The sequence below is a fragment of the Vibrio sp. QJM3NY_39 genome, assembly GCF_057785895.1.
Map to the genome: position 1 here is coordinate 1,787,816 of NZ_CM173506.1, position 57,671 is coordinate 1,845,486.

At 45.1% G+C, this 57,671-nt stretch carries 27 protein-coding genes and 2 pseudogenes (2 of these 29 running past the window's edge); 19 read left to right on the forward strand and 10 right to left on the reverse strand.

Annotated elements, in window-relative coordinates; genetic code table 11:
• The 3 genes from AC3CHU_RS23800 to AC3CHU_RS23810 all read left to right on the forward strand — a co-directional run.
• Positions 1–38, forward strand: the end of a protein-coding gene (locus tag AC3CHU_RS23800) for a response regulator (protein WP_488525846.1). 1,552 nt of this gene lie to the left of the window's left edge; 38 of the gene's 1,590 nt are visible here — the last part of the coding sequence; its start codon lies beyond the left edge, outside the window; the stop codon is at positions 36–38.
• Positions 32–364, forward strand: a complete 333-nt coding sequence (locus AC3CHU_RS23805; protein ID WP_017079133.1) for an Hpt domain-containing protein — start codon at positions 32–34, stop codon at positions 362–364. The genes AC3CHU_RS23800 and AC3CHU_RS23805 overlap by 7 nt, the downstream gene beginning before the upstream one ends.
• Before the next feature lie 491 nt (positions 365–855).
• Complete coding sequence (locus AC3CHU_RS23810) at positions 856–1,752, forward strand: sigma-70 family RNA polymerase sigma factor (RefSeq protein ID WP_114635415.1); 897 nt, start codon at positions 856–858, stop codon at positions 1,750–1,752.
• A 231-nt stretch (positions 1,753–1,983) separates the two neighbouring features.
• Here AC3CHU_RS23810 and AC3CHU_RS23815 read toward each other — a convergent pair whose 3' ends face one another.
• Positions 1,984–2,337: a hypothetical protein gene (locus tag AC3CHU_RS23815; protein ID WP_017079131.1), complete on the reverse strand. Its 354-nt coding sequence runs from the start codon at positions 2,335–2,337 to the stop codon at positions 1,984–1,986.
• A gap of 206 nt (positions 2,338–2,543) precedes the next feature.
• Here AC3CHU_RS23815 and AC3CHU_RS23820 point away from each other — a divergent pair, with 206 nt between their 5' ends.
• Complete coding sequence (locus AC3CHU_RS23820) at positions 2,544–3,737, forward strand: ISL3 family transposase (RefSeq protein WP_488524348.1); 1,194 nt, start codon at positions 2,544–2,546, stop codon at positions 3,735–3,737.
• Positions 3,738–3,858: 121 nt separating this feature from the next.
• Here AC3CHU_RS23820 and AC3CHU_RS23825 read toward each other — a convergent pair whose 3' ends face one another.
• The 3 genes and pseudogenes from AC3CHU_RS23825 to AC3CHU_RS23835 all read right to left on the reverse strand — a co-directional run.
• Positions 3,859–22,416 (reverse strand): tandem-95 repeat protein, encoded by an 18,558-nt coding sequence (locus tag AC3CHU_RS23825; protein ID WP_488526335.1) that lies wholly within the window; start codon positions 22,414–22,416, stop codon positions 3,859–3,861.
• Positions 22,417–22,458: 42 nt separating this feature from the next.
• Positions 22,459–25,923: pseudogene (locus AC3CHU_RS23830) on the reverse strand (cadherin-like domain-containing protein); the annotation flags it as partial.
• Positions 25,897–27,954: pseudogene (locus AC3CHU_RS23835) on the reverse strand (tandem-95 repeat protein); the annotation flags it as partial. The pseudogenes AC3CHU_RS23830 and AC3CHU_RS23835, both read right to left, overlap by 27 nt.
• Before the next feature lie 188 nt (positions 27,955–28,142).
• On the opposite strand from AC3CHU_RS23835, the gene AC3CHU_RS23840 reads away from it, so the two are divergent.
• The 10 genes from AC3CHU_RS23840 to AC3CHU_RS23885 all read left to right on the forward strand — a co-directional run bounded on the left by AC3CHU_RS23840 (position 28,143) and on the right by AC3CHU_RS23885 (position 42,648).
• Positions 28,143–28,493 carry a hypothetical protein gene (locus tag AC3CHU_RS23840; protein WP_488525847.1) on the forward strand — a complete coding sequence of 117 codons (351 nt, stop codon included), beginning with the start codon at positions 28,143–28,145 and terminating at the stop codon, positions 28,491–28,493.
• A gap of 12 nt (positions 28,494–28,505) precedes the next feature.
• A complete protein-coding gene (locus AC3CHU_RS23845; protein ID WP_488525848.1) occupies positions 28,506–29,855 on the forward strand; it encodes an HlyD family type I secretion periplasmic adaptor subunit in 1,350 nt (449 codons plus the stop codon).
• Positions 29,856–29,858: 3 nt separating this feature from the next.
• Complete coding sequence (locus AC3CHU_RS23850; RefSeq protein ID WP_488525849.1) at positions 29,859–32,090, forward strand: ATP-binding response regulator; 2,232 nt, start codon at positions 29,859–29,861, stop codon at positions 32,088–32,090.
• The gene (locus tag AC3CHU_RS23855) at positions 32,065–33,489 is read left to right on the forward strand and encodes a TolC family protein (protein ID WP_076670191.1); all 1,425 of its coding nucleotides are present in this window, start codon (positions 32,065–32,067) and stop codon (positions 33,487–33,489) included. The genes AC3CHU_RS23850 and AC3CHU_RS23855 overlap by 26 nt, the downstream gene beginning before the upstream one ends.
• Positions 33,479–35,065: an ABC transporter transmembrane domain-containing protein gene (locus tag AC3CHU_RS23860; RefSeq protein WP_488525850.1), complete on the forward strand. Its 1,587-nt coding sequence runs from the start codon at positions 33,479–33,481 to the stop codon at positions 35,063–35,065. Before AC3CHU_RS23855 ends, AC3CHU_RS23860 begins: the two co-directional genes overlap by 11 nt.
• The gene (locus tag AC3CHU_RS23865) at positions 35,062–37,200 is read left to right on the forward strand and encodes an ATP-binding cassette domain-containing protein (RefSeq protein ID WP_488525851.1); all 2,139 of its coding nucleotides are present in this window, start codon (positions 35,062–35,064) and stop codon (positions 37,198–37,200) included. Before AC3CHU_RS23860 ends, AC3CHU_RS23865 begins: the two co-directional genes overlap by 4 nt.
• Before the next feature lie 109 nt (positions 37,201–37,309).
• Positions 37,310–37,684: a hypothetical protein gene (locus AC3CHU_RS23870; RefSeq protein ID WP_102311941.1), complete on the forward strand. Its 375-nt coding sequence runs from the start codon at positions 37,310–37,312 to the stop codon at positions 37,682–37,684.
• Positions 37,685–37,898: 214 nt separating this feature from the next.
• Positions 37,899–41,081 (forward strand): response regulator, encoded by a 3,183-nt coding sequence (locus AC3CHU_RS23875; protein WP_488525852.1) that lies wholly within the window; start codon positions 37,899–37,901, stop codon positions 41,079–41,081.
• Between the two features lie 9 nt (positions 41,082–41,090).
• The gene (locus AC3CHU_RS23880) at positions 41,091–41,567 is read left to right on the forward strand and encodes a hypothetical protein (protein WP_488525853.1); all 477 of its coding nucleotides are present in this window, start codon (positions 41,091–41,093) and stop codon (positions 41,565–41,567) included.
• A 1-nt stretch (position 41,568) separates the two neighbouring features.
• Positions 41,569–42,648, forward strand: a complete 1,080-nt coding sequence (locus AC3CHU_RS23885; protein WP_488525854.1) for a sulfate ABC transporter permease — start codon at positions 41,569–41,571, stop codon at positions 42,646–42,648.
• Between the two features lie 85 nt (positions 42,649–42,733).
• Here AC3CHU_RS23885 and AC3CHU_RS23890 read toward each other — a convergent pair whose 3' ends face one another.
• The 3 genes from AC3CHU_RS23890 to AC3CHU_RS23900 all read right to left on the reverse strand — a co-directional run bounded on the left by AC3CHU_RS23890 (position 42,734) and on the right by AC3CHU_RS23900 (position 45,888).
• Positions 42,734–43,144, reverse strand: a complete 411-nt coding sequence (locus AC3CHU_RS23890) for a phosphate ABC transporter substrate-binding protein (protein WP_488525855.1) — start codon at positions 43,142–43,144, stop codon at positions 42,734–42,736.
• A gap of 9 nt (positions 43,145–43,153) precedes the next feature.
• A complete protein-coding gene (locus AC3CHU_RS23895; RefSeq protein ID WP_488525856.1) occupies positions 43,154–44,290 on the reverse strand; it encodes a porin family protein in 1,137 nt (378 codons plus the stop codon).
• A gap of 131 nt (positions 44,291–44,421) precedes the next feature.
• Complete coding sequence (locus tag AC3CHU_RS23900; protein WP_488526336.1) at positions 44,422–45,888, reverse strand: methyl-accepting chemotaxis protein; 1,467 nt, start codon at positions 45,886–45,888, stop codon at positions 44,422–44,424.
• Between the two features lie 608 nt (positions 45,889–46,496).
• On the opposite strand from AC3CHU_RS23900, the gene ggt reads away from it, so the two are divergent.
• The gene (gene ggt / locus AC3CHU_RS23905) at positions 46,497–48,227 is read left to right on the forward strand and encodes a gamma-glutamyltransferase (RefSeq protein ID WP_488525857.1); all 1,731 of its coding nucleotides are present in this window, start codon (positions 46,497–46,499) and stop codon (positions 48,225–48,227) included.
• Between the two features lie 161 nt (positions 48,228–48,388).
• Here ggt and AC3CHU_RS23910 read toward each other — a convergent pair whose 3' ends face one another.
• Positions 48,389–49,447, reverse strand: coding sequence for a hypothetical protein (locus AC3CHU_RS23910; RefSeq protein WP_488525858.1), 1,059 nt, complete (start codon positions 49,445–49,447; stop codon positions 48,389–48,391).
• An 87-nt stretch (positions 49,448–49,534) separates the two neighbouring features.
• On the reverse strand, positions 49,535–50,866 hold the full coding sequence (locus AC3CHU_RS23915) for an anaerobic sulfatase maturase (protein WP_488525859.1): 1,332 nt from the start codon (positions 50,864–50,866) through the stop codon (positions 49,535–49,537).
• Between the two features lie 136 nt (positions 50,867–51,002).
• Here AC3CHU_RS23915 and AC3CHU_RS23920 point away from each other — a divergent pair, with 136 nt between their 5' ends.
• Both AC3CHU_RS23920 and AC3CHU_RS23925 read left to right on the forward strand, forming a co-directional pair.
• Complete coding sequence (locus tag AC3CHU_RS23920) at positions 51,003–51,791, forward strand: formylglycine-generating enzyme family protein (protein ID WP_488525860.1); 789 nt, start codon at positions 51,003–51,005, stop codon at positions 51,789–51,791.
• 106 nt (positions 51,792–51,897) lie between these two features.
• Positions 51,898–53,580, forward strand: coding sequence for an alkaline phosphatase family protein (locus AC3CHU_RS23925; protein WP_488525861.1), 1,683 nt, complete (start codon positions 51,898–51,900; stop codon positions 53,578–53,580).
• Between the two features lie 140 nt (positions 53,581–53,720).
• Here AC3CHU_RS23925 and AC3CHU_RS23930 read toward each other — a convergent pair whose 3' ends face one another.
• Positions 53,721–54,815 carry a substrate-binding domain-containing protein gene (locus AC3CHU_RS23930; RefSeq protein WP_488525862.1) on the reverse strand — a complete coding sequence of 365 codons (1,095 nt, stop codon included), beginning with the start codon at positions 54,813–54,815 and terminating at the stop codon, positions 53,721–53,723.
• Positions 54,816–54,896: 81 nt separating this feature from the next.
• Here AC3CHU_RS23930 and AC3CHU_RS23935 point away from each other — a divergent pair, with 81 nt between their 5' ends.
• Positions 54,897–56,015: a substrate-binding domain-containing protein gene (locus tag AC3CHU_RS23935; protein ID WP_488525863.1), complete on the forward strand. Its 1,119-nt coding sequence runs from the start codon at positions 54,897–54,899 to the stop codon at positions 56,013–56,015.
• Positions 56,012–57,671 carry the 5' portion of an EAL domain-containing protein gene (locus AC3CHU_RS23940; protein ID WP_488525864.1) on the forward strand. The gene runs 815 nt beyond the window's last position, so 1,660 of the gene's 2,475 nt are visible here — the first part of the coding sequence; its start codon is at positions 56,012–56,014; the stop codon falls past the right edge of the window. The genes AC3CHU_RS23935 and AC3CHU_RS23940 overlap by 4 nt, the downstream gene beginning before the upstream one ends.

A 57,671-nucleotide genomic window follows, 5' to 3' on the forward strand; every position in this document is an offset into this window, starting at 1 on the left:
CATTTTCAACATACAGCCGACAGGAGTCTATATGCTAGATTTTGATGCCCTAAATGCCTACTTAGATAATGACAAAGAAGTGATTTTCGCCGTGTTGTCTGTGTATCAAGAAGACCATGGCAATTCATTAGAAGAGATACAAGAACTGGTACAGCAACAGGATTGGGGCAAGCTTCATTTTACCGTGCACACATTAAAAGGCATATTAGCCAGCTTCGGCGAAGAAACCGCCACCGTGGCCTTAGAAAGAGTCGAGCAAAACACACTTAATAAGCTTGCACCTCAAGATGATGATCTTTCTGTTATCTACAGCGAAATGAAGATCATCAACAAACAAATCGATGAGGTGCTCAGCACTTATTAGTCAATTCAATGAGCTTTTAGTAATAACTTTTAGTATTCCGTAACAGCTTTTAGTCTCCACTAATAGTTTTATAGTTTTATAGTTTTACGCAGCAAACAATGTCAGCTGAACAGGTTAAAGAGCTGAGGTACTTTGGCAACATGGAACCTCGACTCTTGCCACGTTCTCCTCATTTTCCCTATCAATTATATAGCCGCCCGCTCCTATAAATTCACTCGATTTATCTACATGCGCCAATGCATAATACATACTTTATAAGCTATGCATGTTCATGTTTCCCATGAAAAACCGACACGTTCGATGAGATGTAAAATGGTTAAATACTTGTAGATCTTTTTGTGACGTAAGTATACGAAATTGCATTTTATTTATTGGTAAAGAAGAAACTGTTATCTACACTCTAATGAAACCAAGCGTTAATCACTTGGTGGCATAATAATAAAATAAAATAAAAAAATAAAACGTTCAGTCGGCTAAAAAAGGACAAGGAAATGAACAATGACAGTTTTGCTGCGTTTCAGGGGCTCACGGATGACACACCCACTAAAGAATCATTTTCTACCACTGCAGAACCTTATGCTCACTATCTAAAGGATATTGTGGGGATTGATTTGCTGTCGCGTGAAGATGAGGTGTATTACGCAAAATTGAATCGCGCGGGTGACAAGCAAGCACGTGACATCATGATCGAATCAAACCTGCGACTTGTTGTAAAAATCGCAAAGAGTTACCTAAAACGTAAAGGTAACAACTTCACGCTGCTCGACCTGATCGAGGAAGGTAACATCGGCTTAATCAAAGCAATAGATAAATACGACCCCGAACCCGGTTATCGCTTTTCGACTTACGCCGTATGGTGGATTCGAGAGAATATTGAAGCAGCATTGATGAACAAAGGTCGTACTGTCCGATTGCCCGCCCACGTATGCAAAGAAATAAATAGCCTCGCGTCCAAGAAGCTCGATGTAAGTAAAAAAATGAGTAAAGAGATTTCTATTTCAGAGTTGTCAGACAGCTCTGGTGTTAAGGCCGAACGCGTCGATCAACTGGTGGCGTTAAGTGGGTTTATTGACGTGACAACAACGGTTGGTATCAGCCACGCACCGATAGTACTTGAACAGTGTGAAAGTGAGTATATCCCTGACCCGCAAAAAGATTGTGAAGATCAGTCTTTTACCCAAGCTCTAGAGCAAATCATAAACACACTGCCACCCAAATTACAGAAGGTTCTCATTCACCGTTTTGGTTTCTTTGATAACAAGGTGAAAACACTGTCTGAGGTGGGACAAATGCAAGATGTGAATGTTTCTAATGAGCGTGTTAGACAAATGCAGAAAGAAGCAGTCGAGAGAATTCAAAAACGACTCAAATTTGATGGTTGGGTGTAAGTCTCAACCCTACTGATAAGTTATAACGACAGGAAAGAACAATAACGTTAGACAAAAGCATCGTTAATTGAGAAACAACGTTAATTAAAGAAAGAACCTTAAGGGTGAGCCTCAAAGCTTGCCCTTTTTGTTTGCCTGTTTTGTTTACCTAATTCGGTAGAAAAACAAAAAGATCGTAAGCACACGAACCCTAAATGGCTAATCGCTATTGGCAAATGCCACAGCATTAACTTACCTTAAAGAAGTGACTCGCTCACTGCGTAAAATGAGATAATTGATGTAAGTGGTTTCAAGGCAATCTTGTTCCCACACAGATAGAATCCGTTTGGCCGCAAAATAATAATCTTTGTTTCTCAACAGCATCCCAACGGTGCCGCTGAGCTTTTCAAATCGAACGTGATCGCTCGCAGAGATGTAGTCATCTTCACTTTCAATAATGGGTGCTAAACCATCAGCAAACCAATTATTCAATATTTCTCGCATCTCTAATTCGGACTCAGGCACATCCACACTCGACAACTCACGATGTTGAGGTGGTGGCACGATGTACTTCGACGCTTGCGGTGAACTGACATAACGATACATGTCGTCCCTCCTTTCTAACTAACTCGTCTAATAATTAAGGACATTTTTATCTATTCTCAAGTTTATTTAGCGAAACAAACAATATTATTTAGAACAACAAGCAATAAAAAAGGTTCATCGCGGATTAGCGGGAACTAAAAACAAAAACGGTAGTAAGTGATATGGTTTAGTCGCCAAACAAAAATCATACACAAACTACCGTTTCTATGCCGAATCATACTTTCCTATCTTCATTCTGGGAAGGCTTTCAAATAGTAAAGTCTCTCCAGACTGCATCACTTATTACCCTGACTCTTAAACCTAGCTCTGAGGCTAAATGCCTTTGTGGTCTTGAGGCCGAGGCTATCCATGAGTATCAATGGCGTCACGTAAAGGATGCCATGTTGCTCGGTGTGCCTGTTGAACTTTCCGTTCAAACTCGAAGGATTAAGTGTCGTGACTGCGGCATAAAAACAGAATCTCTCTCTTGGTTAGAGCCTTATGCTCGTATAACAAAGCGCCTAAAAAGCTATATAGAACAACTGCTACCCCTGCTTCCCATTAAGCATATATCCCAAATTACGGGCGTTCATTGGCACACCATTAAAGAAATAGATAAACGCCGACTTCGACAAGTGGTGCCGCCAGTGAAATGGGGTGAGCTAAAGCAGCTCGTGATGGATGAGTTCGCCATCTTTAAAGGGCATCGATATGCCACCGTCATCGCTGATGCGAAGACTCATCAAGTCATTTGGGTTGGATTAGGCCGCAGCCGCAAGGACATACGGCCGTTCTTCGAGCAGCTAGGCGAGAATGGGGTAAATATCGAAGCAGTAGCGATGGACATGAATACGGCTTTTGACCTTGAAGTTCAAGCGCACTGCCCGAACGCAAAAATCGTTTACGACTTATTCCATGTTGTTGCTAAGTTCGGTCGCGAGGTGATGGATAGAGTCAGAGTCGACCAAGCCAACAAACTCAAGCAAGATAAAAAAGCGAGGCAATGGGTGAAGCGCTCACGGTGGGTACTGCTGAAAAATAGAGGCAACTTAAATACACGTCAAGATAGCTATCTTACTGAAATATTGAATATCAATAAGGACTTAATGACCACTTATATACTCGGAGCCCAACTCAAAGAGCTTTGGTATTGTGAATCCGAAGGGCACGCGAAGGGGCTCTGGGACACGTGGTGGGAACAAGTGCAAGAGAGTGGAATTAAGCCATTGAAAGAGTTCGCACGAAAACTGAGTCCTTATCTTCACGGCATTATCGCATCGGCAAGTTATCCGTTGAACACCTGCACACTTGAAGGGATAAACAACAAGATAAAGTTAATCAAGCGAATGGGGTATGGGTATCGAGATACAGACTACTTCTTCTTGAAGATAAAAGCGGCTTTCCCCGGAAAGCCGCGATGAACCATAAAAAAGCCATGCATCAATGACTCTACATGGCTTTAATGAGGGCAACTTTACGCTGCCCTATCTACTTGTTGGTTTAGACTAAATGTCGGTTCAGACTAAAACCAAGCCCTCTCGATTAAATCGAGCTTTGGTCGAAGTCGTTGCCTTGATCGGTTCCAGTTTGAGAATCTGAATCGAAGCTTCCAGAGTCATCCGTGAAGTCAACACCTTGATCTTGACCACCTGAACTTGTCCAGTCGCTGCCTCCAGATTCCATACCTGCCATGTCCGGTTGCTGCTCTTGAGTAGAACCTTGCATGGTGTATTGATCATCGACCTCAACTTCAACAGAACCGCTTGCTCCGTCTATTGAGCTACCCAACTCGTCGTAACCTTGGAATTGGATTTCGCTAGTACCTTCATAACCTTCTGGAAGTTCAACGGATACAGGCTGCTCTAGGTTGCCACTGATTGTGAAGCTACCATCACCGTTATCCAGTGCGTTGCTCACAGTAGCGCCCTCAGGTAAGCCAGACATATCAGCGTAATCAACCGATTCGTTACCACTCACCTCATCTGGAATTGAGATAGAGATGGTATCGCCCGGTGCCGCGGTTACATCTGCTGTGCTGCCTTCAGCTTCAGCATCTTGAGCTTGGTCATCAGCTTGTTGAGCCACTTCCACTTGTTGCTCTTCTGTTGCTTGAGCAGCTTGGACTTGTGGTTCATCACTTTGCACTGATTCATCGGCCACTTGGATACTTACACTGTGGCTTGATACTTCACCGCCATCGTTAACGTCAACATTCATTGCTAAGTTGCCATCGAAGTCTTCGTTTGGCCAGTAGGTCCACTCACCTTCGCCAGATTCAGCAAAGAAGCCTGCATCATTCGCGTCTGCAACATCGACAACTTGTGCAGAATCACTCACGCCTAACTCATCCACCAGCTGTGACTCGGTGATAGTTAGTGAACCATCATCAGCTAAGGCATAACCTTCACTCGCCGCTGCTTCATCACCACCTTGGATATCCACATTGAAGAAGCTTTCGATACGATTTTCGTCATCGGTCGCGATAAACCCAACTTGAACATCGCCGGTGTAGTCTTCAGCAGGTGTGAATTGATAGTTACCTTGGTTATCGCTCTCAATTACGCCCTGACCTTCCATCAAGCTTACTGACTCAATGCTCAAGCTATCGCCTTCTGCATCGCTCAGGTTCGCTAACATGTCTTCATCAGTGAACGACAAGGTTGCATCCGCTGCGATTTCCGTCGTCGTGATGCTGTTAACTTCTGGTGCTGCATTCTCTGGTGAGTCGCCTTCTTTCACGACTACGCCAGTTTGCTCATCATGAAGCACGCCATCTTTATCAACTACGTACGCAATGTCTGCTTCGCCCGTAAAGCCTGGTGCTGGTGTGAACGTCCAAGTGCCATCGCCATTATCGATAATCTCACCCTGGCTTCGGTCTGCTAGATGAACCAGTTTCACTTCATCATCGCTGTCGGCATCCACATTCTCAGCCAATCCGATTAGGTCGTCCGCCGTTAGGATGATGGAATCACCCGCTACGGTTTCGAAATCACCAGAATCGATGCCATCTTCAAACGCTTCCGGCTCATCTCCGTAATCAACCGTTGTTGCGCTTACGGTTACGAAGAACTCACCATGGAAGTCTTCAGGAGGCGTCATTTGAATGTTTGAGATATCCCAGTCGAACAGGTCGATGTACTGACCCGGCTCAGTGATCATCACGGTATTCACACCATCTGTTACCTCGAATCCAACAGGGAAACCTGTCATCACCAAGTTACTTAGTGTTTCGGAATCATCGACTAGGCCAACGTTCAGTCCCAAGTGACCCGTTTCATCTTCGCCGAAGACTAATGGACCATCATGGTCGGTTGAGATAACCGCGCCATCTGCGACAGGACGGACGTACACAGGAACATCGAGAACCGTTTCGAACTCACCGTCACTCACGACAACTTGTAGGTCAGAAACACCCGCAAAGTCGCCTGTTGGGGTGAATGTCCAAGTACCATCACCGTTGTCAGTTACTTCACCACCATCTTCACCGTCTGCGGTAATAATGCGTGAAACAACAAGGTCAGCGGTATCAATGTCACCGAACAAGTTCATCAAGTCGCCAGCATCGAAGGTGAACGCGCCATCTTCGTTTGTGGTCATCATCGCGTTACCGACGTTAAATGGAGCATCGTTAACTGGAATCACATCCACATTCAGCGAGCCATCAACCACTTCTTCGCCGTCAGTCGCTTGATAACCCAGTTCTACCAAGCCATTGAAGTCTTGCGTAGTCACTAAGTGATACATGCCGTCTGGTTGCTGAGTTAAGGTCGCATTCGCTGGAGCTCGGACTGTGATGCTTTCAATGCTGATATCGTCGCCATCAAGGTCTGTTACTTGATCCGCGATGTAAGCTGGGTCAATCACCATGACCACATCTTCTTCGCCTTGCATCTCAATCATTGGTGCTTCAGGTGCATCATTCACTGGCGTGACATCGATGTTGCCGTCGACTGAAATTGTCTCTTGGCCATCGCTAACGTTAAACGTCATTGGCACATCGCCATTGAAGTTTTCGTTTGGCGTAAATGACCAAGTACCATCTTCGTTGTCTAGCAACTCACCCAAGCTAGGGTCGATTTGTAGACCAGAAGCAGACAATTCATCTGCGGTGTTATCGATGTCGGTAGCTTGAGCTAACAACATGTCTTGTGTGATAAGAATGGTGCTGTCTTCGGCTGTAGTTAATTCCACTTCCTCAGATTCAGGTCCATCGTTAACAGCCAGAACTTCGATACCTGCCGTTGTTGTTGAAGTTGCACCGTCATCATCGGTTACGACCACATCCAGGTTAATATCACCGTTAAAGTTCTCACTCGGCGTGAAGGTCACAGACCCATTATCGTTTTGAATCAAGGTGCCGTCAGAGCCTGAGTAAGTCACGCTTTCAAGCGACACTTCGCCATCAACGTCAGAGCTATTAGCAATTAACTGCTCAGGACTGATTGTGATGGTGCCATCTTCGTTCATTTGGTAAGACGTAGAACCCGCTACTGGCGCATCGTTAACATCCGTTACCGTCACACCAATATTCGCATCGACTGTCTCAGTGCCATCAGAGACTGAGAAGTCCAGACTTACTTCGCCATTGAAGTTTTCGTTTGGAGCGAAGGTGTAAGTACCATCACCATTGTCAGTGAACACACCTTCTGCGCCGGTGTAAGACACATCAGCAACTGAAAGCTCATCTCCATCTATATCAGAAGCACCCGCTAGCAGTTGCTCATCCGTGAAGGTTAATGAACCGTCTTCTTCAATGGTGTAAGCCACATCTTCAACAACCGCGACATCATTCACTGGATTCACAGTAAGGTTGGCCGTTGCAACAACCGTTTCAGTACCGTCAGAAAGGTCGAAGCTTAGGTCAATGTCACCGTTGAAATCAGCATCCGGCATGATAGTAAATGAACCATCTTCGTTTGCTGTTACGGTTGCATTGTCACCCGCAGATAGGTTGCTTGCGGTCAGTGCATCACCATCAACATCGGAAGCGTTCGCCAACAACTGTTCTTGAGATAGCGTAATTGAACCATCTTCATCAACTGAGTAAGCCACGTTTCCGGCTACTGGTGCGTCGTTGACGGCAATCACTTCAATACCAGCGGTAGTCTGAGCCGTTGCACCGTCGTCATCAATAACCGTCACATCAAGGTTGATGTCGCCGTTAAAGTTTTCATTTGGAGCGAACGTGACTGAACCATCTTCGTTTTGAACCAAGATACCGTCGGCACCTGAATAGCTCACACTATCAAGTGATACTTCACCGTCTACATCCGAGCTATTAGCAATTAACTGCTCAGGGCTGATTGTGATGGTGCCATCTTCGTTCATTTGGTAAGACGTAGAACCCGCTACTGGCGCATCGTTAACATCCGTTACCGTCACACTAATATTGGCATCGACTGTCTCAGTGCCATCAGTCACTGTGAAGCCAAGATTTACATCGCCATTGAAGTTCTCGTTTGGTGCAAAGGTGTAAGTGCCATCGCCATTGTCGGTAAACACACCCTCTGCGCCAGTGTAAGAAACATCGGCAACTGAAAGCTCATCACCATCAATATCAGAAGCACCCGCTAGCAGTTGCTCGTCTGTAAAGGTAAGTGAACCATCTTCTTCAATAGTGTAAGCGACATCTTCTACAACCGCGATGTCATTCACTGGATTCACAGTAAGGTCGGCCGTTGCCACAACCGTTTCAGTACCATCAGAAAGGTCGAAGCTTAGGTCAATATCGCCATTGAAGTCGGCATCCGGAGTAATGGTAAATGAACCATCATCGTTTGCCGTAACGGTAGCGTTATCACCCGCAGTTAGGTTGGCAGCGGTAAGATCATCGCCGTCCACATCCGATGCTTGAGCAAGCAGTTGCTCTTGGCTTAGCGTGATTGAACCATCTTCATCCACTGAGTAAGCCAAGTCACCTGACACTGGCGCGTCGTTAACCGCGATAACTTCAATACCCGCAGTCGTTAGAGCGGTTGCACCGTCTTCATCTGCAACGGTTACATCTAGGCTGACATTGCCGTTGAAGTTTTCATTTGGTGCGAAGCTGTAAGTACCATCACCATTGTCAGTAAAGATACCGTCTGCGCCTGAGTAGGAAACGTCGCTAACGGATACATCACCTTCAATGTCTGAGCTGTTCGCAAGAAGCTGTGCTTCAGAGATGGTAATCACGTTATCTTCGTCAACGCTGTAGGTCGTTGAACCTGCAACCGGCAAGTCATTAACAGCAATGACGTCGATACCTGCGGTTGTTTCAGCGGTTGCGCCATCTTCATCCATAACAGAGACATCAAGACTGATGTCACCGTTAAAGTTTTCGTTTGGAGCAAAGGTGTAAGTACCATCACCATTATCAGTGAATACACCATCAGTGCCGCTGTAGCTTACATCGCTGACAAACACTTCCCCTTCAACATCCGAGCTATTCGCCAGAAGTTGTGCATCGCTTAGCGTGATACTGCCGTCTTCTTCAACGCTGTAAGTTGTAGAACCTGCTACCGGTACGTCGTTGATTGGAACCACTTGAACATCAATATTCGCCGATACAACATCTGTACCATCACTCACATCGTAAGTTAGGTCGACATTACCATTGAAGTTCTCGTTTGGAGCAAAGGTATAAGTACCGTCGCCGTTATCCGTGAACACACCGTCTGTGCCTTCGTAGTTAACCGACTCGACAGAAAGATCATCGCCGTCAATATCCGTTGCACCAGTCAGTAGCTGTTCATCGGTAAAGGTCAGCGAACCATCTTCATTAATGGTGTAGTCGTGGTCGTAAATTACAGAAAGGTCGTTAACTGCTGTTACGGTCACGTCTAGTTCCGCTGGAGTAACCCCACCGTTGCCATCGTCTACGTTGTAGCTAATCGAGAATTCACCATTGAAGTTCTCTTCCGGTGTAATGGTGTAAGTACCATCACCATTGTCAGTGATAAGAGCGTTCTCAATGGAAACATCTCCAACACTTGGTTCGTTTGCACCCGTATCACCAGAGTCATCACCTTCATCGCCAGTTAGCAATTCAGAGATATCAATGCCGCTTTCATTCGCGAGCGCTTCTTCTGCCGTTGGTAAATCAAACGCATTCTCGCTGCCTACATCTTGGCTTGGAACAATAACGCCATTCACGATATCAAATACATGCCAATGGTCACCTGATGGGTTATCAGATAAATCTGGGCTGAAGGTTTCAACCAATGTATCGCCTACAAACACCTGAACTTGTACATCTTCAACACCATCTACATCCCAACTTCTGCTGGTGTAGTTGTGTACTGAATAGTGCATGTCCGCATCTTGGTAGTTTGGAATGGTAATGGTTTCAGGGCCGCCACCATTTGTGTCATCTACATCTTGTTGAACAACGTTACCTTCACCAAGATCATGGCTCATGTCGCGATAGTAAATATGGTCTAGCTCATTGCCATTTTCTGTATCGTAGAGCCATAGATGGTTGTCCATATCACGTGGGCTTTCACCCCATGTGACCACGATACGCATATCAGTTTCTTCAAGCACTTCCGATATTGCGGTTACGCCACCATTGGTATCTTCACCAGCTGGAACCAGGAAGCTGCTAGTAATAGAGCCTTCTTGTTCAATAGTGACGGTACCTTGGTCAACAACAGGACCGCTCACAGAGTAGTTACCGGATTGATCGGTCACCGCTGTGTAAGAATGACCTGCGTTGTCGGTTAGCGTAACATCCGCACCTGCGATTGGATTACCAGTTTCAGCATCCAACACAGTACCGGTAACGGTCGTTTCATCGCCTTGCTCTCCGATAATTGCGGTCATGTCATCGTCTTCGATGTCAGTCGCGAATTGTAGGAGCTCTTCTTGAGTAATGGTGTATGAACCGTCTTCTTCAATGGTTATCGCCACATCAGCAGAAACAATTGGCGCGTCGTTAACTGGGTCAACGGTTAAGCCTAAGTTAGCGGCAATTGGTGTGTCGCCATCGCTGATGCTGTAGGCAACATCGATGTAGCCATTGAAGTTTTCGCTTGGAGTGATTGAGAACGTACCATCGCCATTGTCGACAATCGTTGCATCGTCGCCCACTAAGGTTAAGTCGGAAGCGACAAGGTCATCGCCCTCAATATCAGCGGCATTCGCAAGTAGTTGCTCCTGCGTGATCGTGATGATGTTGTCTTCATCAACGTTCGCATAAACATCGTCGCTGGTTGGTAGGTCATTGATTGGGTTAACCGTTAGATCGGCGTTCGCCACAATCGATTCTGTACCATCAGAGATGTCAAAGCTTAGGTCGATGTTACCGTTGAAGTCAGCATCTGGTGTCACCGTAAATGTACCATCGCCATTATCAACAACGGTTGCATTATCACCCGCATTTAGGTTACTTGCCGTTAGGTCATCGCCATCCACGTCAGATGCTTGAGATAGCAACTGCTCTTGAGTCAGAGTAATAGAACCATCTTCATCAATGCTGTATGCCAAGTCACCCGATACTGGTGGATCATTGATTGGAAGAACATCAATACTTGCGCTGGTCGCTACGGTTACGCCATCTTCATCAGTGACAACCACATCAAGGCTTACATCACCGTCGAAGTTAGCGTTTGGTGCGAAGCTGAATGTGCCATCGCCATTGTCACTAAAGATGCCGTCAGCGCCTGTGTAGTTAACGCTATCAATCGCCACTTCACCTTCGATATCAGAAGCGTTCGCCAACAGTTGCTCTGAACTGATGGTGATAACTTCGTCTTCGTTGACTGAGTAGCTCGTTGAACCCGCGATTGGTGGATCGTTCACCTCAAGAACCGTTATTCCGGCGGTGGTCGCTTCTGTAGCACCGTCTTCATCGCTCACAACAACATCAAGGCTAACTTCGCCATTGAAGTTCTCGTTTGGCGAGAAGGTATAAGTGCCGTTACCGTTGTCTTCAAATACACCATCGGCACCGCTGTAAGCCACGCTATCAATCGCCACTTCACCTTCAATATCTGAAGAGTTTGCTAACAATTGTTCGTTACTGATCGTGATGGAGTTGTCTTCATGAACTGTGTAAGACGTGCTGCCTGCAACAGGTGGATCGTTCTCTGGCGTCACGCTGACATCAATGTTGGCTTGAACCGTATCTGTGCCATCTGACACATCAAAACTGAAGTTCACATCACCATTGAAGTTTTCGTTTGGCGCAAAGCTGTAGCTTCCGTCACCATTATCAGTAAGAACACCGTCGGCACCTGTGTAAGTAACGCCTTCAACCGATAGGTCATCTCCATCAATGTCAGTCGCACCTGTTAGTAAGTCTTCATCAGTGAAGTTCAAGACACCGTCTTCACCAATACTGAACGTTTGATCTTGTGGTTGTGGAAGGTCATTCACTGGATTAACAATTAGGTCAGCCGTAGCAACAAGCGTATCTGTACCGTCGCTAATGTCGAACGTTAGGTCAATGTCGCCATTGAAGTTCGCATCTGGCGTAATGGTAAAGCTGCCGTCATCGTTTGCAGTGACAGTCGCATCACCACCAACGGTCAGGTTAGCTGCTGTTAAGTCATCTCCATCAACATCGCTCGCTTGAGCAAGTAATTGCTCTTGGCTGATGGTAATCGAACCATCTTCGTCCACGCTGTAAGCCAAGTCACCCGATACTGGAGCATCGTTAACAGGCAGAACATCAATGCTTGCGTTGGTCGCTACGGTTGCGCCATCTTCATCAGTAACGACAACATCAAGGCTGACATCGCCATCGAAGTTAGCGTTTGGTGCGAAGCTGAATGTGCCGTCACCATTATCGGTAAAGATACCGTCTGAGCCGGTGTAGTTAACGCTATCAATCGCCACTTCACCTTCGATATCTGAAGCGTTCGCCAACAGTTGCTCTGAACTGATGGTGATAACTTCATCTTCGTTGACTGAGTAGCTCGTTGAACCCGCGATTGGTGGATCGTTCACCTCAAGAACCGTTATTCCGGCGGTGGTCGCTCCTGTAGCACCGTCCTCATCGGTCACAACCACATCGAGGCTAACTTCGCCATTGAAGTTCTCGTTTGGAGAGAAGGTGTATGTGCCGTTACCGTTGATTTCGAGAACACCGTCACTACCACTGTAGGTCACGCTATCAATCGCGACTTCCCCTTCAATATCTGAAGAGTTTGCGAGCAATTGTTCGTTACTGATGGTGATGGAGTTGTCTTCATGAACTGTGTAAGACGTGCTACCTGCAACCGGAGGATCGTTCTCTGGTGTTACGCTCACATCAATGTTGGCTTGAACCGTATCGGTGCCATCTGACACATCAAAGCTGAAGTTCACATCACCATTGAAGTTCTCGTTTGGCGCAAAGCTATATGTGCCATCGCCATTATCGGTTAGGACACCGTCGGCACCTGTGTAAGTAACGCCTTCAACCGATAGGTCATCCCCATCAATGTCAGTCGCACCTGTCAGTAAGTCTTCATCAGTGAAGTTCAAGACGCCGTCTTCGCCAATGCTGAACGTTTGATCTTGTGGTTGTGGAAGGTCATTAACTGGATTAACGGTTAGGTCGGCTGTCGCAACAAGCGTATCTGTACCGTCACTAATGTCGAACGTTAGGTCAATGTCGCCATTGAAGTTCGCATCTGGTGTAATGGTAAAGCTGCCGTCATCGTTAGCAACAACCGTCGCGTCTCCATCAACAATCAAGTTAGAAGCAGTAAGGTCGTCTCCTTCAACATCACTTGCTTGAGCCAGAAGCTGCTCTTGGCTGATGGTAATCGAACTATCTTCATCAACGCTGTACGCTAGGTCTCCGGATACTGGTACATCGTTGATTGGTAATACATCAACCGTAATAAAAGTATCAACTTGCGCACCGTCTTCATCTTGAATGGTCACATCCAACTGCACTTGGCCGTTGAAGTTTTCATTCGGTGCAAAGCTACATGTGCCATCACCATTGATTGAGAAGATTCCGTCAGGGCCGTCGTAGTTGATCTCAACGAGTTGTACGTCACCTTCAATATCAGAGGCATTCAGCAGAACTTGAGACTCATTAAAGGTCAGTACCGAGTCTTCATCGATAGTGTATGACGTTGGGCCAGCAACTGGCGGATCGTTCACTTCTAGGACCGTAATGCCTGCAGTGGTCGATACGGCTGCATCATCTTCATCCACAACAACCACATCGAGGCTAACTTCGCCATTGAAGTTCTCGTTTGGAGAGAAGGTGTATGTGCCGTTACCGTTGATTTCGAGAACACCGTCACTACCACTGTAGGTCACGCTATCAATCGCGACTTCCCCTTCAATATCTGAAGAGTTTGCGAGCAATTGTTCGTTACTGATGGTGATGGAGTTGTCTTCATGAACTGTGTAAGACGTGCTACCTGCAACCGGAGGATCGTTCTCTGGTGTTACGCTCACATCAATGTTGGCTTGAACCGTATCGGTGCCATCTGACACATCAAAGCTGAAGTTCACATCACCATTGAAGTTTTCGTTTGGCGCAAAGCTGTAGCTTCCGTCACCATTATCAGTAAGAACACCGTCTGTACCTGTATAAGTCACACCTTCGACGCTTAGCTCGTCCCCTTCAATGTCCGTAGCACCTGTTAATAGGTCTTGGTCATTGAAGGTTAACACGCCATCTTCGCCGACTGTGAATGCCTGGTCTTGTGCTTCTGGACCATCGTTCACTGGTGAAACTGTTAACTCAAGGTTGGTAGAGACAACATCATCACCATCAGACACATCAAACGTAAAGTTAACATCGCCATTGAAGTCAGCATCTGGCGTTAATGTGTACGTACCATCACCATTATCTGTGATAGTTACGCTCTCATCATCGGTTGCTAAATTCAGAGCGGTCAGCTGGTCGCCATCTAAATCGCGAGCATTAGCTAACAAGTCTTCTTGCGTAATGGTGATAGAACCATCTTCTTCTACTGTTGCTGCAACAGGCTGTGCTTCAGGTGCATGCTCGATGTGTGCGCCTGTCGCGTTAATGTAGATGGTTTGAGAGACCGTTTCAGAATCATCATTCGATAGCTCTGTTGCGGTTGCGGTTACATGAACTTCAAGCTGCTCGTTGAAGTCTTCTGGTAACTGGATTTGTAGCGCATTTTCGATTGCCGTTGTTGGTAAGTTCACCGTACCATCAGGGCCAACCGTCACTTCACCGCTGTAGATTTGGCTGTTCACTTCACCCACATCGATTGTGAAGTTGAAGTCCGTGTAGTCAGCGTCACCACCGCCATACAAATCTTCAAAGCCGTAAACCAGCTCGCCGTCTTCATTAACCGTCGTACGAGTATGTTCGATACCATCTTGGTTTAGCTGAGAGCTTGAACCACCATGGAAGATCGCGTCACCGTTCTGCCCTTGCACTACGGTTTCGGTTCCATCTGCAGCAACAAAGACAAGTTGAGGATCAACCGTGTCCATGTTCGCTGGTGAACCATCCTCAGCACGGAACTCATACTGACCGTCTTGCATCGCATCAAAGTCGTTGTGTTGATGTCCGTTTGGAATCAAGAACAGGTTGAAACTTTCACCTTCTTCAACTTGGAAGCTAAACTGATCTTGCCCAGGAACAAGGTCACCGCCGCCATCAACTTGTGATGCGTTTTCATAAACGACTTCAACACCCGTGATGTTACCGTCTTCGTCAACTTTGTAGTAACCCGCGGTGTTTTGGTAACCTGCAGTTTCACCTTCAAACGTTACCGTGATTTCAGTATCGTTGTAACTGGTGATACCGTTATCTTGGTCATTCAGAACGCCTTCGTTATCGTATTGAATAACCGAACCTTCTGGAACACCATCTACAGTTACCGTCAGTGTTTCTGATAGATCTTGGTCGACAAGCGCCGCTGCAATGTTCAGTTCAACAATGCCGCCAGGCTCAACCAAAATAGCTTCATCATCAACGTTAACGCCGTCGCCATCGGTAATCACAAGATCTGGCGCATCCGCGACCGCTTCAATATGAACGTTTAGGTCTTGATCTACCTCGTCAGTTCCGTCGGTAACCGTAAAGCTGAACTGTAGGTCACCACTAAAGTGCTCTTCAGGAACAAAGCTGAACGTGCCATCGCCGTTATCGGTGACTGTGCCTTCATCGCCAGAATAATTGATACTGGTAACGCTTAAGTCATCACCATCAATATCAATCGCACCACTCAACAGATCTTCTTGAGTGAACAGGATGCTGCCATCCTCTTCAATGTGATACATGCCTGGAGCAACAATTGGAATGTCATTCACCGGATTAACGGTCAATGTCATGTCATTAGGTGTGCTTAGCTCTCCGTCACTTACCTCATAAGTAAATGCAATATCACCGTTGAAGTTTTCAGAAGGTGTTACTGTGTAAGTACCATCACCATTGTCTACAATGCTGGCATTTGGATCGTTGGTTTCGAGCGAAGTAGCAAACAACTCATCGCCATCTTGATCACTCGCGTTTTCTAATAGCATTTCTTGTGTAACGAGGATTGATCCATCTTCGTCGACATCCGCAACCATCGGAGTCGCTTCTGGTGCATCGTTGACGAACTCAACTTTGAGGTCGATGTTTGCAGCCACCACGTCGGTGCCGTCACTCACATCAAACGTTAAGTCTACATTGCCGAAGAAGCCCTGCTCTGGCGTTAATGTGTATGTTCCATCGCCATTATCTGTTACTTCTACCGTGTCGCTTGCACTCGTCACATTCACAACTGACAGGTCATCGCCTTCAACATCTGTCGCTTGTGCTAATAATTCAGCTTCGGTAATAGTAATCGCTTGACCATCTTCCGTAGTGAAAGACATGTCTGGAACGTCTGGCGCGTCATTGACTGGATTTACGGTTAGATTGAGGTCAGCTGCAACCGTTTCGATAGCGTCAGTGACATCGTAAGTAAATTCAATCTCACCAAAGAAATCTTCACTTGGTGTAATCGTGAAGCTACCATCTGGGTTTTCTACAACAACCGCATTTGGATCGTTGGTCGCAAAGTTAACCGCTTCAAGGTTATCACCATCGACATCGGTTGCATTCGCTAACAGATCCTCTTGAGTGATAGTGATTGAACCGTCTTCATCAACAGCGGCTTCAATTGGACCACTCACCTCTGGGCCTTCATTGACAATTTCAACGTCAACTCTTGCTGTGCTTGGTGCGCTTGCTTGGCCATCACTGATATCGAAAGTCAGATTCACTTCACCGTAGAAGTCCTCTGCAGGTTCGAAGGTAAAGGTATTATCACCGTTATCCGTTAACGTACCTTGCGTTTGGTCTGCAAGTAATAGGTTTTCGACATGAAGAATGTCGCCATCAACATCGGTAGCACCAGACAATAGGTCTTTCGCTTCGATGATCATGGAGCCGTTTTCAAGCATTTGGGTGTGCAATGGTTCACCCGGAACCGGCACATCATTGACTGGTACAACCGTTAGGTCTAGGTGCGTTGCAACTTCATCAGTTCCATCAAACACCTTGTAGTCGATGTCGATTTCACCATTGAAGTTTTCATTCGGCATGAAGGTAAACGTACCATCGCCGTTGTCGACCAAGTCACCGTTATCACCACCGTAAGTGATGTCAGAAATAGACAGCGTATCGCCTTCCACATCTGTGGTGTTCGCTAGCAAGTCATCTGCACTGAACGTGATACCTTCATCTTCATCTGTCGATAGAACAGTCGGGCCAGAAACGATTGGCGCATCATTTACTGATTCGAAGTTGATGTTGATGATGTTGCTGTCTGTTAGCTCACCATCGGTAACTTGGTAGCCGAGTTCAATTTCACCATGGAAGTTTTCGTCCGGCGTTACCGTCCAAGTACCATCACCATTATCGATGAGTGTTGCATGCTCTGAGTTTTCACCCACCAGCTCTAGATTTTCAATATCAAGGTCGTCACCATCAATATCAGATGCTTGCGCCAGTAGTTGCTCTTCAGTAATCACAACCGAAGCAAATTGAGCAGAACCTTCAGTATCGACAGTGATATTAGGAAGATCAGCCGTTAACTCAATTTCGTTGTCACCCGCATGGATGTTCAACTCAACCGTTTCGGTGATTTCTGAACCGTCTACACCAATCGATGTAAACACCGCTTCATCATGAAAAGTTTGTGACACTGTCATGTTTTGAACGACGTAAGTACCATTACCTTGCACGGTACCAAGTTCAAAGTAAGACACCGGTTGATCAACCGTTAGCGTGTAATCTGTCTCGAAAGTACCACGGTCTTCTTTGTGGTAAGTCATCGAGTCAATTAGGTCGCCATCCTCATTGAATGCTTTGATTTCTACTTCTGTAAAGTGACGTGAATCTTCCATAAACCAACCACCTAAACCATCTAGGTGGAAACTGATTTCATTGATGTCTTGACCTTCAACTGAAACTGTCAGTTTTTCATCACCACTCAACCCTTGGCGGTCTGTATCACCGAGGCCATGACCAATGTGAGTGTTGCCATTCCAAGCGCCAAGCGGATCATCGTTGCTTTGAACCGTTACCGTTAAGTCGCCATCCGAGAACTCACGCGTGTATGGGTCTACTTCTGTGCCCCAATCGTCTACGCTCGCATTATCGTCAAAGGTACCAATTTGCGTGGTATGTGTTCCTTCAGCCAGAGCATCCTCACTTGGAACAAAGCGTACTTCTGTATCAGCAGGTACTTCTTGTCCTACTTCCAGTACCACCCATTCGTCATTGACATTCGCTTCAATAATGCCGTTTTCTGGCGCTTGATCCAGGCGTAGTGCCGGCTCTTCACGCAGAGTCACACCAACTGTTTGGTCTTCTTGCGCTTGGATGAAGATTTCATCGCCCGCTTCCGGCGCATCATTGACTGGATTAACCGTTAGATCGAGCGTGGTCAGAACTTCATTCTCACCATCACTGATGCTGTACGTGAAGTCCAACTCACCATTGAAGTTTTCTGTGTGCGTAATAGTGAATGAACCGTCGTCATTCGCAACAATTGTCGCGTCTGGATCGTTGGTTTGCAGGTTAGTTGCCGTTAACTCATCACCTTCAACGTCAGTTGCGTTTGCAAGTAACTGCTCTTGAGTAATGGTGATTGAATTATCTTCGTCGACCTCTGCCTGAATGCCCGAAGTTTCAGGTCCATCATTCACAGCAATAACATCGATACCAGCGGTTGTTGTTGCGGTTGCACCGTCTTCGTCAACGACGACAACGTCTAGTGAGATGTCTCCGTCAAAGTTTTCATTTGGCGTGAAGGTGTAGGTGCCATTACCGTTATCAACGAACGAACCGTCGTCACCAGCGTAAGTAACGCTCGATAGAGCAACATCACCCTCTACATCGGAAGAGTTCGCTAATAACTGTTCATCACTGATCGTGATCTGGCCATCTTCTTGAACTGTGTACGATGTTGAACCCGCTACTGGTGGATCATTCTCAGGCGTTACGCTGACATCAATAACAGCAGCCGTTGAGCCAGTGCCATCAGAAACATCGAATGAGAATTGAACATCGCCATTGAAGTTCTCGTTTGGTGCAAAGCTGTATGTGCCGTCGCCATTATCGCTAAGAACACCATCTGCACCTGTGTAGAGCACGTTTTCAATCGACAGTTCATCACCATCAATATCCGACGCACCTGCAAGCAGATCATCATCCGTGAAGAGTAACGTACCGTCTTCTTCAATCGTGAACTGTTGATCTTGCGCTTGTGGCAAGTCATTCAGTGGATTAACTGTGATATCTAGACCAACTTGAACCTCACCACCATCGTTATCGATGATATCGAAGTTCAGGTCTAGGTCACCGTTGTAGTCTGCGTCTGGTGTAATGGTGTAGCTACCATCGTCGTTTTGTTCGATGGTCGCGTTTTCATCCGTAGAAAGGTTAATAGCTTCTAGGTTCTCGCTATCAATATCCCCTGCTCGTGCTAATAGTTGATCTTGGCTTAGCGTAATAGAACTGTCTTCGTTGATGGTGTAAGCCAAATCGCCCGATACTGGTGGATCGTTAATTGGCAGTACATCGACATTAATCTGTGTTTCTACCGTCGCACCGTCTTCATCTTGGATGATCACACCCAGTTGAACCTGACCATTGAAGTTTTCATTGGGTGCAAAGCTGCATGTACCATCACCATTTACAGTGAAGATACCGTCTGAACCATCGTAGTTAATGCCGACTAACTCTACATCGCCTTCTACATCCGAAGCATTCACAAGAATCTGAGATTCGCTGAATGTCAGTACCGAATCTTCGTCAATGATGTATGACGCTGGGCCCGCAACCGGTGGATCATTCACCTCTAGAACGGTAATGCCCGCAGTGGTTTCATCAATCGAACCGTCTTCATCGGCAACAATCAAATCAAGGCTGATATCGCCACTGAAGTTTTCATTAGGAAGGAAGGTGTAACTGCCGTCACCATTATCTTGGAACACACCATCGGTGCCACTGTAGGTCACGCTATCAACCGATACCGCACCTTCAACGTCAGAAGAGTTTGCCAACAATTGCTCATCAGAAATGGTGATCGCATTGTCTTCATTGACCATGTACGAGGTAGAGCCCGCAACGGGTGGATCGTTCTCAGGTGTCACGCTCACATCAATATTTGCACTGACCGTTTCTGTGCCATCAGACACATCGAAACTGAAGTTGACATCACCATTGAAGTTTTCGTTTGGTGCGAAGGTATAAGTACCATCACCATGGTCTGTTAATACACCGTCACCGCCTGTGTAGCTAACGCCTTCAACAGTTAGGTCATCGCCATCAATATCGGTGGCACCGGTAAGTAGATCGGCATCTGTAAATTGCAGCGTACCGTCTTCTTCAATGCTGAATTGTTGATCTTGAGGAACCGGCAAGTCATTAACTGGATTAACCGTAAGATCGGCGGTTGCTTGAACCGTGTCAGTACCATCCGTGATGTTGAATTGGATATCAACATCACCATTGAAGTTCGCATCTGGAACAATGGTGAAGCTACCATCATCATTAGCGGTTACCGTTGCGTTTCCATCAACCGTTAGGTCGCTCGCGGTTAGGTCATCGCCTTCCACATCTGATGCTTGAGAAAGCAGCTGCTCTTGGCTTAGACGAATTGAACCATCTTCGTCGATTGAGTACGCTAGGTCGCCAGACACTGGCGCATCATCAACCGCTGTTACGCTTACATCGATGTTTGCTGACACCGTATCGGTACCATCTGAAACATCGAAGCCGAAGTTTACATCGCCATTGAAGTTTTCATTCGGAGCAAAGGTGTAAGTACCATTACCGTTATCAGTAAGAATACCGTCGCCGCCATCGTAGGTCACACCTTCAACAGTCAGGTTATCACCTTCAATGTCTGTCGCGCCTGTTAATAGGTCTGCATCAGTGAAAATGAGCGTGCCGTCTTCTTCAACGCTGAACTGTTGGTCTTGTGGTACTGGTAAGTCGTTTACTGGGTTAACGGTTAGGTCTGCTGAAGCTTGAACTGTATTGGTACCATCAGAAATATCGAAGCTGATATCGATGTCGCCATTGAAGTTCTCATCTGGCGTGATGGTAAAACTGCCGTCATCGTTAGCAACGACGGTTGCATCACCACCAACCGTTAGGCCGCTTGCCGTCAGGTCATCGCCTTCTACGTCAGATGCTTGAGAAAGCAGCTGTTCTTGGCTCAAACGAATCGAGCCGTCTTCGTCAATTGAGTAAGCTAGGTCACCTGATACTGGCGCATCATCAACCGCCGTAACACTCACATCAATATTCGCAGAGACCGTATCGGTGCCATCTGACACATCAAAGCCGAAGTTTACGTCACCATTGAAGTTCTCATTTGGTGCGAAGGTGTACGTGCCATTACCGTTGTCGGTCAGGATACCGTCGCCACCATCGTAGGTCACACCTTCAACAGTAAGGTTGTCACCTTCAATATCGGTTGCGCCTGTTAATAGGTCTGCGTCCGTAAAGATTAACGTGCCGTCTTCTTCAACAGAGAACTGTTGATCTTGAAGAACTGGTAAGTCATTTACTGGATTAACGGTTAGGTCAGCAGAAGCTTGAACGGTATTGGTGCCATCGGAGATATCAAAGCTGATATCGATGTCGCCATTGAAGTTTTCATCTGGCGTAATGATGAAGCTGCCGTCCTCGTTTTGAGTAACGGTCGCATCGCCGCCAACTGTTAGGCCGCTGGCTGTTAGGTCATCACCTTCCACATCGGATGCTTGAGACAGCAGTTGCTCTTGGCTCAAACGGATAGAACCGTCTTCGTCTACTGAGTAAGCAAGGTCGCCTGATACAGGTGCATCATCAACCGCTGTTACGCTCACGTCGATGTTTGCTGATACGGTGTCGGTGCCATCTGACACATCGAAGCCGAAGTTTACGTCGCCATTGAAGTTTTCATTTGGTGCGAAGGTGTAAGTACCATTACCGTTGTCGGTCAGGATACCGTCGCCACCATCGTAGGTTACACCTTCAACAGTAAGGTTGTCGCCTTCAATATCGGTGGCGCCTGTTAATAGGTCAGCGTCCGTAAAGATTAACGTGCCGTCTTCTTCAACAGAGAACTGTTGATCTTGAGGAACTGGTAAGTCATTTACTGGATTAACCGTTAGGTCTGCAGAAGCTTGAACCGTGTTAGTACCATCAGAGATATCAAAACTGATATCGATGTCACCGTTGAAGTTCTCATCTGGCGTGATCGTGAAACTACCATCATCGTTAGCTACGACTGTTGCATCACCGCCAACCGTGAGGCCGCTAGCCGTAAGGTCATCGCCTTCCACATCGGATGCTTGCGATAGAAGTTGCTCTTGGCTTAAACGAATCGAACCGTCTTCATCAATTGAGTACGCTAGGTCACCTGATACCGGAGCATCATCAACCGCAGTAACACTCACATCGATGTTTGCAGATACCGTATCGGTGCCATCTGACACATCGAAGCCAAAGTTTACGTCGCCATTGAAGTTCTCGTTTGGCGCAAAGGTGTACGTGCCATTACCGTTGTCGGTCAGGATACCGTCGCCACCATCGTAGGTCACACCTTCAACAGTAAGGTTATCGCCTTCAATATCGGTTGCGCCTGTTAATAGGTCTGCATCCGTAAAGATTAATGTGCCATCTTCTTCCACGCTGAACTGTTGATCTTGAGGCACTGGTAAATCGTTAACTGGATTAACCGTTAGGTCTGCGGAAGCTTGAACGGTATTGGTGCCATCGGAGATATCAAAGCTGATATCGATGTCGCCATTGAAGTTTTCATCTGGCGTAATGGTGAAGCTGCCGTCCTCGTTTTGAGTAACGGTCGCATCGCCGCCAACTGTTAGGCCGCTGGCTGTTAGGTCATCACCTTCCACATCGGATGCTTGAGACAGCAGTTGCTCTTGGCTCAAACGGATAGAACCGTCTTCGTCTACTGAGTAAGCAAGGTCGCCTGATACAGGTGCATCATCAACTGCAGTTACGCTCACATCAATATTCGCAGATACAGTATCGGTACCATCTGACACATCAAAACCGAAGTTTACGTCGCCATTGAAGTTTTCATTTGGTGCGAAGGTGTAAGTACCATTACCGTTGTCGGTCAGGATACCGTCGCCACCATCGTAGGTCACACCTTCAACAGTAAGGTTGTCGCCTTCAATATCGGTGGCGCCTGTTAATAGGTCAGCGTCCGTAAAGATTAACGTGCCGTCTTCTTCAACAGAGAACTGTTGATCTTGAGCAACTGGTAGGTCATTTACTGGATTAACCGTAAGGTCTGCAGAAGCTTGAACCGTGTTAGTACCATCAGAGATATCAAAGCTGATATCGATGTCGCCATTGAAGTTCTCATCTGGCGTAATCGTGAAGCTGCCGTCATCGTTAGCTACGACTGTTGCATCACCGCCAACCGTGAGGCCGCTAGCCGTAAGGTCATCGCCTTCCACATCGGATGCTTGCGATAGAAGTTGCTCTTGGCTTAAACGAATCGAACCGTCTTCATCAATTGAGTACGCTAGGTCACCTGATACCGGAGCATCATCAACCGCAGTAACACTCACATCGATGTTTGCAGATACGGTATCGGTACCATCAGACACATCGAAGCTGAAGTTTACATCTCCATTGAAGTTTTCATTTGGCGCGAAGCTGTATGAACCGTCACCATGGTCTGTCAGTACCCCATCAGTCCCTTCATAGCTGATGCCTTCAACCGTTAAGTCATCACCTTCAATATCAGTTGCACCGGTTAGCAGATCTGCATCAGTAAATTGTAGAGTTCCGTCTTCTTCAACACTGAACTGTTGATCTTGAGGTACTGGCAAGTCATTGATTGGATTAACCGTTAAGTCGGCAGACGCTTGAACCGTGTTGGTGCCATCTGAGATATCAAAGCTGATATCGATGTCACCATTGAAGTTCACATCTGGCGTAATGGTGAAACTACCATCATCGTTTTGAGTTACCGTCGCATCACCATCAACCGTTAGGCTACTTGCGGTTAGGTCATCGCCTTCAACATCGGATGCTTGCGATAGCAGTTGCTCTTGGCTTAAGCGAATCGAACCGTCTTCATCAACTGAGTAAGCTAAATCGCCAGATACAGGCGCATCATCAACGGCAGTTACGCTGACATCGATGTTTGCAGATACTGTGTCAGTCCCGTCAGACACATCGAAGCTGAAGTTTACATCGCCGTTGAAGTTCTCATTTGGAGCAAAGGTGTATGTACCATTACCGTTGTCGGTCAGGATACCGTCGCCACCATCGTAGGTCACACTTTCAACCGTTAGGTTGTCACCTTCAATGTCCGTGGCACCTGTTAACAGGTCGGCATCAGTAAAGATTAACGTGCCATCTTCTTCCACGCTGAACTGTTGATCTTGAGGGACTGGCAGGTCGTTAACTGGGTTAACCGTTAGGTCTGCTGAAGCTTGAACGGTATTGGTGCCATCTGAGATATCAAAGCTGATATCGATGTCGCCATTGAAGTTCTCATCTGGCGTGATGGTAAAGCTGCCATCGTCGTTAGCTACAACCGTAGCATCACCACCAACCGTTAGGTCGCTAGCCGTAAGGTCATCGCCTTCCACATCAGATGCTTGTGATAAAAGCTGCTCTTGGCTTAGACGAATCGAACCGTCTTCGTCGATTGAGTACGCTAGGTCACCCGATACAGGTGCATCATCAACCGCTGTAACGCTCACATCAATGTTCGCTGACACCGTATCGGTACCATCTGACACACCAAAGCCGAAGTTTACGTCACCATTGAAGTTCTCATTTGGAGCAAAGGTGTATGTACCATTACTGTTGTCGGTCAGGATACCGTCGCCACCATCGTAGGTCACACTTTCAACCGTAAGGTTGTCACCTTCGATGTCCGTGGCACCTGTTAACAGGTCTGCATCGGTAAAGATTAACGTGCCGTCTTCTTCAACACTGAACTGTTGATCTTGAGGGACTGGTAAATCATTTACTGGGTTAACCGTAAGGTCAGCCGATGCTTGAACGGTATTAGTGCCATCTGAGATATCAAAGCTGATATCGATGTCGCCATTGAAGTTCTCATCTGGCGTGATGGTGAAACTGCCGTCATCGTTTTGAGTAACTGTTGCATCACCGCCGACTGTTAAGTCGCTTGCTGTTAGATCATCGCCCTCCACATCAGAGGCTTGAGAAAGCAACTGCTCTTGGCTTAGGCGAATCGAGCCGTCTTCATCGATTGAGTACGCTAAGTCGCCTGATACAGGCGCATCATCAACGGCAGTTACGCTTACGTCGATGTTTGCAGACACCGTATCGGTACCGTCAGAGACATCGAAGCCGAAGTTTACGTCGCCATTGAAGTTCTCATTTGGAGCGAAAGTATACGTGCCGTTACCGTTATCAGTAAGGATACCGTCACCGCCATCGTAGGTCACACCTTCAACCGTTAGGTTATCACCTTCAATGTCGGTAGCGCCTGCTAATAGGTCGGCATCGGTGAAGATTAACGTACCATCTTCTTCAACGCTGAACTGTTGATCTTGAGGTACTGGTAAATCATTTACTGGGTTAACCGTAAGGTCAGCCGATGCTTGAACGGTATTAGTGCCATCTGAGATATCAAAGCTGATATCGATGTCGCCATTGAAGTTCTCATCTGGCGTGATGGTAAAGCTGCCATCGTCGTTAGCAACAACCGTTGCATCACCGCCAACCGTTAGGTCGCTAGCCGTAAGGTCATCGCCTTCCACATCAGATGCTTGTGATAAAAGCTGCTCTTGGCTTAGACGAATCGAACCGTCTTCATCGATTGAGTATGCTAGGTCACCCGATACAGGTGCATCATCAACCGCTGTAACGCTCACATCAATGTTCGCTGACACCGTATCGGTGCCATCTGATACATCGAAGCCGAAGTTTACGTCACCATTGAAGTTCTCGTTTGGCGCAAAGGTGTACGTACCATTACCGTTATCAGTTAGAATACCGTCGCCGCCATCGTAGGTCACACCTTCAACCGTTAGGTTGTCACCTTCAATGTCCGTGGCACCTGTTAACAGGTCGGCATCAGTAAAGATTAACGTGCCATCTTCTTCCACGCTGAACTGTTGATCTTGAGGGACTGGCAGGTCGTTAACTGGGTTAACCGTTAGGTCTGCTGAAGCTTGAACGGTATTGGTGCCATCTGAGATATCAAAGCTGATATCGATGTCGCCATTGAAGTTCTCATCTGGTGTGATGGTAAAGCTGCCATCATCGTTAGCTACAACCGTCGCATCACCGCCGACCGTTAAGCCGCTAGCTGTCAGGTCATCGCCTTCCACGTCAGAAGCTTGTGATAAAAGCTGCTCTTGGCTTAGACGAATCGAACCGTCTTCGTCAATTGAGTACGCTAGGTCGCCCGATACAGGCGCATCATCAACCGCTGTAACACTCACATCAATGTTCGCTGACACCGTATCGGTGCCGTCAGATACATCGAAGCCGAAGTTTACGTCGCCATTGAAGTTCTCGTTTGGCGCAAAGGTGTACGTACCATTACCGTTATCAGTAAGAATACCGTCGCCGCCATCGTAGGTCACACCTTCAACTGTTAAGTTGTCGCCTTCAATGTCCGTGGCACCTGTTAACAGGTCGGCATCAGTGAAGATTAACGTGCCGTCTTCTTCCACGCTGAACTGTTGATCTTGAGGGACAGGTAAATCATTTACTGGGTTAACAGTAAGGTCAGCAGAAGCTTGAACGGTGTTAGTACCATCTGAGATATCAAAACTGATATCGATGTCGCCATTGAAGTTCTCATCTGGCGTGATGGTGAAGCTGCCGTCATCGTTGGCTACAACCGTTGCATCACCGCCAACCGTTAGGCCGCTAGCTGTCAGGTCATCGCCTTCCACGTCAGAAGCTTGTGATAAAAGCTGCTCTTGGCTTAGACGAATCGAACCGTCTTCATCGATTGAGTATGCTAGGTCACCCGATACTGGCGCATCATCAACTGCAGTTACGCTTACGTCGATGTTCGCTGATACCGTATCGGTTCCGTCTGATACATCAAAACCGAAGTTTACGTCACCATTGAAGTTCTCGTTTGGCGCAAAGGTGTACGTACCATTACCGTTGTCGGTAAGAATACCGTCACCGCCATCGTAGGTCACACCTTCAACCGTTAGGTTGTCACCTTCAATGTCGGTAGCGCCTGTTAGCAGGTCTGCATCGGTGAAGATAAGTGTGCCATCTTCCTCAATTTCAAACGTTTTATCTTCAGGAACAGGCGCGTCATTAATCGGACGTACCGTTAAATCAATTGCGCTACTAATCGTTTCTTGGCCGTCACTGATGTCGAAAGTAAGGTCAAGTTCACCATTAAAGTCAGCTGAAGGAACAACGGTGAAAGTACCATCACCATTGTCTTGAACTGTTGCATCAGCACCAACTTGAACGTTAGAAGCAACAAGCTCGTCCCCATCTACATCACTTGCGTATTCGAGTAATTGTTCTTGAGTGAATGTTATGGAGCCATCTTCATCCATGATGTAAGCCAGATCTTGTTCAGCTTCTGGTGCATCATTTTCACTTTCGACTTTGATTTTAAACGTTTCGCTTACCGTTTCAGAATCAAAGTCATCTTCTACTTCGCTGATGGTCTCTTCGTCAGAAGCTTGAACATCAACTGCAAATGTCTCTTCTACTGTTTGCGAATCGAGCTCATCACCAACTTGTTGGTCACCCGATTCTGAAGATGTCGCACTAGGCGCTGCTGATGTACGCGCAGCTTGGCCTTGTTCTTCATTACCTTCTGCGTCTGCGCCACCTGTCGCAGCCTCTACGTTATCACCACCTACAGCTTGTGCGCCCGCTCCAGCTCCGCCACCACTGCCAGCAGCGTTATCCGAGCCAGCTTCAGAAGCGGCTCCACCAACTACATTGGATTGTGCAGCGTCTGAATCTCCATCACTTTCTGGCGTCTCTTCTTGCACAGCCGCACCAGAAGCCGATGCATCTTCCGCATTACCTGCGCCACTTGGATTGTCTTCCAACGCTTGGTTAACTTCGTCTGCTGCATCCGTATTTTCAGCACCCGTCGCTACCGTCGACGCAATCGTATTTTGTTGATTTTGTTGATTCTGCTGTTGGGAGGGCGTACCCGCGTCGTTCGTATCCGTTTGTTCTACCGCGTCATTTAGATCTTCGTTTTGGTTATTTTGGTTATTTTCGCCTGCCATTACAGCCTCCGTTGCTACTAGCTAACTGATCGTATTTAGAAGCATTAAAGGACATCATTTTGAAAAACCAATTTTTTATACAACATTTTTCATAATTTCTTTTTAAAGAGAAAGAATCAAAAAAAATTTGAAAACTGCCTTTAAAGATCCTTAGTTATTGTGATTAAAGCAATTAAGGCAGTGGAGAGATGATAGACATGACGAATTTGTTGCGCTCGGTCGACAACAACCACAAAGGGCTGCAATTGCTATTAGGCGACTTTTACAATGACTTTTCTGATGCAGCCCTAAATATAGAAGAGCTTCATAAAGGTAATCGTTTTGATGAACTCAACAGTTACTCAAAAAAATTGAAGACCATCTTAACGTTGCTTTGCGACCAAGACCTCCCGCCCAAAATGGCCAAATTGGAACACTTGAGCAGACACGAGTTCCCTGCGCCGGAAGAGCTTATAGAGGATATAAAAACTGAATTGCACAACGTCAATCGACAAATCAACCACTTGTTGGATATTAAGGAAGTAATAGATGGCAAGTAACCGAGGTAGGTCATGAGCAATAACCAAATAGAACATCACCTCAGAAAAGCACTTGCTTCCAATAATGAGGCTTCTAAGGTCACAGCTGATGACACTATTGTGCTTGCTAGTGCCATGACCAGCGTTCACAAAACGTTGCTCATTATATTCTTGCTCGCTTTGGTCGCTATTGCGGTGGCGTCACAAGCACGTATCGACATTGTTGTTTCTGTACGTGGGGAACTGCTATTGGAATCGGATGTTGAGAAAGTTCAACATTTAGAAGGCGGGATATTAGAAGAATTGTTAGTCAGAAAAGGGGAAGTCGTTTATGAGGGCCAACCTATCGCTCGCATACGCTCACTCGACCGTAACACTCAACTTGATACCGTCAATACTGAAATTATTCAGATAGAGCTCGATAAGATTCGTTATGAAAGCTTACGCGACATGGAAGAACCTAACTTCGATGCCTTTATTGAGGAATACCCTGAGCAGGTTCAGGTCAACATGAATACCTGGAGGCAAGAGTTCTCTAAAAACCGTTCAAATGAAGAGCTCATTACTCACGATATTAAGCACAAAAACTCGTTAATCAGCTCAATGTTAAAGCGCCGAAAAAGTTCAGAGAATCAGCTATCTCTGATACGTAAGCAGCTCAACATCAAAAACACCCTCTATAAAGAAGAGATGGCGTCTTATGTCGACGTTCTTAACATGAAAGTACAAGAGTCGAATATGGTGCGTGAGATTGAGAACCTTGACGAATCGGTGATGAATGAGCGCTTCCAACTCGACAAGCTTGAAAAGCAACACCGTGACTTGGTTGAGAACCGAAACTCTGAGTATCAAGCGCAAATCATTCAAGCGAATAAAGACCTCAAGCTGAAGCGAATCTTACAACCACAGCATTCCGACAAGGTTGATCGCCTAGTCGTCTACTCTCCGGTGGATGGTGTGGTCGACAAACTGCACTTCAATTTCCGTTCTGCTGTGATTCCGCCAGGAGAAAGTATCGCCGATATTGCACCGATCAATAACTCCCTTCACGGTGAAGCGAAGATCCCACGTAAAGACATGGGATTTGTCGAAATTGGTCAGGCAGTGAAAGTGAAAATGGATACCTATAACTTTGCAAAATACGGATTTGTTGAGGGAACCATCGCCTCAATCAGCCGTTCATCATACGAAGAAGAAGACGCTGAATTCTATTTAGCAGAGATTGAAATTGACCGAAACTTTCTTGAGCGAGGAGGTACTCAATACAAGTTATCACCTTACATGGAGTTTACCGCCGATGTGAAAACAGGCTCGCGTCGCGTGATAGAATACGCTGCAAAACCTGTGATGTCAGCCATCGAGGATGCTTTCGATGAGAGATAATCGATGAGCGGAAAACCTTCGTACAATATTTCCGTACCCGCTCTGCGTCTAAGCATACTATTTAGCGGGGTATTGGCTGCGCTCGCTTTCTATTTATACTTTTCTTGGTCAAAAATAGACTCAGTCGCACAAGTACAAAGCGCCCCACTGCTCATACAAGCCCAGAAGCTTAATCAGACCATAGAACAAGATATTCAAACTCTGCAACAGTGTTTAAGTACCAACACTTGCGGTACTAACGAATTCAACCTAGTTAACTTAAAGCGTGAAATTGATGAGTTTCGCTCTTTAGCCTCGTTGAACAAAACCGAGTTCAGCTTGGTTGGAGCAACTGAATACACGCAACTGGAATTGGCGATTAATCGTTTCTCCGATAGCCCAAAAACACGTAACGACTTATTGGGCTTGTACCTTTCATTGACCAATAACTATCTGCAGATGGACGACAACTATCGCACCATGTTTAACAACCATGCGAATGACTTAATGTCTGAGAAAAACGAGTTCTTTATCTGGTTGTTTATGGTGGCCGTGATATTGGCTGTGATTACGATTCTATCCAACTCAGTTGCTATGTTGAAACTGAAGAAATCCAGCTCGAACGAACGCGAAATCGACTATGAATTCGATGCCCTGTATCAAGAGCTGAAGCAGCTAGATTTACAACGTCTTGAAGAGCTTCTTAATGAAGTGAGCATCAACCCCAAGCAGCGTCAGATTTACTCTCATCTCAAACTTATTTTCAGTAAATTAGAAGACCAGAAGCGCAATAACGATCTCTACAAACAGTTGTATGCACTCATCGGCTATGAGATTCGTGGGATCACCAACACCATTAATGGTGGTGTCCAATATCTCGTTCAAGAAACCGATGAAAACGGCGTTTTAATGGCGAAGGATATTACGTCTGCATGTAGCACCCTATCTGAGCTAGCAGAAAACTATAATCGATTGATTTCACAGGGTACGGAAAGCAAGTCGAAAGAGTTTTCTCTACTGAGCGTGTTATCTGAATTGATGATTCATATCAGCGCCAAAGTACAACGCAATGAAAGCCAATTGGACTGCTTTATTTCCGACAACTTGCCCAATCGCGTAGAGGGGCAATCCACCAGCTTGTTCTGGATATTGTTCCTGCAGCTTTCCAATGCCATTCAACTCAAATCAAATAAGAAACTATTTGTGACGATTGAATCTGGGGCGGCTTCAGACATGGAAAATACCCGAGTTACCATAAATCTAAACTTCCTTTCAACGTTAGATGTCTCTGTCGCCAAGCTCAATAAGCTCCATTGGAGCGATCATAAACACCATACTGCTAACACAGACGACTTAGCGAAAAGCGTATTAAAAGATTACGGGTATTACGAAAGTCACTGGTTCCAATCGGGTACACAGGAACGTTTTCAGATCGAGCTTGATCTCAGGGCGAAGAACTTCCATACAGAGAAAACTCGCTTCGACGGCAAACGTTTACTGCTATGTGCCAATACTCAAGTTCGTATCGATGTAATGAAGAAAATGCTCAGCAACTTGGGGCTTGATATCACTGAAATTCGCACTGCCAATGAGTTATTTTCGGCGGCGAAAACCTTCGGTGAGTACGATGCCATCATGTTGACCGACACCTTTGAACCCAACAAATTACCATCGCTGAGTAAAACGGTGAAATCTCAACTTAAGAGTCACCCAAATACCAAGCTATTGCTGTCAGTAACCAATACTCAGCATGCACAAGAGTGTCACAGCTTCGTCGATAAGATCATCAACTCCCCTGCGATTCCTTATGAGTTTATTCCTAACTTGCTCACCATTATGGAAGCAGAAGCATCAGAGGAACAGATGGAGAACAGTTCGTTCCTTATCGTAGAAGATGACCGAGTTCAGCAGATCTTACTTAAACGAATTCTGACCAAACAAGAGTATGAACCAGACACGGTTGGCGATGGTGCTGACGCAGTGGAGCACTTCATGAATAAACGTTCTGACATCATCTTCATGGACTGCATCATGCCAGGTATGGGCGGCATTGAAGCGACCAAACGCATTCGCCAGTTTGAACAAGAGAACGAGAAAAACCCTTGTACCATCATAGGGGCAACCGCATTGACCAGCAGTAACGAACACCAGGCTTGTATTGAAGCCGGAATGGATTACGTGATCAGCAAACCTTACAAAAGCGACCAAATCATCAAGGTGATCAACAAGTATGTGGCGGTACAGAAACTTAACTAGCAGCATTATGGCTGCGCTTGCATTCAGCACAACACCTTCAGCATCGGCGACGACCCTGCTTGAGGCGGTAGAACTTGGCCTGCAAAACAGCCTATCCCTTCGCGCCAGTGATAAAGGTGTGGAAGAGAACGAATACAACATTGGGATCAGCCGCTCTAAGTTTCTTCCTTCACTCAATGGTGCAGCCGATACCACATGGAATGAAAACGAAACCTTGTTATCAAGTGTGCCTGATGAAACCTCTAGCTATAACTCAAACAGCTACAGCCTTTCCCTTTCTCAGTCGATATTCAATCTTGGTGATATTTTCAAATATGGCACGGCAAAACTCGACTTCAATATTGAAGAGATTAAACACGAAAACAAAATCCAGAGCACCATTTCTGAAATCGGATCTCAATACTTCGAGTATTTGAAAAACAATGCGCAAATAAAAGCGACCAAGGTCGAACTTAAGTCGTCTGAGACTCGTGAACATCAGATGCGACGTAACGTAGAATTGGGGAACACAGCCGCCAGCGAGCTGTACGAAGTTATCGCTCAGAAAGAAGGTGTGTCGAATCGATTAAGAACCTTGCAGAAAGACCGACGAGTCATTCTCAACGGACTATCTATTCAGATTCAGTACCCTATCACTCCATCGCAAGATATATACGAAAGTGTGCCATTAAAAGAGATAAACGAAAGCGAACAACACTCAATCATGGATCAAGCATTAAAGCTCAACAACGACTTGTTAGTGGCGAAGAAAAACGTCGAGAGAAGCCGTAGAAGCTTAAAAGAGAGCGGTACAAACTTCTTACCTACCGTGTCGCTTTCAGCCAGTTATCGTCACGATGACGCCAATAACTACGATAAAACCGACATCACTGCTACAGGCGAAAGCAACTCAACTAGCGTTGGCTTGAATCTAGCCTTGCCTATTTTGTCTGGTGGTTCTGATTACTATGGATATCAAAAATCATCGACGGCAATTGAACGTACCGAACTGCTTTATCAAGACTCGCTTTACACTACCCGTAACAGCGTGAACACCTCTGTGCTCAACATTAACGATTTTTCGCAATCTATAAGCAGTTACGAGAACATCATTCGCGCCAACTATGCGTCTTACAAAGGTATTCAAAGGGCATACCAGTTAGGCACCCGTACGATCACCGATTTACTTGCCGCAGAAAGTAAGCTCTTCAGCGCCTTAAGAGACTATGAAAGCGCACGATACGACTACATCATCGAAACCATCAAGCTGGAGCAAGTTAAGGGCGTGCTCTCGATTCAATCGATAGAAAGCATCATGCAATTGATGAGCGATATCGAAGGACGAAACAATCAAGAATTAGTGCCTAAACACCTTCTCTCAACTGAGTCGTTGAAAACAGGAGGTCGCAATGCAAACTGAGCAGTTTTCTCAAAAGATCAATATGGCAGATAAGTGCTATCTGACTTTCTCTACGATAATTTCCACCCTGTTTGGCTTGGTACTGCCCTTCTCTATTCTGATCATTTTTGACCGAGTGTTACCCAACCAAGCACAAGATACTCTGTTCTTATTGTTCGCGATTATCTTGATTTCCATCTTCCTCGACTATCACCTGAAAAATCAGGAAGAGAAGATATCTTCCGTCATCATGAGGCAGTTTGAGACCAACTTAACCAACAAGGTGTTCCAATCCATCTGTTTGGCTGAAATCTCTAAATTCCGCCGTTTAGAACCGGGCGAATACTTAGAGCGAATCTCAACCATTCCTGAATTGAAAACCTTCTTTGGCGGAGAATCGGTTCGAGCCCTTATAAACCTAGCTGTCAGCGTAATTACCATCCTCATCATCGGCCTAATCAACATATGGGCAGGCGTGACGCTTCTGATTGCCTCACTCATTTTAGCCATTTTCGCTTGGAGCCTTTCTAAACAGAAGATTGGCAGCATACAAAATAAGTCAGACATAGAAGGCTTAACCACTTCTAAAATCATCGAGATCATTTCTAGCCCGCTGGATATCAAAGCGCGAAACATGGAATACCGCGTTGAAAGCCTGATGACACAAATGGTCGAGGAACGTGAAGTTGAAAACATCAAATACGAACAGATTGAATCGAACTTCGGCTTGATCTTGGCGCTCATCCAACAGCTTTCAATTGCTTGCGTTGTTGTAGTACTAGCAACCGCTGTTATCAACATGGAATCAAGCCAAGGCATCATGGCAGCGATCATTATGCTGACCAACCGTTACTTCGCGCCTTACCAACAAGTAATGCGTACTGCGAGCCGCTGGGAATTAAATAAGCTCCATATACAACGTATCGCGGAACTGCTTGAACTGGCAGCGTCTGTTGAACATCAACATGAGACAACGGAAGTAGAACGTATTTCTGTTAAATATTCTGAAAAGCAGCGTATTGAATTTGAACTCGGACAAGCTTATTTACTGACAGGGAAAAGTGGCACAGGCAAGACCCATCTCGCCAACTGTATTACGCGGCAGAATAGCGATAACAAACTGGATATCATGATTAATGACACGCCTCTGGATGACTTGAACTACAACGTATGGCGTAACAGCGTGCTGATGGTCGATAAAACAAGCTCGTTCGTGGAAGGAACCATTATTGATAACCTAACCTGCTTCCGACCAAGTTTGAATAATACGGCGTTTGCACTGTGCGAGACCATGAACATCAAGGCACAAATCGATGGGCTTCCTGCTGGTTTTTACACAGAACTCAAAGGCCACATGCGCAATCCATTCTCACGCCAAGTAGGTTACGCCTTATTATTGGTTCGCGCCCTGCTCGCCAGTAAGCGTGTATTGATATTTGATGATATCGATTGTGTCTATGATGAGGAATTTGCACGAGTGGTGCTGACCAGTACCGCCTATCGTGCCAATGACAAAATCCTAATCATCGCCAGTAATAAGATGGACAAACTAAACCACCGCCTCAAACGCGTAAAACTTACCGGAGGTGATCAATGAGCATCCTAGTTGACTTCAACAATGTTCCGCAGCGGGTGTTGGACTTTGAAGCAAGTGGTTATGATGAACGCTACAGTCAGTCACCGCTGATTCGTGGCTTAGCTTACACCCTGATAGCACTGGAATGGGAAGGCACGCCGTCTATTCTCAGTGACGCTTTTATTCCCAAACAAAAAGACAGCGACAGTTTTACTGCGACTATAGAGCGTCTTGGATACCGCTGTGATGTGACCAAGCTAAAAACTCTCGAGAATATCGACCAGTACCCTCACCCATGCTTTATTGAGATAGAGAACCTTAGCGCCATTTTCTTAGGTACTAAGGATGGAAAGTTACTCCTGTTTGATTACACGAACAACAACACCATTGAATATCCAATGTGCAAAAAGCCCTGTTCGCTGATTTCGATTAGCGAATATTCTCGTCTATTCCGCGAACCACCGCCGGAATCGCAAGACAGAAGCAATTGGATAAAATACGCTTTCTATCGCTATAACAACGAACTTAAAAGCTTGATCATACTGAGCTTCGTCATCAGTATACTGGGCGCGTTACAGCCCTTCTTTATTATGAGTGTGTATAACTTCGCGCTAACTTCGAGTTCTCAAGCAACACTCTATTGGCTAACTTTATTTGCCATCATTGTTGGCTTCTCTGAATACTTTTTTAAGAAAATGCGCGTCAACATTATTGCGACCTCCGGTAAAGATCTCGCGGTGCACATCTCACAAGCCGTAATATCGAAACTTCTATGGCTGCCCTACGCGATGACATCAACCGCTGGGGTTTCGTCTCAGTTGGCTCGTTTGAAAGATATCGACACCTTCCGACGCTTAGTGACCGCAGAATCAACGCTTAGCTATTTTGATATGCCGTTTGTAATTGTATTTATCATCGCCATTGCCCTTATGTCGGGTACGGCAGCGCTTGTAGTGATGGGGGGCTTAATCTTGATGTTGGTGTTCTGTGTGTATTCTCGCTATATCTACTCGCAAGCCACATCCAAAAGCTCGCGCGCCAATGCGATGGTCTCGTATCAATGGAATGAAATCCTTCGTGGTATCAAAACTATCCAAGGCCTTCCTTTACTTCGTGTCGTTCAATCTCGTTTCAGTGCTTCACATATGCAAAGCACCAGTGATGCCGAGAACGTTGCCGTGACTAACAGTAAGATTCAGGCTGCTGGCGGCAGTTTGATTCAGGTGATTGGTACTGCAAGTATCGTGACCGCAGTAATCGGAGTAATGGAAGGGACTTCTGATGCTGGTGCGATGCTCGCGACAGTGATATTGGTTTGGAAGGCGTTAGGTCCGATCATGGGTATCTACAACTCAATTTCTAAATTCCAGTCGATTAAGGCTTCATCCGCACAGATCAATAACTTAATGTCGATGAATGACGACAAATTGACCTTAGAGAAAAGCCCACCGATTCGTCTGTTCCAAGGTAGTATTGTTGGCAGTGGTGTCAGTCATCGTTACACAGGTGCGGCGACCGGCTTAACCAACCTTGGTTTTAAGATACCACCCAGTGCAAAAGTCGTCATTTGCGGCCCTACTGGCTGTGGGAAAACAACACTCATCTCTATTATTGCTGGCTTAGAAGATCGTTATCAGGGTGCCGTATCTGTCGATGGTTATAACATTAAGCAGTTCAACAGCTATCGCTACCGCACATCGATCAATTACATCCCTTTCAATCTGCACATTTTCGAAGGCTCTTTAGAGACCAACTTCATTTTGCACAATGGGTTGATTCCGACAGAGAAAATGCAGGAAATGGTGAGCTTCTTCGAACTAGACGAATGGCTACCAGAAGGATTGGCAACGCAATTGAGTGTCGATAAATGCAAAGGCCTTCCCAATGGTATTCAGCAAAAGCTGCGTTTGGCGCTTGGTTTAGGCAACTGTGAGCAATCTCTGATCATCATTGATGAACCCTTTAATGGGGCTGAAAATGAAAACGCGCAGTATTTTAACCGTTTGTTCAGCGATAAGTTGTTGAACAAAACAGTCATTTTTTCAACCAATGATCCCGGCTTGATCGCCACTTCCAATATGAGTTTGGTTCTAGAGCCTGACGGGAATCTTAAATATTTTGGCTTAACAGACAAATACTTAAACAGTTTGAGTTAAACACGACGATGCTTACTCACAGATTACTCGTTCAATAAATGGATGTAATTGACAAAAACATAAGTGATAGAGATGATTCGATCTGTGATCACATGTAACAAGGAAGCAAATGTACACATTCGTTGCAGACAAGCTTGATGTCGCTTACTTATCCGCAATTCCTGAAAACCATCAACTTCAGGACTGCGATGTGCCTGAAGAGGAGATCGAACTTCGAGAGATCGTTGAGGTTTGGTATGAGTGTGCCTTTCTACCCGCTTTCAACCTTCAGAAAATCGATATCGAGAACAAAGCTGAGCTAACCGTCATACAAACACATGTATTGAACAACGATACGAGTACGCTCGCTTTCCTACTCAAAAACAGAGTGTACCGCGCTGCACTGAACAGAATGCTTGGTGTTTGGGCGTTAGAACCCTCTGCAAAAACGGTGCTAGAGCAACTTCTGTTTGAACTAAGTCTCGATAAAAAGCGCCCTCATTAACTCGCTTTATAAGCTATTCATCAATAAGCATAAAAATTAAACCGACTGACAATCGCTATAAGTTGCTAGTAAGAGAAGATATTTCAAAATAAGCTCTGGAATCACAAGAACTTATACCCCTCCCACACTTCCATTAAATTTACCGTTTCAAGGTTTCCATATCCGCATTTTTATTCTACTGTTTTTATATAAAAACAGTTGGATGGATCCTTATATGGCGATTACGGTCTGGAATAACCTTTCAGTCAAACATAAACTCTTTGGCTTAGTTCTACTTCCCATTTCACTACTGCTCTTTCTAGCAGGCAGACAAGCGTATATTTTAACGACTCAGTTAACCGATTTTGAACGAACCAATCAGTTATCTGTGTATCTTCAAGATATTTCGGTCTTATATCGGAGCACTCTGGCTTCTAGCCCTCAAGAATTCGCGACGCAAAGCAGCCAAGTAAAGGCAGAACTAAAAACACTTTCTCCAGCTATATTTTTAAACACTTCTGATGAAATGAACCAACTGGTTGCAGACTTCAGCGAAGCAACCCTATCAACGATGGAAGTGACGGATAGTTACGATAAATTGGATGCACTTGAATGGCAGAGTGATTTGTACAAACAGTTGCTCCTTGAGATAGAAAAAGTCCCTTTCGAAAACACCAAGCGTGAAATTCAACAACACCTCACCGCGTTACAACAGCTTGAATGGCTGATGTTTTGGTCAAATGAAGAATTTAAACTGGGTACCTCATTGATTGAGATATTCCAAAGTAGCCAAGAATACGACCCAGAACTTGCAGAACAGATCGAAACTCTGAGTGAAAGACAACAACTGTTCCTAGAACGCTTTGTGTCATTGAATGCAAACGAACATCAAGTATCTTTAATGGTCGAAGTATTTAGAAATGATGTTTTCGCTCAGAGTCAAGAAATCAGAAGTGCTCTGCTAGACCTCAACGCAATCAGCCAACTTACACCACAAGAAATATCTGTTGGCCTAGAAGCGATGAGTGCTCGACTTAACTTGTTGCAAAGCCTTGGAGGGGTAATTAAACAGGAATTCCAAACAGAAGTTGCTCAAGCGATTTCAGATGCCCAAATGGAACGAACACTGTTTATCTCCATCGTCGCCTTACTCGCCACCATTGTTATGGGCTTAACCTTGAGTCTGGCAAGACAAGTGACGAATAATCTTGGACTCGTCCTTAATTTTTTAAAAAGCGAAAACGATGAAACCCGCCCCTCTCTGGAAAAACTGATTCAAGGTAAGGATGAACTCAGTCTTTTTGCTCAACAGGTAGAACGACTAACCATCGAAAGAGAACACGCCAAAGAAAAACTAACCCTAGCAAAAGAAGACGCAGAAAAAGCGAAAGACCACGCCATACAAGCTAGCAAAGCTAAAAGTAGTTTCTTGGCCAACATGTCTCATGAAATTCGAACCCCTCTTAATGGCGTCATTGGTATTTCAGAAATACTGGCTGATACACCACTGACACCAACACAACGAGATTACGTTGATACCATTGAAACCTCATCTCAACTATTACTCAGCTTAATCAACGACATCTTAGACTTTTCTAAGATCGAATCCGGCATGCTGCTTATCAGCCCACATTCAGCATCCATTAGAGAGTCGATATATGACATCGCTTCTATCGTTGCACCAAAAGCAAAAGAGCAGAAAGTTTTGATTAACGTCGATATCAGTCCAGACACCCCCGCTCGAGTGATGATAGACGATCATCGATTAAGACAGATCTTAATGAACTTTATGTCTAATGCGGTAAAATTTACTGCCGAAGGTGGGGTGACATTATCCATCCAGACTCTCAGCAATACTGAAAACAACGTAACCATTAGATTCGCAGTTAGGGATACCGGCATTGGTATCGATAAACAGCAACAGAAACAGATATTCGAACCCTTTGCTCAAGAAGATGATTCAACTACACGTCAGTTTGGTGGCACGGGGCTTGGCCTGGCGATTAGTACGCAATTAGTTGAACTGATGGGTGGTCAGATTCAACTCGATTCCGTTAAAGGTGAAGGCAGTTGTTTCTACTTCGATTTAGAGTTACCCGTTGACTTAATGCTACCGAAGCCAAGCATTGCAACTGCCGATATTTACGTACTTGGTAACGAGAACGAGCTATCTAGACGCATAGAATGCGACCTCAATCTTTATGGTCTAAAAGTTACTCAGCAAACAAGTGATACGGCTGCAATAACAGAACAACTCGCTGCTCAAAAGCACAATAGACCAATCACTGTTGTTTTTGCTGAAGACGATGCGTTCCAAGCCAGTGACTACTCGAATGACTTGGACAAGCTTCATCAGAATGGAATCACTATTTGTCTAATTCGTTCATTTCTTAGCGAGCCAGCCGATATCGGAGACTGTGTTACAGCACAAGTATCGCAGCCCCTACTCGGCTTACGGTTAATTAAAGCGGTTGAACTTTGTGATACACAAGGTCTAGCTGAACTATCAGAGGCTAGCCAACAACCTTTAGAAATACAGCATAAAATCCTTATCGTCGAAGACAATAAAATTAACCAGAAGATCGCTGGTCTTCATGTTGGAAAAAGTGGTTTCGAATTTGAGTTTGCTAACAACGGCCAAGAAGCCATAGACAAGTTCACAGCAAACCCTCATTACGCAGCGATCCTGATGGACTGCATGATGCCCGTTATGGATGGTTTTGAAGCAACGAGTAATATTCGACGAATTGAACTAGAAACTAAGGCTACACGCCGTATTCCGATCATTGCCTTAACCGCCAGTGTTATTGATGACGATATTCAGAAATGTTTCGACGTAGGTATGGACGACTACGTACCAAAACCGTTCAAGTTCGAAATGTTAAAAGAGAAAATACTCACCGCAGTAGAAGCAATGCCGCTTCCTAGCGGGCACATCCCTCCTGCCACATCAAAAGCTTCAACCGTAACCCCGATTCACAATGCTAATTCAGCTAAACCAACGTTACCGGAAGAAGTCGATCAACAAACAGTGCCAACTAAATCCGAAAGAATATTGTTAGTCGAAGATAACCGGGTTAATCAGAAAGTGGCATCTGTAATGTTAACTAAAGCGGGATATGCATTTGAAATTGCTGAGAACGGGCAAATCGCCGTTGATATGTATCAAAACGACAGTAGCTTCGACATTATTCTCATGGATTGCATGATGCCAGTTATGGACGGTTTCACAGCGACAAAAGAGATAAGAGAGCTCGAGAAAAATCTAGGTTTAAGAAAGACGCCTATTATCGCGTTAACAGCCAGTGTTATCGATGATGATATCCAAAAATGCTTTGATTCGGGTATGGATGGATACGTAGCGAAGCCAGTGCGAAAAGAAAAGCTATTCCACCAAATAGAAAGTGCGACTTGTTAGGAGAAACCAATGGATTGGATCAGAACGATTAACGCACTCTCTCGCAGAGTTGTGCTACCAACCGCAATTGGGCTGTTAGGGAGCTTACTCCTTTTTACCCCAGCGCATGCAGCGGAAGATTACGCCATTTTTTCTTTAGATTCTGGTTTTGAAGAGATATCAATAAACAAAGCCAGAAAGCTATATCGAGGAAAAACCAAACGCCTGAACGGCAAGCGAGTAGAACTATCAGATTGGCCTGAAAACAGCACCGAAAGAGAAGATTTTTATCAGCTGTTACTTGGGAAAAATACAGCTCAAATGAACGCGCATTGGGCTGGCTTATCTTTCTCAGGGAAAGCGCGTTATCCAAGAGAGATCAAACAGGCTTCAGCTGACAGCTTAGTTAATTGGCTGGACGACAAACCAAATCGTATTGGTTACTCACCGCTCTCTTCAGTTCCTCAAAATGCCAACGTTCTATACGTTATAAGTTCGGAGAAATAACATGAAAAAAATAATCACGTCAGTGCTATGTGCTTCAATTGCCTCTCCGGCCTTTGCCATTATTGAACTTACCGATAATTTGTCATTAAGCGGATTTGGCTCTACGTCTTGGGCAAAATCAGATAACGACAATCCTTTAATCATTAACCGCGGTTTTACTGATGAAAACTGTTATGACTGTGATACCACGTTTGGCGTTCAGTTAGATTACTACTACAACTCGTTCAGAGCCTCAGTACAAGTTGTCAAACCACCACAGTTTGAATGGAGTGACCCACAGTTAGAATGGGCTTACGTCGGCTATGAGTTTAATGACTTCGATGTCAGTGTAGGGCGATTAAGACTTCCACTCTTCCTTGCATCTGAGTATTACTATGTGGGTCAAGCCTACATGACAGCTAGACCGCCTACAGAGGTCTATAACAGCGTACTTGGCATCACGGCTTTCAATGGTATCAAAGTGAGCTGGACTCATGATGTAAGCGATGAAGCGACCCTATTACTCTCCCCATTCTTCGGTATAAAAGACAATAATGAAGTTGATTTCAATTCGACAACTGAGCTGGAGTTTGAAACCAATCGAATGTTTGGTGCCAACTTACAATTAAGTGGTGAGGATTATCGTTGGAATCTATCTTTCTTAGATTCAAATTTTGATCAAACGGTCACCACGACAATTCCTGGAGTACCAGCCCCATTCAGAACTAAGCAAGATAACCAACACATCCAACTTTGGTCGTTAGGTGCTGAGTACGAATTTGGTCAAGCTGTACTTGCCAGTGAAGGGCAAATCAGCGACTTCTCTTCATCCATGTACGCAAGTCTTGGTTACCACTTAGGGTCATTCACGCCTTACGTCGTTTATGGCGCACAATTTGACTCCAATGAACACTTAGAGGGGAACAGCTACTTAATTGGCGTTGACTATGATGTGTTACCTAACGTGTCTATTAATGGTGAAGTGCAATATTTTGAGGCTCGTAAAGCAAACGGTGCCTTTGTTGAGGATTTCAACGCACTTACTGGTTTTGATGACAAAGATGCCGTCCTTTACACCATAATGTTGAGTTTCGTTTTCTAACCCAGAATTAAACAATCACCATTAAATAAAAGCCCAAGGTAATCAAATAACCTTGGGCTTTTTAATGTTGGTAAGCAAACAACGCTTAGTATTTAAATAATACTTTCACGTCACCTGTTACAGCGGCTTCGTCGACATAACCAATTGCGTTGGTTTTTGAAGCAACCGTTGTGATTGCTTCCTTGTAGTCTGCAACCTGGATTGGCGCTTCAGCTTTACCGGTAAATACAAGTCGCGACCACGCTGATTGAAGTTGTGATTCGCTGCGTCCCGTCGCCACCTCATGGAAGGCTAGTCGACCTTCAGAACCATCAGCCAGCTCGATGATCTGTGCTTTGGTACCATTCGATAGCTTGCTTTTCTTACCCATGAATAACTTTTTAACGTCAGATTTAGATAGAGAATCAACGCCAGCATTGTTACCAATCACTACCATTCCAGCAGAAGCGTTAAATGAAAGAACCGCTACGGTTATTGCTGCCAGTAAACTTTTCATGTTGCCTCCTTAGAATACGAAATCAAGACGTGCTGAATAGACAATAGAGCTGTCTTCAACGTAGTTACCCGTTGCAATATATGGGTTTGCTGTTGTTTCAACATTGCTTTGGAACCCACCACTAGTATCTCGGTAATCCACATACGTCACATCCGCTTTTAAAGACATGTTCTTAGCGAAATCCCAACGACTACCAACAGAGTAAGAAAGACGCTCGTAATTCATCGACTCTTTAATTGCCGTCGTAGTCATGTTTTCACGTTCTTCGTTGTCTGTTGTTTCAACCCAGCTAACAGAAACGTAAGGCGTAAATTCATTAATTCGGTAACCGACCAAGCCAGAAACCGATTGATAGTCATAAAACTGCCCTTCCAACTGAACATCCGCAGCTTCAACATTAACTAACAGATCACCATTGTCATATTGAGCACCCAAGGAGATGAACTGACCATCTTGGCTATCTAGCATTGCACCCAATTGACAATACGGGTCTTGTGAGTTTTGGAAATCACAAGAAGGGTTTGACTCAGCAACAAAGTACGAACCACGGAAAGTAAAATCATCAACGTTCCAGTTGGCACTGATACCGAATAGTTTATCCAGTTTCACCTCACCAACAATTGAGTCATCTTCATCAATAGTACCGATACCAACCACTGGCTGAAGAAGAATACTTGAATCTTCAAGTTCAATCGGAATCAATAAATCAGCACCGGTGTAGCCCTTCAAAACAATGTTTTCATACAATTCTTGAGAAGCTCTGATCATAGGGTATGCATAACCAAGATCGGTGTAATCTGAGTAGAAAAACAAAGGTAAACGCAACTTACCTGCTCGAGCTGTGAAGGCCTCAAAATCATAAGAGGCATACGCCATTTCAATTTTTGGCTCATAATCATAACGGCTGTTTGCAACGATTTGCGTCACAAACTTAGCACGTTCATTTACTTGAAAATCAAATTGTAAGCCTGCTAATGTCTCTTGCTCCCAATCTAATTTTTCATCTGTGTAACCCGCATAACCGATCGCATTATCCGACTTACCGATGCCTACAGAACCAAATCCACTAATTCGAAGATCATCCATGTTTGCAGCATTTGCTCCAAACGCCATACTTACTAGGGCAGCAACCACTGTCTTCTTCATAACTAACTCCAATTGTTATGTGATTTTTCGTTTTTTATATAATTGTTTTTGTATAATCAGCCCATATTTGGGGCATACTCCCGCCCTCCTTAAGGCACGGCCGAAAGGAAGAGGGAATGATTCAAGGGGACTTAACTGACCTTAAAGTGGCCAGTTAATGTTGAAAGATTACGAGTCACTTTTTGAATATCTTGCGCCACGGCGTCGACTTGCTGAACACTATTACTGGTGCCTTCTGCCATCTTACGAATTTCTTCGACAAACGTTTCGATACGAGTGGAGGTTTGCTCTTGCTCTTCAGTCGCAGCGGCAATACTTTCGTTTCGTTGGCTAATTTCAGTGATATCTGATGTGATTTTTTGTAGCGAGTTCTCAGCTACCAGGGATTTCTCAACGCAAGTTTCAGCTTTTTTAACACTATCTGAAATAATAGACGATGCAGTTTTAGCTTGGTCTTGCAACTGTAATAGTACAGATTGAATTTCTTGTGTAGATGATTGAGTTCTTGATGCTAACGTTCTTACTTCATCAGCAACGACAGCGAAGCCACGGCCTTGTTCACCAGCGCGCGCAGCTTCAATTGCCGCATTGAGCGCAAGCAAGTTGGTTTGCTCTGCAATCGAACTGATCGACTCAAGTATTGAGCCAGCACTCTGTGTGTTGTCATTTAGCTGTTTAACCACTAGCGATGCATTACTTACATCATGCGTTAATTCTTGAACGGCTAAAATCGTACTCTTGACTTGCTGTTCTCCTAAGCTTGCTTGCTCACTCGCACTGGAAGCTGAAGTCGAAGCATCATTAGCGTTCGTAGCGATTTCTCTAGCGGCAAGAAACAACTGATTTAATGAGCTTGATACTTCTTCAATAGAGAGGTGCTGCTTAGTCGACAATTGACTTGTTACTTGACTTGATTTAACAAGTGAACCAGAGATCGTGTCCAGCTGAGTAACGTTACCTATAGTGTGTGTGACGTTCTGCTGTAAATGAGAGACAAAGCTATTGAACGACTCTACTAAAGGTTTCAGTTCGTCATTTTTTTCATGCTGAAGACGAACCGTTAAGTCTCCCTCTCCTTCAGCAATATCACGCATTTTGTCACTGATATTCGCGAGGTCTCTACGTATACCTTTCACCACAAACCAACCAAAGATACACATCGCAAGCATGGCTACAGCACCAGACACGCTCATGATTTGGTTAGCTTTTTTATTGTTTGATTCTAAATCTTGCACTGCGCTTTCAAACTCTGATTGACGAGCCAAAGAAAACTCATGAATACCCAAAATAAGCTCATCTAAGATTGCGGTGCTCTGTTTTGCAAGACGCCCTGCTTCACTAAGGCTGATCTCTTCATCTATCATGCCTTGAGCAATTCGGTAAGCTAACTCAAAATATTGATTAGTTTTATTTTGCAGAAGTGCAGATGAGCTCTGTAACGAAGGATCGAGAGAGATTTGAATGTTGAAGTTATTTTGAATCTCAGCGAGAGTTTGCTTGTTCATCTCCAAAATCTCTTCATCGCCTAGAGTCACTGCCAAATTAAAGCGCTCAGCTAATTGAGAAATCAATACACTATTCAATGAAGCCGCATTCATAACCGGATAAGTAACTTGGTCAATTCGATTAACCTGCTGGGTGTTACTGGTTAACGTATCCCCTCCGACAAATAGAATACTAGTAAATCCTACTAGCGACACTAAACATAAAGCCAAAATCCTATTTTTGATCGATAGTGTAAACATAAGCTCCCTTTGTTAAACAGTATGATGAACCGCACATATATTTTGAACAATAACAGATCTGACCAGTATATCAATCTGTTACAACGAAAATAGTGACAGAAATGTTAATACTATTTATAAAAGAGAATAACCATATAAATCAGTGGGTATAATTGAGTTCTTTATTAAAAACAAGTTCAACATCAAACTGAACACCTCACCATAAGACTGAAACTCATCATATTCCAAACTCGCTTTAGTTATTCATGAGTGGGGATTTCACGATAGTTAAATCAATATTAAGAACCCAAGTTTCCTCTTACATTTAGCTTCGTAATAAATTTGAACCACAAAATTCTCTACTATTTAATGGTTCTGTCAGCAGCGTCAGCATTGTGTAAGAAGGCTGAAAACTCACGAACTTGACCGCCTTTATTCAGTCAACCTAGAGCGAATAAACAGATACCTTAAACGGAGAACGCATGCGAATAGCGACTTTATCTTTAAGTTTGGTTTCAGCGGTCGGTTTCGCGGCTGAGCCAAATCCTTTTCCAATTACGCCAGACGAAACTGGCGAAGAGTTTATGGTAAGTGCAACGAATCCATATGTAAGCAGCACTGGGTATTCGGTACTCAAGCAAGGCGGTAATGCGGTCGATGCGATGGTGGCGATGCAGATGACCATGTCGGTGGTTGAACCGGATATGACAGGGATTGGCGGTGGTACTTTTGCGCTGTTTTATCAAAAAGACAAAGACCAATTTCTCGCACTGGATGGGCGTGATGAAGCGCCCTCAAGTGCGACTCCAAATATGTTTATGGAAGATGGTAAAGCACTCCGTCGAAATGAGATTTTAGGACCAAGATCTGTTGCCGTTCCCGGCACGCTTCGTTTGCTCTATAGCACTCATCAACAATACGGAAAGCTACCATGGTCTGAGCTTGTTCAACCCGCGATTGAACTGGCAAGCAAGGGTTACGCGATGAACAGCTACACCTACGACATCGTGGTTCGTGAACAAAAACGATTGATTGAAGATCCAGAAATCGAAGCCCAGTATTGGAGTGACGACCAAATCAAACCAACCGGCACATTGATGAAGAACCCAAAGCTTGCTGACACTCTTAGCAACATTGCTCAACAAGGCGATAAGTACCTTTATGGTGGCGAGTTTGGTAAGCACATCGTTGAAACTGTGAACAGCAGAATCGATGCCGACCACGCAAAGCTCTCTATAGAAGATTTTGCACAATACCAAGTCAAACAGCGTGAGGTTATTGAAAGCGACTACCGAGGCAACAAGATTGTCTCGTTCGGTTATCCAGCCTCTGGTGGCGTGATGGTTGCTCAAAGCCTTGAAATGTTAGAAGCTTATGACTTAGCCGCCATGTCTAAAACTGATGTTGAACCTTGGCGCTTGATGACTGAAGCCATGAGAATCGCCAAAGCCGATCGCATTGCGTATGCAGGTGACCCAGATTACATTGAAGCGCCAATTGCTGCCCTACTCGACAAAACCTACATCGACGAGCGACGTAAGCTCATTCCGGAGAGTGGCATTGCGAAAACAAAACCGAAAGCAGGCAAGCTATCTGATACCGATTACGCTCAATATCAAGGTTTTGAGAGCCAAGATACAGGGCACATATCTATCATCGACAAAGACGGTAATGCCATTGCAATGACCAGTACCGTCGGCACAGGCATGGGGTCAGGGGTAATGGTCGACGGCGTGATTCTTAATGCCCAAATGGCAAATTTCTCCACCAAACCCACAATAAACGGTAAACCGACTCAAAACGCTATCGGAGCAGGTAAGCGACCTCGTTCCGCGATCACCCCGTTAATGGTTATGGATAAAAAAGACGACCTGCGTTTAGTGGTTGGTTCTCCTGGTAGCTCACAAATTCCGGGGTATGTGTTAAAAACCGTGGTTGGTGTTTTAGATTGGGATCTGTCTGCGCAGGAAGCAATTGACCTTCCAAACATCCAATACGGCACCAAGATAGATCGCACCAAACCTTATGACCCAACGGGTTTATTGGTCGAAAAGAAAACTTACGCTGAAATGTTGGTTCCAGAATTTATGCAGCTCGGTTACCCAGTACATGTCATTCCAGTGGTCAGCGGTTTGAACGCCATTGAAATCAAAGATGGCAAGATCCATGGCGCGACAGACAGACGCCGTGCATCCACCTCAATGGGCGAATAATTTAACTTAACGGGTGAGAGAATAAGCTCACCCACTTTAGATGTTTCCAACTTGTGCTTTGCTTTAAAAGACATTCCAAACAGAACTCTAGATCCAAAAAAGCCAGTCGAATATTTCGACTGGCTTTTCATAAGCGGCTTATCTATTTACTCATTCAAATATTATGAACTTGGCGCTACTCGCTTCTCTTTCAACTGCTCAATAACATAGTCAGGAGCCACTTTACCTAGCTCACTTAAGCAATCATCGGTCTTGTCGTTGCCGTATCGCACGTAGATATCACATACCGCATATAACTGCTCTGGAGAACCAGAGATCAAATACGCCTTCTCGAACGATTCAGTCGATTTGTCGATATCCAGCTCTTCTTGTAGTACCCCATTCAAGTACCAGTAGTAGCTGTTATCTTTTGCAAGTTCTGCTGCTACTTCAATCTCTTTAGCTGCTGCTGCCTTGTCTTCAAGGCGAACCAAAGTTAATGATTTAGAATAGTGCATCGCTGCATTGTCCGGCACGTTCTTCAAACCACGATCCAACACCTCGACCGCTTGTTGATCTTTATTCTGAGCTCGGAAGTTATCCGCGTAGCTCAACCAAACTTGAGGGTCTTTCTGGTGAGTATTAATTAACTCAATATAAATCGTTTCCGCTTTATCCCATTCATTGTGCCAACGGAGCACGTCAGCGAACAACAATTGAAACTTTTCAGATTCTTGTGTTTCCAAAAATGTGATTAGCTCAGCAACAGGCTGTTCTATTTGAGCTTTCTGCTCGTCATCTAACGTATTGTAATCACGAACTAAATTGGATGTCGCTGTGTGACGCACCATCGAATCACTGTCTTTTAGCAAAGGAGAAACCAACGCCCAACGGTGCTCCAATTGATACGGTGCAGAACCGATAACCGACGCTTCACGAACTTCAGGGTTTTGATCCTTTAAGCCTCGCGCAACTGCCACCAGCGCATTCTGGCTTGGGTATGATGCTAGCTCCTGCAGCGCGCCAGTGCGGTTTTCAATGGACTGATTTTGATCTTGTGCCATGTAAGACAACTGTTGAATACGGGTTTGTGTGTCCGTCATTTCAAGCACTTGATTGATATTTTGTGCCGGTGCGTCAACAGTTTGCTGAACGCTATTCGCTGCCATCGCAGACGTTGAAATCAATGCGGACGTTGAAATCAATAAAGCAACAGCCGTCGCTAAACTCTTCTTCATCATAGTATTACCTTAAACTGGAGAACTTAGCCTGTCCTTAGACTCGTATCTGATTAAATTTGTCTTGGATCTGTTGACCCAAAAGACGAGTTAAAACTTGGTCTCGAACGTAGTTTGTTGCGCCTGTTTTGCACGATGTGCCATCAATACTGAGTCACTGAATTTGCCATGAGTAACCGGATGCCCCATCGCACGAGCGATATAAGCCATCGACTTGTCGACATGAGAAAAGAACTTGTGCCAACCTGCACATAAGTAGTTCAAGCCCGGTTCACCGGCACGAGTTTTGATAAAGCGGTTTTTAGGACATTCACCATGACAAGCAAACTTGTAGTCGCATTGCTGACATTGACTGGTCATTGTGCGTGATTTAGCAAAACCAAACTTTTGCTGTGGTGCGCTGTACGCCAAATCATCAAGCTTCTCGTGATGAATATTGCCAATCTTGTATTCAGGGTAAACATAGTGGTCGCACGAGAACACATCGCCATTTGGCTCCATTGCCAAACCCTTTCCGCATATCTCATTCAAGGTACAAAGCGGGTTAGGACGCCCTATCCATGTTTCTAAACTTGCTTCAAAATACTGAACGAACACTTTACCGATGTCGTTCTTCGCCCACTCATCAAATACAGAAATAAGGAAGTTACCCCAAGCCAAGTCCGACACACACCACGATTCCATGATCGAGTCTTTATGGCCGGGGATCAGGCGTTTGTCGCCTTGTTTGAGCTGCTCGCTCACTTGGGATGTTTGTGGTGCAACCGTTCGGAACGTTTTCTGTTCAACGATAGGAATAAATTGCATTTGCGGTGACTTCACCACATCACGTAGGAAGCGATACACCTCAAGTGCATTTTGACTGGTGAGGTTATTCACACAAGTCAGCGTTGCGAACTTCACTTGGTGTTTGTGGAGCAGCTCTACGGCCGCCATCACTTGTTTGAATGTGCCACGGCCTGCTCTGTTAACACGATACGCATTGTGCAGCATTTCAGGGCCATCAATACTCAAGCCGATTAGGAAATTGTTATTTGCTAAGAATCGGCCCCAGTCGTCATTCAATAATGTGCCATTGGTTTGCAGATCGTTTGAGATCAACACACCTTGAGGTCGGTACTTTTTCTGTAGCTCAACCACTCTTTCAAAGTACGCTAAACCTAGCATGGTCGGTTCACCGCCCTGCCATGAGAAGATAATTTCAGGCGTGTTTTGACCTTCAATGTATTGTCGGATGTAGGTTTCTAACGTCTCATCATCCATTCTTGGAGAACTGCCTTTCTTGTACTCCAACAAATCTTGCTTACTTAGGTAATAACAATATTTACAGTCAATGTTGCACGCTGCGCCAATTGGCTTAGCCATAACATGCAAGCGTTTAGACGCTTTACCATTGTATTGTGGACCTTGAGTAATGTGCATGATTTATCTACCTATCTTAGTGTCTGTAGCCATCATAATGCCTATTTCAGTCAGTGGCATGTTATACCCTTTATAACCAATAGGAATGACCTTAAACGTTAAAATTGCCCTCTATTTCGAACATTCGAGGCACGTGATGAAATTTTTCAATTACAAACAATTAGCGGCGATCAGCAGCATCACCATGACTATTTTCCTAAGCGGCTGTGCGAGCGTGCCTACACACCCTATCGCTCAACAAATCGACCAAGAAATGGTGCTAGTTGAAGGTGGTACATTCACCATGGGTTCGAACGATCCTGAAGCGACCAAAGCAGAACGACCAGCGCGAGATATAACTGTAGATAGTTTCTACATTGCGAAGTTTGAGGTGACTCAAGAATTGTTCGAATCGGTGATGGGTTCATCTCTCAGTTATTTCCAAAACCCACAAGTTCCGGTCAATAACTTAAGTTGGCAACAGGCGAACTACTTCGTTGAACAATTGAACGAACTTACGGGTGAAGAATACCGTCTGCCGACTGAAGCTGAATGGGAATTTGCAGCGAAAGGTGGCAACAATAGCAAAGGCTATACTTACAGTGGTTCCAATAACTTAGATGATGTTGCGTGGTACTCAGAAAATTCTAAAAATAGCGCACATCCAGTCGGGCTAAAGAAGCCAAATGAACTAGGCTTATATGACATGACCGGAAACGTGGGTGAGTTTGTAATCGATGCCTTCGACGACACCTTTTACCGATTCGGTCCAACAGACAATCCTAACAACGCGAAACACAGTGACGTGGGTTTATCACACAAATCAGTTCGTGGTGGCAGCTTTGCTTATGACGAAAATGAATCTGAAAGTTACCGTCGAGACTTTGCAAGTCAGTCAATTACCATGTCTGACATGGGCTTACGTTTAGTTAAAGATACTAACTAACGATGCCAACGGTTACGGCTCAATAACCTTCACCAAAAAGATTAAAAATACAATTTTCACTATCCAAACGTTGAGTCGCTACGGCAATACTGAATAAGGAAACTCTATGCAATACACCAAGCTATCTGGGCTTACACTCGCATTACTCTGTGCTTTCCCTGCTTCGGCGGCGGATAAGCCAGATCTGGTCCTTCAAATCACGGTAGATGGCCTGCGCGCAGATCTAATCGAACGATATAAGCACAACTTCGGTGAAGGCGGTTTCCGGTACTTAATGGATGATGGTACTTACTACACCAACGCGAACTACCAACATGGCAACACGGAAACGATCGTGGGCCATGTGTCGCTTGCAACAGGTGCGCCACCGAGCGTACACGGCATGGTAGGTAACGTTTGGTATGACCGCAGCGAAGAGCGTTTGGTGTATAACGTAGAAGACGGCAACTACAAAATGTTGACCTCTGGCGCGGGTGTCGACAAAGCAACTGAGATCGACCCAACGCAGAAGACAGCACAGGGCGATGGACGTTCTCCGGAGCCAATACTTTCCACCACGTTTGGTGACGAGTTGACGATTTCCAATAGTGGAAAATCAAAAGTGTTCGGTGTATCAGTGAAAGACCGCGGCGCAATCTCATTGGCGGGACACAGTGGTAAAGCCTTCTGGTTCTCCAAAGCGCAATCTGAGTTTGTCACCAGCAACTATTACTACGACGAGTATCCAGATTGGGTATCACGTTGGAACGAGAAAGCGATTGCTGCTCAGTACTCGAAACAGAAGTGGGAGCTCTCATTACCACGTGAGAAGTACACGCTTCAAGAACACGATACCGAACACAAAGTGAAACTCGGTGATTTCCAACGCACCTTCCCTCACCCTTATGGCCCTGCAAGTTACAAGTACTACAGCACAACGCTAACCGTTAGCCCGGCTGGTGACGAGATCACAGAAAACTTTGCAAGCACACTGTTGATGCAAGAAAAGTTAGGCCAAGGTGACGTGACTGATTATCTGTCTGTGAGTTTCTCATCAAACGACTACGTGGTGCACTTATACGGCCCTGAAAGCCTAGAAACAGAAGACAACCTAATTCGACTTGATAAGACGATCGCCAAGCTTCTTAAAACCGTTGATAACCAAGTCGGGCTAAAAAATACATTAATTGTATTGTCTGCCGATCATGGTGTCCCTGAATCTTCACCTGCGGCAAATGCGCTTGGCTTCAATCAAGCTCAATACTTCAATAAAGACACACTGCTCTCGAGTGGCGTAGAAAAAAGATTGAAGGATCAATTTGGTTTATCCAAAGACGCCATTCGCTTGTATGCACAGCCTTATATCTATCTGAATCACGATTTAATCGCAGAGAAGAAACTTGACCTAGCTAAAGTGCAGGAAGCGATCGCCGATGAAATAGCGAAAGTGAAAGGTGTGGCGTTTGCAGTATCAAGCAGCGATATTGCAGCCAACCGAGTGCCTGATACTCATGTGATGCAGCTAATCAAAAACAACTACCACCCTGCTCGTTCTGGTGACGTGTATGTGGTATTTGCACCGCGTAGTTACATTAACGATATGGAAGGCCTTCAAATCGCGTCTACACATGGCTCGCCATGGAAGTACGATACGCACGTCCCTGTAATCTTCGCAGGCTACGACATTGAAGCTCAGAAGATCTCGCGTGCAATCACGCCATACGATATTGCGCCAACACTTTCGAACAAACTGGGTATAACCCAACCAAGCGGATCAATTGGAGAGGTGTTGCAAGAGGTCACTGAGTAAACTATACCTCTAAGGTTTCGTGAGCTAGATTTCGAATCCAGCACCCACTCATTAAGAGAGTCGTTTATCTTATTCAGACTGATTCAGTCAAAACAGATAAGCGGCTCTTTTTGATTGATAAAGGATAGATTGAATCTAGCCTAGTTCTTACCAGAATATCGAAACGCTTCTCTGGTCAGCTGATCCAACTGGTCATCATTCATCTTGTTGTGTACAACTGTGATACGACCTAAATAAACCAATGGGACTTCTGCTTCACGCTCTTCCAAATGAAACTTGATCGCTTCGGCCGTTGCCACACCAAGATCATCACTCATTCTCATTGGAGTCGCATCCAATTCATCCGTACGAATCTTTTCAATCTCTTTCGCTGTACCGCCCCAACCCGTCACATAGATTTTAGACAACATGTCGGCATTGTTTAATGCATCCACCGCTCCCATGGTCATCGCAGTATTGGCATTGTGAACCATGGTCACCTCAGGGAAATTACCGAGCACTAAACGAATTCCATCGGCACCGCCTATCTTCTGGTATTGCCCAAAATGCTCATACACTGTTAACCAATCACCTTTCTCTTCTACGCAATCAATGAAACCTTGCGAGCGTTGAGTATCTGTTATGCCCGGTATCCCACGATTCGCTGAAAATTCCACGTCGTTGCCGAGCTCTTTCACCACATGATCACACAGGACATCGGCCCCCATCGCGCTTGAAAAATCGAACCAGCTATCCGGTTGATGTTTCCATTGTTCATTGGGCGTGTGAAAAGCCCAAATAAACGTTTTGAACTCTGTCGAAGCAGACAGTTTTTGAATATTCTCAGCTTGAATACCCAGTTCAGAAGGGCCAAAAATAACGAAGTCGTAAGGGGTTTCAGAGTTCAACACTTGTTCGGTGTATTGGGTCTGCAATGAGTGCTCAATTTGCCTTGAGGTGAACTCGCTGATCTCAAATGGTAACTCCAAAGCGACGAGCCTTTGCTTCAATGCTGTGTAATTTCTTGTCCAAAAGTCAGAAATATCTGCACTTGGGTAAATTAATGCAATTCTTACCGGTTTTTCTACCGACATTGGAGCCAAAAGAATCGGTTCGCCACTCACAGTCTCTTGAAATTTTTCGAGTTTCTGAGCATCAGCCTCCACCCTTATACGGTCGGACTTGGCGTACAAAGGGAGGGAAAAACACGCTGTCAGTAGGGTTAGCAAGACGTTTTTACAAATTTGACCCGGCATAACTGTTACCAAATGTTTGAATGTTTATTAACATTATTATAAATATAGAGCGATTATAAGTTAAAGCGCTTTATAAGCCATATGAATAAGAGATTAAATTTTGCGAGTTTGTTGCTCGCTATTACTTGCTACTCTCAGAGTTTTGCGGGTAATCATGAAGACGATTTCTTCCAATATGCTGAAGAAAAAGTGATGCGTGCGGTTTCCAACCAGCGAACGTGGAAAGGCCCCACACAAGGCCCTGCTGTGCGCCATGAAAAGAACGTTATTTTTGTCGCGTCTGATTTACGTAATGGTGGCGTTTATGGCGTTGGGAAAGGCATATCTGAAGCCATTTCTAACATCAATTGGCACCTTAGATTCATCGATGGATTAGGATCAGAAGTGCGCCAAGGTGCAGCTATCAGGAAAGCGATTGGTTTTGAACCCGATGCCATTGTTTTGGGCGGCATTGACGCTGTCCGACACAAAACCATTTTGAAACAAGCAGAAGATCTGGGAATTGTAGTCATTGGATGGCACGCGACTGAACTTGTCGGTGGTAATCCAGAAATAGGTTTATACACCAACATCACCACCGACCCTCTCGATGTGGCGGAAGTGGCCGCGCTACTCGCGATTGTAAACTCAAACGGTCGAGCGAGAATCGTGGTGTTCACCGACCCTAACTATGAAATCGCGATGATCAAAGCCAATGCGATGGTCAATACCATCAAGCGTTGCAGCACTTGTGATGTACTTGAGCTTAACTATTTACCGCTCGATAAAATTGCCGAGCAAATGCCTGCGACATTAAAGAACCTAGATGAGAAGTACGGCGAGAAAGTCACTCATCTCCTAGCAATTAACGACCTGTACATTGATTATGCTATCCCTTCTTTGGAATCAAACCTAGAGGAGTACCGGTTAATACCACAAAATATCTCAGCGGGTGATGGTAGCAAGGCCGCGTACAAAAGAATCAATAGCGGTCAATTCCAACTAGCAACAGTACCTGAGCCCTTATATCTACAAGGCTGGCAAATAGTCGACGAACTCAACCGAGCATTTAATCAAATGCCGCCAAGTGGGTACTCTGCCCCTGTGCATCTCGTCACGCCCGATAATGTTGAAGAGCTCATCAGCCAGTCAGACAAAGGCATCTACGACCCTAAAAATGGCTACCGTGAAGCGTATCTGAAAATTTGGAAGCCACAATGAAATTACCTCAGATAAACATCACCCAACGACTCATTATTTCGAACCTGCTTTCGCTTTTGATTGTCAGCTTTGCTGTCATCATGGTGATTCGATCTCTCTATTACGTCGAGTCGACGCTTAAAAACGAAACTTCTACACACGTATCAGACTTGATTGTTAACTCTGAAATCAGCCGACGCGTATTTACGCTCACCTCTCGAGTTAAGCTACTTGAACAAACTTTTTTGTTCAGTGAAACCACACTGTCGGAAGAAGCATTTAATGTGGATTTCCAGCTTCAACGACTCAGAGACCTATCAACTAACGAAGGTTTCTCGCAAAAGATTGATGCCTTTATCGATAACTTCCACCGTTTCTTAGGCAGTTCGCTCGCATTAAATCGAATTCTAAAGCAGACCAATCAAATCGACGTCACCTTAGCTGAACAGCTTGATCAACTCGAATTTGCGATAGCCGACAGCAAACTTAGGCATTTAGACCAACCAAATTTCATTCGTTATAACAATGAATTAGATCTTATCAACATGTTGAGAGAGTCGTTCCTCACCTCAGGAAAAATGGTTGGAGACATTCACAGTCGCATCACGCCAGAAACGGAGAAAGTACTGCTTATCGAAGTCGAGAAAGAACTCGATATATTCTTACTCCACTTAGAAAACGTTGATATCGAAACGACGGCGGTTATTGCTGAGAAGAAAAGAATCAATCGAACGGTGAAACGATACAACGCCGCTTTAAAGCGCATTAGAGCTAATCTGGAGCAGCGTTGGTTGGTGATGGCTTCACTCTTAGTCGCTCAAAGCGACCTATTGGAGATGGTAGAAAAAACCGAGTCACGCGTACAAAGCCAAGCCTTAGAATTAACCGACCAGCTTGAAAAAGAGATCGGTTTATCAAGAATGAACGCCATTATTATCAGTTTTTCAGCCGTTGTATTATCGATGTTGTTGGTTCACCACGTTGTTCGACACCACATTCGAAAGCCACTCAATGCACTGAGACATGGCTTCGATCGTCTAGAATCCGGAAGCCTAAAAAATCCAATTAACTTGGGCCGAAGTGACGAATGGTCTCACTTGGAGAAAGCCTATAACGATATGGCTTCCAGGCTATCTAAAGCATACCTAGACCTCACGGAAGAAAAAAAGAACTTCGACTTCCTCGCCCACCACGATCCACTGACCAGTTTGGCAAATCGACTATTGGCAACCAAACAGTTAGATGAAGAGATCAGGAAATCCTATGAGAACAACGCCTCTTTCTTGCTGTTCTACCTCGACATTGACGAGTTTAAGACCATTAATGATTCTTTAGGGCATGCACCAGGTGACAACTTATTAGTCAATGTCGGGCACATATTGAGTAACTTAGTGGGTGATAAAGGATTTGTTGCCCGAATGGGTGGAGACGAGTTCTTGGTTGTTTACTCAAACATTGGGTTAGACGAAGGCGAACCTATCGCAGATCGCTTAAATCAAGCGTTAAGAAAGCCTTATTACATCGATGATAATTCTATCTTTGTATCGGCGAGTATTGGTGTGTGTGAGTACCCTACTCATGGTTTAGATCGTGAAACTCTAATCAGAAATGCGGACACAGCAATGTATCACGCAAAGCGAAACGGCCGAGATCAATATCGCGTCTACGCGGACGAAA

Bases quoted from the DNA above. Each gene is read 5' to 3' on its own strand.
- AC3CHU_RS23805 (WP_017079133.1), top strand. From the start codon at position 32: ATGCTAGATTTTGATGCCCTAAATGCCTACTTAGATAATGACAAAGAA.
- AC3CHU_RS23810 (WP_114635415.1), top strand. From the start codon at position 856: ATGAACAATGACAGTTTTGCTGCGTTTCAGGGGCTCACGGATGACACA.
- AC3CHU_RS23815 (WP_017079131.1), bottom strand. From the start codon at position 2,337: ATGTATCGTTATGTCAGTTCACCGCAAGCGTCGAAGTACATCGTGCCA.
- AC3CHU_RS23820 (WP_488524348.1), top strand. From the start codon at position 2,544: ATGCCGAATCATACTTTCCTATCTTCATTCTGGGAAGGCTTTCAAATA.
- AC3CHU_RS23840 (WP_488525847.1), top strand. From the start codon at position 28,143: ATGATAGACATGACGAATTTGTTGCGCTCGGTCGACAACAACCACAAA.
- AC3CHU_RS23845 (WP_488525848.1), top strand. From the start codon at position 28,506: ATGAGCAATAACCAAATAGAACATCACCTCAGAAAAGCACTTGCTTCC.
- AC3CHU_RS23850 (WP_488525849.1), top strand. From the start codon at position 29,859: ATGAGCGGAAAACCTTCGTACAATATTTCCGTACCCGCTCTGCGTCTA.
- AC3CHU_RS23855 (WP_076670191.1), top strand. From the start codon at position 32,065: ATGTGGCGGTACAGAAACTTAACTAGCAGCATTATGGCTGCGCTTGCA.
- AC3CHU_RS23860 (WP_488525850.1), top strand. From the start codon at position 33,479: ATGCAAACTGAGCAGTTTTCTCAAAAGATCAATATGGCAGATAAGTGC.
- AC3CHU_RS23865 (WP_488525851.1), top strand. From the start codon at position 35,062: ATGAGCATCCTAGTTGACTTCAACAATGTTCCGCAGCGGGTGTTGGAC.
- AC3CHU_RS23870 (WP_102311941.1), top strand. From the start codon at position 37,310: ATGTACACATTCGTTGCAGACAAGCTTGATGTCGCTTACTTATCCGCA.
- AC3CHU_RS23875 (WP_488525852.1), top strand. From the start codon at position 37,899: ATGGCGATTACGGTCTGGAATAACCTTTCAGTCAAACATAAACTCTTT.
- AC3CHU_RS23880 (WP_488525853.1), top strand. From the start codon at position 41,091: ATGGATTGGATCAGAACGATTAACGCACTCTCTCGCAGAGTTGTGCTA.
- AC3CHU_RS23885 (WP_488525854.1), top strand. From the start codon at position 41,569: ATGAAAAAAATAATCACGTCAGTGCTATGTGCTTCAATTGCCTCTCCG.
- AC3CHU_RS23890 (WP_488525855.1), bottom strand. From the start codon at position 43,144: ATGAAAAGTTTACTGGCAGCAATAACCGTAGCGGTTCTTTCATTTAAC.
- AC3CHU_RS23895 (WP_488525856.1), bottom strand. From the start codon at position 44,290: ATGAAGAAGACAGTGGTTGCTGCCCTAGTAAGTATGGCGTTTGGAGCA.
- AC3CHU_RS23900 (WP_488526336.1), bottom strand. From the start codon at position 45,888: ATGAATGCGGCTTCATTGAATAGTGTATTGATTTCTCAATTAGCTGAG.
- ggt (WP_488525857.1), top strand. From the start codon at position 46,497: ATGCGAATAGCGACTTTATCTTTAAGTTTGGTTTCAGCGGTCGGTTTC.
- AC3CHU_RS23910 (WP_488525858.1), bottom strand. From the start codon at position 49,447: ATGATGAAGAAGAGTTTAGCGACGGCTGTTGCTTTATTGATTTCAACG.
- AC3CHU_RS23915 (WP_488525859.1), bottom strand. From the start codon at position 50,866: ATGCACATTACTCAAGGTCCACAATACAATGGTAAAGCGTCTAAACGC.
- AC3CHU_RS23920 (WP_488525860.1), top strand. From the start codon at position 51,003: ATGAAATTTTTCAATTACAAACAATTAGCGGCGATCAGCAGCATCACC.
- AC3CHU_RS23925 (WP_488525861.1), top strand. From the start codon at position 51,898: ATGCAATACACCAAGCTATCTGGGCTTACACTCGCATTACTCTGTGCT.
- AC3CHU_RS23930 (WP_488525862.1), bottom strand. From the start codon at position 54,815: ATGCCGGGTCAAATTTGTAAAAACGTCTTGCTAACCCTACTGACAGCG.
- AC3CHU_RS23935 (WP_488525863.1), top strand. From the start codon at position 54,897: ATGAATAAGAGATTAAATTTTGCGAGTTTGTTGCTCGCTATTACTTGC.